Origin of the sequence: Streptomyces aculeolatus (genome assembly GCF_020400605.1) — a bacterium.
In the GTDB taxonomy this organism is placed as follows: domain Bacteria; phylum Actinomycetota; class Actinomycetes; order Streptomycetales; family Streptomycetaceae; genus Streptomyces; species Streptomyces aculeolatus.
The window spans coordinates 171,476-228,103 of record NZ_JAINRD010000008.1 but is presented as its reverse complement, the minus strand read 5'-3'; the positions used below and the strand labels follow the sequence as shown (position 1 = coordinate 228,103).

The 56,628-nt window shown below is 74.1% G+C and carries 54 protein-coding genes and 1 pseudogene (2 of these 55 only partly in view); 43 read left to right on the top strand and 12 right to left on the bottom strand.

The features are described from left to right. From LG396_RS16775 to pheT, 9 genes are all read left to right on the top strand, one after another. Positions 1–619 carry the 3' portion of an SseB family protein gene (locus LG396_RS16775; protein WP_225795357.1) on the top strand. Its footprint begins 134 nt before the window's first position, so the window shows 619 of its 753 coding nt (coding positions 135–753); the start codon falls outside the window, past its left edge; it ends in the stop codon at positions 617–619. Positions 620–719: 100 nt separating this feature from the next. Further along, positions 720–1,085 carry a DUF1844 domain-containing protein gene (locus LG396_RS16770; protein WP_018836834.1) on the top strand — a complete coding sequence of 122 codons (366 nt, stop codon included), beginning with the start codon at positions 720–722 and terminating at the stop codon, positions 1,083–1,085. A gap of 372 nt (positions 1,086–1,457) precedes the next feature. After that, positions 1,458–2,066, top strand: a complete 609-nt coding sequence (gene infC, locus LG396_RS16765) for a translation initiation factor IF-3 (protein ID WP_078523974.1) — start codon at positions 1,458–1,460, stop codon at positions 2,064–2,066. Positions 2,067–2,177: 111 nt separating this feature from the next. Then, entirely contained in the window at positions 2,178–2,372 is a 195-nt protein-coding gene (gene rpmI, locus LG396_RS16760; protein ID WP_018852864.1) for a 50S ribosomal protein L35, read from the top strand. 102 nt (positions 2,373–2,474) lie between these two features. Further along, positions 2,475–2,861: a 50S ribosomal protein L20 gene (rplT, locus tag LG396_RS16755; RefSeq protein ID WP_018836831.1), complete on the top strand. Its 387-nt coding sequence runs from the start codon at positions 2,475–2,477 to the stop codon at positions 2,859–2,861. Positions 2,862–2,983: 122 nt separating this feature from the next. Beyond that, positions 2,984–3,853 carry a TrmH family RNA methyltransferase gene (locus LG396_RS16750; protein WP_225795356.1) on the top strand — a complete coding sequence of 290 codons (870 nt, stop codon included), beginning with the start codon at positions 2,984–2,986 and terminating at the stop codon, positions 3,851–3,853. 73 nt (positions 3,854–3,926) lie between these two features. Continuing rightward, entirely contained in the window at positions 3,927–5,012 is a 1,086-nt protein-coding gene (locus LG396_RS16745; RefSeq protein ID WP_018836829.1) for a sensor histidine kinase, read from the top strand. Positions 5,013–5,243: 231 nt separating this feature from the next. After that, positions 5,244–6,389: a phenylalanine--tRNA ligase subunit alpha gene (gene pheS / locus LG396_RS16740; protein ID WP_018843131.1), complete on the top strand. Its 1,146-nt coding sequence runs from the start codon at positions 5,244–5,246 to the stop codon at positions 6,387–6,389. Next, entirely contained in the window at positions 6,389–8,917 is a 2,529-nt protein-coding gene (gene pheT / locus LG396_RS16735) for a phenylalanine--tRNA ligase subunit beta (protein ID WP_225795355.1), read from the top strand. Before pheS ends, pheT begins: the two co-directional genes overlap by 1 nt. A gap of 75 nt (positions 8,918–8,992) precedes the next feature. Here the strand turns inward: pheT and LG396_RS16730 are convergent, their stop codons facing one another. After that, a complete protein-coding gene (locus tag LG396_RS16730; protein WP_018836826.1) occupies positions 8,993–9,850 on the bottom strand; it encodes a 3-hydroxybutyryl-CoA dehydrogenase in 858 nt (285 codons plus the stop codon). A gap of 183 nt (positions 9,851–10,033) precedes the next feature. On the opposite strand from LG396_RS16730, the gene LG396_RS16725 reads away from it, so the two are divergent. Then, entirely contained in the window at positions 10,034–11,311 is a 1,278-nt protein-coding gene (locus LG396_RS16725) for a glycoside hydrolase family 10-like protein (protein ID WP_443729180.1), read from the top strand. 60 nt (positions 11,312–11,371) lie between these two features. Here the strand turns inward: LG396_RS16725 and LG396_RS16720 are convergent, their stop codons facing one another. Next, positions 11,372–11,575 (bottom strand): DUF1918 domain-containing protein, encoded by a 204-nt coding sequence (locus LG396_RS16720; protein ID WP_037750937.1) that lies wholly within the window; start codon positions 11,573–11,575, stop codon positions 11,372–11,374. Between the two features lie 131 nt (positions 11,576–11,706). Between LG396_RS16720 and LG396_RS16715 the strand changes: the two genes are divergently transcribed. The 4 genes from LG396_RS16715 to LG396_RS16700 all read left to right on the top strand — a co-directional run bounded on the left by LG396_RS16715 (position 11,707) and on the right by LG396_RS16700 (position 15,380). Next, positions 11,707–12,171 carry a GNAT family N-acetyltransferase gene (locus tag LG396_RS16715; protein WP_100298404.1) on the top strand — a complete coding sequence of 155 codons (465 nt, stop codon included), beginning with the start codon at positions 11,707–11,709 and terminating at the stop codon, positions 12,169–12,171. A 21-nt stretch (positions 12,172–12,192) separates the two neighbouring features. Next, a complete protein-coding gene (locus LG396_RS16710) occupies positions 12,193–12,768 on the top strand; it encodes a histidine phosphatase family protein (protein ID WP_026276304.1) in 576 nt (191 codons plus the stop codon). A gap of 127 nt (positions 12,769–12,895) precedes the next feature. Next, positions 12,896–14,653: a GMC oxidoreductase gene (locus tag LG396_RS16705; protein WP_225795353.1), complete on the top strand. Its 1,758-nt coding sequence runs from the start codon at positions 12,896–12,898 to the stop codon at positions 14,651–14,653. 184 nt (positions 14,654–14,837) lie between these two features. Then, complete coding sequence (locus LG396_RS16700; protein WP_225795352.1) at positions 14,838–15,380, top strand: DapH/DapD/GlmU-related protein; 543 nt, start codon at positions 14,838–14,840, stop codon at positions 15,378–15,380. 34 nt (positions 15,381–15,414) lie between these two features. Here the strand turns inward: LG396_RS16700 and LG396_RS16695 are convergent, their stop codons facing one another. Together LG396_RS16695 and LG396_RS16690 are read right to left on the bottom strand one after the other, a co-directional pair. Further along, a complete protein-coding gene (locus tag LG396_RS16695) occupies positions 15,415–16,401 on the bottom strand; it encodes a cyanobactin maturation protease PatG family protein (RefSeq protein WP_225795351.1) in 987 nt (328 codons plus the stop codon). A 265-nt stretch (positions 16,402–16,666) separates the two neighbouring features. Continuing rightward, a complete protein-coding gene (locus LG396_RS16690) occupies positions 16,667–17,599 on the bottom strand; it encodes a S8 family serine peptidase (RefSeq protein ID WP_225795350.1) in 933 nt (310 codons plus the stop codon). 976 nt (positions 17,600–18,575) lie between these two features. On the opposite strand from LG396_RS16690, the gene LG396_RS16685 reads away from it, so the two are divergent. Beyond that, positions 18,576–18,944 (top strand): hypothetical protein, encoded by a 369-nt coding sequence (locus tag LG396_RS16685; protein ID WP_100298398.1) that lies wholly within the window; start codon positions 18,576–18,578, stop codon positions 18,942–18,944. Positions 18,945–19,016: 72 nt separating this feature from the next. On the opposite strand, the gene LG396_RS16680 is transcribed toward LG396_RS16685, so the two are convergent. Beyond that, positions 19,017–19,211 carry a hypothetical protein gene (locus LG396_RS16680; protein WP_018852870.1) on the bottom strand — a complete coding sequence of 65 codons (195 nt, stop codon included), beginning with the start codon at positions 19,209–19,211 and terminating at the stop codon, positions 19,017–19,019. Between the two features lie 127 nt (positions 19,212–19,338). On the opposite strand from LG396_RS16680, the gene argC reads away from it, so the two are divergent. The 7 genes from argC to LG396_RS16645 all read left to right on the top strand — a co-directional run bounded on the left by argC (position 19,339) and on the right by LG396_RS16645 (position 25,247). After that, complete coding sequence (gene argC, locus LG396_RS16675) at positions 19,339–20,367, top strand: N-acetyl-gamma-glutamyl-phosphate reductase (RefSeq protein WP_225795390.1); 1,029 nt, start codon at positions 19,339–19,341, stop codon at positions 20,365–20,367. Next, a complete protein-coding gene (argJ, locus tag LG396_RS16670; RefSeq protein WP_037750926.1) occupies positions 20,364–21,530 on the top strand; it encodes a bifunctional glutamate N-acetyltransferase/amino-acid acetyltransferase ArgJ in 1,167 nt (388 codons plus the stop codon). The genes argC and argJ overlap by 4 nt, the downstream gene beginning before the upstream one ends. After that, complete coding sequence (gene argB / locus LG396_RS16665; protein WP_018836813.1) at positions 21,527–22,477, top strand: acetylglutamate kinase; 951 nt, start codon at positions 21,527–21,529, stop codon at positions 22,475–22,477. The genes argJ and argB overlap by 4 nt, the downstream gene beginning before the upstream one ends. Continuing rightward, positions 22,474–23,691, top strand: a complete 1,218-nt coding sequence (locus LG396_RS16660; RefSeq protein WP_225795349.1) for an acetylornithine transaminase — start codon at positions 22,474–22,476, stop codon at positions 23,689–23,691. The genes argB and LG396_RS16660 overlap by 4 nt, the downstream gene beginning before the upstream one ends. Before the next feature lie 23 nt (positions 23,692–23,714). Then, positions 23,715–24,239 carry an arginine repressor gene (locus LG396_RS16655; protein WP_018836811.1) on the top strand — a complete coding sequence of 175 codons (525 nt, stop codon included), beginning with the start codon at positions 23,715–23,717 and terminating at the stop codon, positions 24,237–24,239. Positions 24,240–24,373: 134 nt separating this feature from the next. Further along, positions 24,374–24,697 carry a DMT family transporter gene (locus LG396_RS16650; RefSeq protein WP_018852873.1) on the top strand — a complete coding sequence of 108 codons (324 nt, stop codon included), beginning with the start codon at positions 24,374–24,376 and terminating at the stop codon, positions 24,695–24,697. Further along, complete coding sequence (locus LG396_RS16645) at positions 24,687–25,247, top strand: TetR/AcrR family transcriptional regulator (protein ID WP_225795348.1); 561 nt, start codon at positions 24,687–24,689, stop codon at positions 25,245–25,247. Before LG396_RS16650 ends, LG396_RS16645 begins: the two co-directional genes overlap by 11 nt. Before the next feature lie 45 nt (positions 25,248–25,292). Here LG396_RS16645 and LG396_RS16640 read toward each other — a convergent pair whose 3' ends face one another. The 3 genes from LG396_RS16640 to LG396_RS16630 all read right to left on the bottom strand — a co-directional run bounded on the left by LG396_RS16640 (position 25,293) and on the right by LG396_RS16630 (position 27,617). Then, positions 25,293–25,847, bottom strand: coding sequence for a GNAT family N-acetyltransferase (locus LG396_RS16640; RefSeq protein ID WP_225795347.1), 555 nt, complete (start codon positions 25,845–25,847; stop codon positions 25,293–25,295). Between the two features lie 20 nt (positions 25,848–25,867). Continuing rightward, positions 25,868–26,452, bottom strand: coding sequence for a pyridoxamine 5'-phosphate oxidase family protein (locus tag LG396_RS16635; RefSeq protein WP_225795346.1), 585 nt, complete (start codon positions 26,450–26,452; stop codon positions 25,868–25,870). 109 nt (positions 26,453–26,561) lie between these two features. After that, a complete protein-coding gene (locus tag LG396_RS16630; RefSeq protein WP_225795345.1) occupies positions 26,562–27,617 on the bottom strand; it encodes a tartrate dehydrogenase in 1,056 nt (351 codons plus the stop codon). Positions 27,618–27,702: 85 nt separating this feature from the next. Between LG396_RS16630 and LG396_RS16625 the strand changes: the two genes are divergently transcribed. The 11 genes from LG396_RS16625 (at position 27,703) to LG396_RS16575 (ending at position 40,005) form a co-directional block, all read left to right on the top strand. Continuing rightward, positions 27,703–29,310: an SLC13 family permease gene (locus LG396_RS16625; RefSeq protein ID WP_037750913.1), complete on the top strand. Its 1,608-nt coding sequence runs from the start codon at positions 27,703–27,705 to the stop codon at positions 29,308–29,310. Between the two features lie 142 nt (positions 29,311–29,452). Then, positions 29,453–30,649 carry an argininosuccinate synthase gene (locus LG396_RS16620; protein WP_018836804.1) on the top strand — a complete coding sequence of 399 codons (1,197 nt, stop codon included), beginning with the start codon at positions 29,453–29,455 and terminating at the stop codon, positions 30,647–30,649. After that, positions 30,646–32,106, top strand: coding sequence for an argininosuccinate lyase (gene argH, locus LG396_RS16615; protein WP_225795344.1), 1,461 nt, complete (start codon positions 30,646–30,648; stop codon positions 32,104–32,106). The genes LG396_RS16620 and argH overlap by 4 nt, the downstream gene beginning before the upstream one ends. A gap of 110 nt (positions 32,107–32,216) precedes the next feature. Continuing rightward, a complete protein-coding gene (locus LG396_RS16610) occupies positions 32,217–33,188 on the top strand; it encodes an aldo/keto reductase (protein WP_225795343.1) in 972 nt (323 codons plus the stop codon). Positions 33,189–33,513: 325 nt separating this feature from the next. Then, entirely contained in the window at positions 33,514–33,756 is a 243-nt protein-coding gene (locus LG396_RS16605; RefSeq protein WP_037750907.1) for a hypothetical protein, read from the top strand. Beyond that, positions 33,753–34,862: an AAA family ATPase gene (locus LG396_RS16600; RefSeq protein ID WP_225795342.1), complete on the top strand. Its 1,110-nt coding sequence runs from the start codon at positions 33,753–33,755 to the stop codon at positions 34,860–34,862. Before LG396_RS16605 ends, LG396_RS16600 begins: the two co-directional genes overlap by 4 nt. Then, positions 34,859–35,815, top strand: coding sequence for a DUF58 domain-containing protein (locus LG396_RS16595; protein ID WP_051642730.1), 957 nt, complete (start codon positions 34,859–34,861; stop codon positions 35,813–35,815). The genes LG396_RS16600 and LG396_RS16595 overlap by 4 nt, the downstream gene beginning before the upstream one ends. A gap of 292 nt (positions 35,816–36,107) precedes the next feature. Next, positions 36,108–37,058, top strand: a complete 951-nt coding sequence (locus LG396_RS16590) for a VWA domain-containing protein (protein ID WP_225795341.1) — start codon at positions 36,108–36,110, stop codon at positions 37,056–37,058. A gap of 11 nt (positions 37,059–37,069) precedes the next feature. After that, positions 37,070–38,002: a S1C family serine protease gene (locus LG396_RS39725; protein ID WP_145901294.1), complete on the top strand. Its 933-nt coding sequence runs from the start codon at positions 37,070–37,072 to the stop codon at positions 38,000–38,002. Positions 38,003–38,011: 9 nt separating this feature from the next. Continuing rightward, positions 38,012–38,683, top strand: a complete 672-nt coding sequence (locus tag LG396_RS16580) for a response regulator transcription factor (protein WP_020679123.1) — start codon at positions 38,012–38,014, stop codon at positions 38,681–38,683. After that, complete coding sequence (locus LG396_RS16575) at positions 38,680–40,005, top strand: sensor histidine kinase (protein WP_225795340.1); 1,326 nt, start codon at positions 38,680–38,682, stop codon at positions 40,003–40,005. The genes LG396_RS16580 and LG396_RS16575 overlap by 4 nt, the downstream gene beginning before the upstream one ends. Positions 40,006–40,040: 35 nt before the next feature. On the opposite strand, the gene LG396_RS16570 is transcribed toward LG396_RS16575, so the two are convergent. After that, the gene (locus LG396_RS16570) at positions 40,041–40,712 is read right to left on the bottom strand and encodes a lysophospholipid acyltransferase family protein (RefSeq protein WP_018836794.1); all 672 of its coding nucleotides are present in this window, start codon (positions 40,710–40,712) and stop codon (positions 40,041–40,043) included. A 215-nt stretch (positions 40,713–40,927) separates the two neighbouring features. On the opposite strand from LG396_RS16570, the gene LG396_RS16565 reads away from it, so the two are divergent. Both LG396_RS16565 and LG396_RS16560 read left to right on the top strand, forming a co-directional pair. After that, a complete protein-coding gene (locus tag LG396_RS16565) occupies positions 40,928–42,094 on the top strand; it encodes a glycerophosphodiester phosphodiesterase (RefSeq protein WP_225795389.1) in 1,167 nt (388 codons plus the stop codon). Between the two features lie 244 nt (positions 42,095–42,338). Further along, complete coding sequence (locus LG396_RS16560; RefSeq protein ID WP_225795339.1) at positions 42,339–42,845, top strand: GNAT family N-acetyltransferase; 507 nt, start codon at positions 42,339–42,341, stop codon at positions 42,843–42,845. Here the strand turns inward: LG396_RS16560 and LG396_RS16555 are convergent. Further along, the gene (locus LG396_RS16555) at positions 42,796–43,254 is read right to left on the bottom strand and encodes a hypothetical protein (RefSeq protein ID WP_225795338.1); all 459 of its coding nucleotides are present in this window, start codon (positions 43,252–43,254) and stop codon (positions 42,796–42,798) included. The two genes, LG396_RS16560 and LG396_RS16555, sit on opposite strands and share 50 nt — an antisense overlap. After that, positions 43,247–43,615, bottom strand: coding sequence for a hypothetical protein (locus LG396_RS16550; RefSeq protein WP_018836790.1), 369 nt, complete (start codon positions 43,613–43,615; stop codon positions 43,247–43,249). Before LG396_RS16550 ends, LG396_RS16555 begins: the two co-directional genes overlap by 8 nt. Positions 43,616–44,182: 567 nt before the next feature. Here LG396_RS16550 and LG396_RS16545 point away from each other — a divergent pair. The 8 genes and pseudogenes from LG396_RS16545 (at position 44,183) to LG396_RS16515 (ending at position 56,123) form a co-directional block, all read left to right on the top strand. Continuing rightward, complete coding sequence (locus tag LG396_RS16545; protein WP_225795337.1) at positions 44,183–45,205, top strand: methionine ABC transporter ATP-binding protein; 1,023 nt, start codon at positions 44,183–44,185, stop codon at positions 45,203–45,205. Next, positions 45,202–45,921, top strand: a pseudogene (locus LG396_RS39720) (methionine ABC transporter permease); the annotation flags it as partial. The gene LG396_RS16545 and the pseudogene LG396_RS39720, both read left to right, overlap by 4 nt. A gap of 27 nt (positions 45,922–45,948) precedes the next feature. After that, on the top strand, positions 45,949–46,722 hold the full coding sequence (locus tag LG396_RS39715; RefSeq protein ID WP_308190109.1) for a MetQ/NlpA family ABC transporter substrate-binding protein: 774 nt from the start codon (positions 45,949–45,951) through the stop codon (positions 46,720–46,722). A 77-nt stretch (positions 46,723–46,799) separates the two neighbouring features. After that, entirely contained in the window at positions 46,800–47,405 is a 606-nt protein-coding gene (locus LG396_RS16535) for a GNAT family N-acetyltransferase (protein WP_018836787.1), read from the top strand. Positions 47,406–47,527: 122 nt separating this feature from the next. After that, positions 47,528–48,799 carry a precorrin-6y C5,15-methyltransferase (decarboxylating) subunit CbiE gene (gene cbiE, locus LG396_RS16530; protein WP_130455499.1) on the top strand — a complete coding sequence of 424 codons (1,272 nt, stop codon included), beginning with the start codon at positions 47,528–47,530 and terminating at the stop codon, positions 48,797–48,799. A gap of 353 nt (positions 48,800–49,152) precedes the next feature. Then, entirely contained in the window at positions 49,153–53,766 is a 4,614-nt protein-coding gene (gene cobT / locus LG396_RS16525; protein ID WP_225795335.1) for a nicotinate-nucleotide--dimethylbenzimidazole phosphoribosyltransferase, read from the top strand. 208 nt (positions 53,767–53,974) lie between these two features. Further along, entirely contained in the window at positions 53,975–55,216 is a 1,242-nt protein-coding gene (gene cobA, locus LG396_RS16520) for a uroporphyrinogen-III C-methyltransferase (RefSeq protein ID WP_225795334.1), read from the top strand. An 88-nt stretch (positions 55,217–55,304) separates the two neighbouring features. Then, the gene (locus tag LG396_RS16515) at positions 55,305–56,123 is read left to right on the top strand and encodes a TrmH family RNA methyltransferase (protein ID WP_100298375.1); all 819 of its coding nucleotides are present in this window, start codon (positions 55,305–55,307) and stop codon (positions 56,121–56,123) included. A 111-nt stretch (positions 56,124–56,234) separates the two neighbouring features. Here the strand turns inward: LG396_RS16515 and LG396_RS16510 are convergent, their stop codons facing one another. Beyond that, positions 56,235–56,628 carry the end of a serine/threonine-protein kinase gene (locus LG396_RS16510; protein WP_225795333.1) on the bottom strand. The gene runs 914 nt beyond the window's last position, so only the last 394 of its 1,308 coding nucleotides appear in the window; its start codon lies off the right edge, out of view; its stop codon occupies positions 56,235–56,237.

Below are 56,628 nucleotides of genomic sequence, written 5' to 3'. Positions count from 1 at the left end.
CCTCGCCGGCACACGGGTGCTGGTCCCCGTCGTCGCGCTGCTCGGCGAGGCGGAGGAGGGCCCTGACGGGCTGCGCCGCGACAAGACCAGCGACATGGCGGTGCCCACCCTCGAAGCCCCTGGCGGCCGGCGGGCCCTGCCCGCCTTCACCTCCACCGCCGCGCTCGCCCGCTGGGACCCCGCCGCCCGCCCCGTGGCCGTACCGGTGCCCCAGGCCGTACGCGCCGCCGTCACGGAGCGCGCCGACACCGTCGTCCTCGACGTCGCCGGGCCCGTGCCGTACGAGCTGACCGGCCCGGCGCTGCTCGCCGCCGCCGAGGGCCGCGGCAGCACCGACCCGCTGGCCGACCCCGGCGTCGTCGCGGCGGTCACCGCCGTGGTCGCGGGGGTCGCGGGGGTACGGGCCGCGTCCCTGGCCCGCGCCGGCGAGGCCGACGGCACCCTGGCCCTCGTCCCCGCCGCCGGCGCCGCCCCCGCCGAGGTCGCCCGCGGCGTCGCCGAGGCGCTGGCCGCCGACGCCACCCTGCGGGCCCGGCTGGTCCGCGGCCTGGACCTGGCCCTGCTGCCGCCGGACACCCCGCTCCCGGGCGAGCCGCTCCCACTGCACCCGGCCGGCTAGCCACCTCAGCCCGGCCCGGTATCGCCCTGCACCCGCCCCCGGCCGCGGCCCCCGCGCTGGTTAGGGTGGCCTCCGGTCCCGTACCAGGAAGTGAGCCCCCATGAGCGACACCGGCCCCGGCGCCGACGCAGGACCCGACTTCGACGCGATGACGCGCGACATCGCCGACGTCCCCGCCGTGGAGGTGATCACGACGGTGGCGGTGCACCTGATGAGCGCCGCCGCGGTCAAGCTCGGGCTCGCCGAGGACGGCGCCGCGCACAAGGACCTGGACGAGGCCCGCAAGCTGATCACCGCGCTCGCCGGGCTGGTCACGGCCGGTGCCGCCGAGGTCGGCTCGTACCACGCGGCGCCGCTGCGCGACGGGCTGAAGTCGCTGCAGCTCGCCTTCCGCGAGGCGTCCGAGCACCCGGACGAGCCGGGCAGCGGCCCGGGGGAGGCGTACACGGGCCCGGTCTTCGGCTGACCGCACCGGGCCCGCACCGCGCCCGCACCGGACCGTACGCGACCTGCACCGGCAGCCGCGCCGCGGGCGCGCGCACCGATGTGCGGGGTCTGCCGCGGCACTGGTATGCTTGACAGCGACCGGCCGGACGCACCATGCAGGAAAGAGGAGCGACCGGCCCGCAAGTGGAGGCTCCGATCTCCCACCTTCCGGCCCCCGGTCGGCGGGTCACCGGTCTCAGCGCCCCGCGGCTCGTTCTGCGGTGGTGCTCCCCGGCGGAGCCCGCATTTGCGTCCCGTCCGGGGCTTTTTTGTGCCCGCGGCGGGTGGTCGGCAGACAGAACGTGACGCGGTTGCCCGCCAGGCAGTCGCGTGGTGGAAATGAGGAGGCCACATCAGCGCCGAGCCCCGCATCAACGACCGGATTCGCGTCCCCGAGGTGCGACTTGTCGGCCCCAGCGGCGAGCAGGTGGGCATCGTCCCGCTCGCCAAGGCTCTGGAGCTTGCCCAGGAGTACGACCTCGACCTGGTCGAGGTGGCGGCGAACGCCCGTCCTCCGGTGTGCAAGCTGATGGACTACGGGAAGTTCAAGTACGAGTCGGCCATGAAGGCCCGTGAGGCGCGCAAGAACCAGGCGCACACGGTCATCAAGGAGATGAAGCTCCGGCCGAAGATCGACCCGCACGACTACGACACCAAGAAGGGTCACGTCGAGCGGTTCCTCAAGCAGGGTGACAAGGTCAAGATCACGATCATGTTCCGCGGTCGTGAGCAGTCCCGTCCCGAGCTGGGCCGGCGGCTGCTGCAGCGGCTTGCGGAGGACGTGCAGGAGCTGGGCTTCGTGGAGTCCACCCCCAAGCAGGACGGCCGCAACATGATCATGGTTCTCGGTCCGCACAAGAAGAAGACCGAGGCGATGGCCGAAGCCCGCGAGGCCCAGGCTGCCCGCAAGGCCGAGCGCAGGGGCGACGACACCGCCCCGGCGGAGCCCGCCGAGGCCTGATCTCGGACCCGGCCCCGGGTCCGGCAGACGTAGTACGAAGACGGTCTGACGCTTCCGCATGCCTTTTTACGGGGCGGCGGGAGGCGCCGAAGACGAGGAGTGAACGGCGAGATGCCGAAGAACAAGACCCACAGTGGTTCCAAGAAGCGCTTCCGCGTGACCGGCTCCGGCAAGGTGCTGCGTCAGCGTGCCAACCGGCGCCACTACCTGGAGCACAAGCCGTCGACTCTGACCCGGCGCCTCGCCGGCACGGTCGAACTGTCCAAGGCCGATGCCAAGAAGGTCAAGAAGCTTCTCGGCAGGTGAGTCGCCGCCCTGCACCGGCAGGGCGCAGGACGACTCAAGAGACCGGGACCCAGCCGTTCCGGGTCGCGCAGCCGACGCGACCCAGCCCCAAGGAGTGAACAAGTGGCACGCGTCAAGCGGGCAATCAACGCCCAGAAGAAGCGCCGGGCGATCCTCGAGCAGGCCAGCGGTTACCGCGGCCAGCGCTCCCGCCTCTACCGCAAGGCGAAGGAGCAGGTCACCCACTCCCTCGTCTACAACTACAACGACCGCAAGAAGCGCAAGGGCGACTTCCGGCAGCTCTGGATCCAGCGGATCAACGCCGCTGCCCGCGCCAACGGCATCACCTACAACCGCTTCATCCAGGGCCTGAAGGCCGCGGGCGTCGAGGTGGACCGCAAGATGCTGGCCGAACTGGCCGTGAACGACGCCGGTGCCTTCGCCGCGCTCGTCGAGGTGGCGCAGAAGGCGCTGCCCAGCGACGTCAACGCGCCGAAGTCCGCCGCCTGAGCCGCCGCGCTCGCGCGGTACGTACCGAGAACCCGCAGGCCGCACCGGCCTGCGGGTTCTGCCGTCCGTGCGGGCCGGTCCCGCTGCCGGAACCTGCCGTACGAAAGGTCTGACCGACGCCCATGGGCACCCCCGAGCCGATCTCGCCGCGCTCCGCCCGCGTCACCGCCGCCCGCAAGCTGCTCCGCCGCGCCGGGCGGGCCAAGGAGCGCAGATTCCTCGCCGAGGGCCCGCAGGCCGTCCGGGAGGCGGTGGCGTACGGGGCGGGGGCGGCCGGCGGCGAAGGGCCCGCGCTGGTCGAGCTGTTCGCCACCCCCGACGCCGCGGAGCGGCACGCGGACATCGTCGGGTCGGCCCGCGCCGCGGGGGTGCGCGTGCACGCCGCCGCGGAGGAGGTCGTGGCCGGGCTCTCGCAGACCGTGACGCCGCAGGGCCTGGTCGGCGTCTGCCGGTTCCTCGACGTGCCCCTGGCCGACGTCGTCGCCGGCCGCCCCCGCCTCGTCGCCGTCCTCGCGCACGTCCGCGACCCCGGCAACGCCGGCACCGTGCTGCGCTGCGCCGACGCCGCCGGGGCCGACGCCGTGGTGCTGACCGACGCCTCCGTGGACCCGTACAACCCCAAGGCCGTACGGGCCTCCGCCGGCAGCGTCTTCCACCTGCCCGTCGTCACCGGCGTGCCCGCCGAGCAGGCCGCCGCCGAGCTGCGCGCCGCGGGCGTGCGGCTGCTGGCCGCGGACGGCGCGGGGGAGCGGGACCTCGACGACGAGCTGGACGACGGCGGCCTCGCCGCCCCGACCGGCTGGATCTTCGGCAACGAGGCGTGGGGGCTGCCCGCGGAGACCAGGGCGCTCGCCGACGCCGTCGTGCGCGTGCCGATCCACGGCCGCGCCGAGAGCCTGAACCTCGCCACCGCCGCCGCCGTGTGCCTCTACGCCTCGGCCCGGGCGCACCGCCCGATCGGCGGGTGCCGTCCCGTCGGCTCCGCCCGGTAAGGTGACCGCTCTAGGTCCGCGAGTCGACCGTACGGGCAGGCCAACGCCCGGTCCGCGGGAGGGGGTTCATGGGGTGGAGAGCGCAGATGACGGGCCCGAGGCCAAGGACCTCGGCTGTGCGCCCGACGATCTGCCGGACGGGCTCGTCGTGGCCGACGAGCGCGGCGTCGTGGTGCGCTTCAACGCGGCCGCCGCGCGGATCACCGCCCTGGAGCCGGCCGCCGTCCTCGGCCGCCCGCTCGCCGAGGCGCTCCCCCTGGAGGACTTGAAGGGCCGCCGCTGGTGGCGGCTGACGGACCCGTACGGGGGCCTGGCCATCCGCACCGGCCACCCCGAGCGCAACCTGCTGCTGCCCGGCAACCGCGAGGTACTGGTCGCCGCCCGCTACGTACGCGACGGGCGCACGGGCCCGGTGCGCAAGCTCGTGCTGACCCTGCGCGGCACGGAGGACCGGCGGCGCAGCGAGCGCAGCCACGCGGAGCTGATCGCCACCGTCGCGCACGAGCTGCGCTCCCCGCTGACGTCCGTGAAGGGCTTCACCGCCACGCTGCTGGCGAAGTGGGAGCGGTTCACAGACGACCAGAAGCGGCTGATGCTGGAGACCGTGCACGCCGACGCCAACCGCGTCACCCGGCTCATCGCCGAGCTGCTGGACATCTCCCGCATCGACTCCGGCCGGCTGGAGGTGCGCAAGCAGCGCGTCGACGTGGTCGCCGCGGTGCACCGGCACGTGGAGGCGCAGACCACCGCGGGCCAGGACCCGGCCCGCTTCCGTACCCTGGTACCGAGCGAGCTGCCCGACCTGTGGGCCGACCCCGACAAGGTCGACCAGGTGCTGGGCAACCTGCTGGAAAATGCCGTGCGGCACGGCGAGGGACTTGTCACCATCGAGGTGGCACCCGCCACTCTCAACCACGGCAGGGAAGGCACCCAGGTCACCGTGAGCGACGAAGGCCCCGGCATCCCGGAGGAGTCGATGAGCCGCGTCTTCACCCGCTTCTGGCGGGGCAGCAAGCGCGGCGGCACCGGCCTGGGGCTGTACATCGTCAAGGGCATCGTGGAGGCCCACGGCGGGATCATCACGGTCGGCCGCGCCCCCGGCGGCGGCGCCCGCTTTCGATTTACGTTGCCCGTCGGCGCCCCGGCCCACCTCGCCTGAGCAGCGGCCGCCCGCCCACGGGCCACACCCACGTCCACGCGCCCTGAGCTCGTGTCCCGGGACCCCGACCGCCTCCGGGCGGCGGACCGAGTCCGCGGGACAGGCTCTAGACTCGACCCCCGGCCCCTCGGCGACCACGCTCTCCCCCAGAGCCTTCGGCCCGGGGGTGGCCCCACACCGCCGTGGCCGCCGGGTCGGGGCGCAGCCAGCCAACCGGAAGCACGGGAAGAGATGTCGGCACCGAACAAGTCGTACGACCCTGTCGAGGTCGAGGCACTGAAACCGGAAGAGATCGACCGGGTGCGCGACGAGGCGCTCGCCGCCATCGCCGCGGCCGGGGACCTCGCAGAGCTGCGCGAGGTGAAGATCGCCCACGCCGGCGACCGCGCCCCGCTGGCGCTGGCCAACCGCGAGATCGGCGCCCTGCCGCCGCACGCCAAGGCGGACGCGGGCAAGCGCGTCGGCCGGGCCCGCGGCGAGGTGGGCCAGGCCCTCAAGCGGCGGCAGGAGGAGCTGGAGGCGGAGCGCGACGCCCGGGTGCTGGTCGAGGAGGCGGTGGACGTCACGCTGCCGTACGACCGCTCGCCCGCCGGCGCCCGGCACCCGCTGACCACGCTCTCCGAGCGCATCGAGGACATCTTCACGGCGATGAGCTGGGAGGTGGCCGAGGGGCCCGAGGTCGAGGCGGAGTGGTTCAACTTCGACGCGCTCAACATCGCGCCCGACCACCCCGCGCGCAGCGAGCAGGACACCTTCTTCGTCCGCGGCCCGCGGCCCGCGGGGACGGGGGAGGGGCAGGGCGACGACGACTCCGGCGTCGTGCTGCGCACCCACACCTCGCCGGTGCAGATCCGCTCCATGCTCGACCGCGAGCCGCCGGTGTACGTGATCTGCCCCGGCCGCGTCTACCGCACCGACGAGCTGGACGCCACCCACACCCCCGTCTTCATGCAGGTCGAGGGGCTGGCCGTGGACGAGGGCCTGACCATGGCCGACCTCAAGGGCACCCTGGACCACATGGTCTCCTCGCTCTTCGGCGAGGGCATGCGGACCCGGCTGCGCCCGGACCACTTCCCGTTCACCGAGCCGTCCGCCGAGATGGACATGGTCTGCTTCGTCTGCCGCGGCGAGTCCGTCGGCAACCCGGACCGGCCCTGCCGCACCTGCGGCTCCGAGGGCTGGATCGAGCTGGGCGGCTGCGGCATGGTCAACCCGAAGGTGCTCGTCGCCTGCGGCATCGACCCGGAGCGCTACAGCGGGTTCGCGTTCGGGTTCGGGATCGAGCGGATGCTGATGTTCCGCCACAACGTCGAGGACATGCGAGACATGGTCGAGGGTGACGTGCGCTTCACGCGGCCGTTCGGGATGGAGATCTGATGCGAGTCCCGCTTTCGTGGCTGCGGGAGTACGTCGACCTGCCCGCGGGTGAGACCGGCCGCGCCGTCCAGGCGAAGCTGATCAGCGCCGGCCTGGAGGTCGAGACCGTCGAGCGGCTCGGCACGGGCCTGACGGGCCCTCTGGTCGTCGGCCGGGTGCTGGCGATCGAGGAGCTGACGGAGTTCAAGAAGCCGATCCGCTACTGCCAGGTCGACGTCGGCAGCGCCAACGGAACCGGCGAGCCGCAGAACATCATCTGCGGCGCGAGCAACTTCGACGTCGGCGACAAGGTCGTCGTCATCCTGCCCGGCGGCGAGCTGCCCGGCGGCTTCAAGATCGGCGCCCGCAAGACGTACGGCAAGGTCTCCGAGGGCATGATCTGCTCGGTGCGCGAGCTGGGCATCGGCGACGACCACGACGGCATCCTGGTGCTGCCGCCGGAGTACGAGCCGGGCACCGACGCGATCGAGCTGCTGGAGCTGAACGACGAGGTCCTCGACATCGCCGTCAACCCCGACCGCGGCTACGCGCTGTCCCTGCGCGGCGTCGCCCGCGAGACCGCCATCGCCTACGGCCTGCCGCTGCGCGACCCGGCGCTGCTGGACGTGCCCCCGCCGAACGACTACGGCTACGAGGTCGAGGTCGACGACCTGCGCGGCTGCGACCGGTTCACCGCCCGCGTCGTCACCGGCGTCGACCCCGAGGCGCGCTCGCCGATCTGGCTGCAGCGCCGGCTGCAGAAGGCCGGCATGCGCCCGATCTCCCTCGCGGTGGACGTCACCAACTACGTAATGCTGGAGATCGGCCAGCCGCTGCACGCCTACGACCGGGCCCGGCTGGACGGGCCCATCGGCGTCCGCCGTGCCGCGCCGGGCGAGAAGCTGACGACCCTCGACGGCGTCGAGCGCACCCTCCACCCGGAGGACCTGCTGATCACCGACAACCGGGGCCCCATCGGGCTGGCCGGGGTGATGGGCGGTGCCGACACCGAGATCGCCGAGCCCGAGGTGCGCGACCACCTCCTCGGCTCCGTGGCGGGTACCACCGAGATCGTCATCGAGGCCGCGCACTTCGACCCCGTGACCATCGCCCGCACCTCCCGCCGCCACCGCCTCACCTCCGAGGCGTCGCGCCGCTTCGAGCGTGGCGTCGACCCGCAGGCGGGCCCGGCCGCGGCCCAGCGCACCGTGGACCTGCTGGTGCTGCTCGCCGGCGGCTCCGCCGAGGCGGGCGTGACCGAGGTGACCGCGCCCACCGGGCCGCGCACCGTGCGGATGAAGGCCGACCACCCGGACCGGGTGGCGGGCGTGACGTACGGGCGCGAGGCCGTGGTGCGCCGGCTGCAGGAGGTCGGCTGCGACGTCTACGGCGCCGACGAGCTGACCGTCACCGTGCCGACCTGGCGCCCCGACCTGGCCTCGCCGAACGACCTCGCCGAGGAGGTCATCCGTCTCGAAGGCTACGAGAACCTGCCCTCCACGCTGCCCCGGCCGCCCGCCGGCCGCGGCCTGACCGGCCGGCAGCGGCTGCACCGCAGGGCCGGCCGGGCGCTGGCCGGCGCCGGCTACGTCGAGGTGCTGAGCTACCCGTTCCTCGGCGAGGCGGCCCTCGACGCCCTCGGCCTGGAGCCGGACGACGACCGCCGCCGTACGGTCACCCTCGTCAACCCGCTGAGCGACGAGGAGCCGGCGCTGCGCACCACGCTGCTGCCCGGCCTGCTCGCCGCCCTGCGCCGCAACCACGGCCGCGGCGCCGCCGACCTGGCGCTCTTCGAGACCGGCCTGGTCTTCCGGCCCACCGGCCGCGAGACCGCGCCCGTGCGGCTGCCCGTCGACCGGCGGCCCACCGACGAGGAGATCGCCGGGCTCGACGCCGCCCTGCCGAAGCAGCCGCGCCGTGCCGCCGTCGTGCTCGCCGGCGCCCGCGAGCGGGCCGGCTGGTGGGGCCCGGGCCGCCCGGTGGACTGGGCGGACGCCGTGGAGGCGGCCCGTACCGTCGCCCGGGAGGCGGGCGTGGAGCTGGAGGCCGCGGCCGACCGGCACGCGCCGTGGCACCCCGGCCGGTGCGCCGCGCTGTACGCGGTCGTGGACGGCGAGCGGCGCATCGTCGGCCACGCCGGCGAGCTGCACCCGCGGGTGGTCAAGGCGCTGCAGCTGCCGGAGCGCACCTGCGCGACGGAGGTCTCGCTCGACCTGCTGGAGCTCGCCGGCGGCGGCCCGGTGCAGGCGCCGCAGATCTCCACGTACCCGGTGGCGACGCAGGACGTGGCGCTGGTCGTGGCCGCGGACGTGCCGGCGGCGAAGGTCGCCGCGGCGCTGCGCGCGGGGGCGGGGGAGCTGCTGGAGTCGGTGCGGCTGTTCGACGTCTTCACCGGCGAGCAGGTGGGCGAGGGCCGCAAGTCGCTCGCCTACGCGCTGCGCTTCCGCGCCGCCGACCGCACGCTGACGGCCGAGGAGGCGGGCGCCGCCCGGGACGCCGCGGTGGCCAGGGCCGCCGAGGAGGCGGGCGCGGTGCTGCGCGGGGCGTGACCCGACGCGGCGGTACGGGGCCGGCCGCCGGCCCCGTACCGCGGCGGGCCGTCCTCCGGCCCGGCCGCCGCGTACTCAGTAGGCGTAGAAGCCGGCGCCCGACTTCCGGCCCAGGCGCCCGGCCTCGACCATCCGCGCCAGCAGCGGCGGCGTCGCGTACAACTGCTCCTTGTACTCCTCGTACATCGACTCGGCCACCGAGACGACGACGTCGAGGCCGATGAGGTCCGCGAGCTTCAGCGGCCCCATCGGGTGGGCGCAGCCCAGCTCCATCCCGTTGTCGATGTCCTCGCGCGTCGCGATGCCCGACTCGAACATCCGGACCGCGGACAGCAGATAGGGGATCAGCAGCGCGTTGACCACGAACCCGGAGCGGTCCTGGGCCCGGATGGCGTGCTTGCCGAGCACGTCGCGGGCCAGCGCCTCGGTCCGCTTGAGCGTCTCGTCGCTGGTCGTCAGCGCCGGGATCAGCTCGACGAGGCGCTGGACGGGCGCGGGGTTGAAGAAGTGCATGCCGATGACCTGCTCCGGCCGCGAGGTGGCGACGGCGAGCTTGACGATCGGGATGGACGAGGTGTTGGAGGCGAGGACGGCGTCCTGGCGGATGACGACCTGATCGAGAATCTGGAAGATTTCGGTCTTGACCTGCTCGTTTTCCACCACGGCCTCGATCACGAGGTCGCTGTCCGCAAGCTCTCCCAGATCGGTCGTGAAGCTCAGCGCGGCCTTCGCCCGGTCCCGCTCCGCCTCGCTGATCTTTCCGCGCTCCGCCGCCTTGGCGAGGGAGTTGCTGACGCGGGTACGGCCCAGTTCCAGGGCGTCACCGGTGGTCTCGGCGACGACGACCTGAAGGCCGGAGCGGGCACACACCTCGGCGATGCCCGAGCCCATCTGGCCGGATCCGACCACTCCGACGCGTTCGATGTCGGTCAATGTCTCTCCTCGTCCCTCGTCCTGCCGTGTGAGCAACCCTTTCGGACCCCCGACGTTACCCGCGTAGCGCATGGCTCTTGTCCCCGGGTGAGGCAGGACGCGAGGATGTGCCGCAACTGACGAGTGGTTCAGACCACTTGGCTCAGTCGGATTCTTGTTCTCGGCGACACTCGGAGGATCCAGATGGGGAGCAGTACTCCCGATAGACCGCACCACCTCAGCCGGCGCCGGTTCGGCGCCGCGGCGGTGGGCGCGCTGTCCGCGGTGACCGTGGCCGGCGACGCGATGGCGGCCCCGGCCGGCGCGGCAGGGCGCGGCCACGGCCGCCCGGCCGGGCAGATGCGCGGCTCGTGGGTGGCCACGGTGGCCAACATCGACTGGCCGGTCCAGCAGGGCCTGAGCGCGGCCGAGCAGCAGCGCCAGCTGCTGGCCCGGCTCGACGAGGCGGCGGACCTGCGGCTGAACACCGTGGTCTTCCAGGCCCGGCCGACGGCGGACGCGATGTGGCCGTCGCCGTACGAGCCGTGGTCGGAGTGGCTCTCCGGGACCCAGGGCACCGACCCGGGCTGGGACCCGCTCGGCTTCGCCGTGCGCGAGGCGCACCGGCGCGGTCTCGAACTGCACGCCTGGTTCAACCCCTACCGGGTGCGCAACGATGCGCTCGCGGAGAAGCTCGTCCCCGGGCACCCGGCGAACAAGCACCCCGACTGGGTCGTCCCGTACGGCGGCAAGATCTACTACGACCCGGGGGTGCCGCAGGTCCGGCGCTTCGTCCAGCAGTGCATCCTCGACGCCGTACGCCGCTACGACATCGACGCCGTGCACTTCGACGACTACTTCTACCCGTACCCGGTCGCGGGCCAGGAGTTCGCCGACGAGGAGACGTACCGGAAGTACGGCGGCGGGTTCGCAGACAAGGCCGACTGGCGGCGCAACAACGTCGACCTGCTGGTCTACGAGCTGGGCCGGGCCATCAAGCGGACGAAGCGGAACGTGCAGTTCGGCGTCAGCCCGTTCGCGGTCTGGCGCAACGCGGCCACCGACCCCGAGGGCTCCGACACCCAGGCGGGCACGCAGACGTACGACAACCTCTACGCCGACACCCGCAAGTGGGTGCGCGAGCGCTGGATCGACTACATCGTCCCGCAGGTGTACTGGAACATCGGCTTCGCGGTCGCCGACTACGCCAAGATCGTGCCGTGGTGGAACGACGTGGTCGCGGGCACCGGCGTCAACCTCTACATCGGCGAGGCGCTGTACAAGGTCGGCGCCGCCGGCCAGCCCGAGGCGTGGTTCGACCCGGCTGAGCTGTCCCGTCACCTGACGTTCTGCCAGGGCTACCCGGAGGTCCAGGGCAACATGTACTTCTCCGCGAAGCTGTTGCCGCAGGACCCGCTGGGCGCGGTCAGCAGGCTCGTCGCCGACCACTACGGGCAGCCGGCGCCGACGCCGCGCTGCTGACGGCGCGCCCGCGCCGGCCCTCCGCCGTCCCGGCCGCACCGCCACCCGCGGCCGCGGACGTCAGCCCTGCCCGGACTCCCGGTCCCGATGCCGGACCACGGAGTCCGGGCCGGGCGACACCAGCGCCTCGTGGCCGTCGTCGAACCGCACCCGGTAGGGCGGTGCGCCGGCTGCGCCCATGACTTCGACGATCTCCGCCGTCCGGTCCTCCTGACCGACGACGCGGCCGTGCACACACAGCTTGTCGCCCACTTCAGCCTGCATGGGGTCGACCTCCCTGTCCGGCTCGTCACTAAATGGTGGGTTCTGTGACGGCCAGTCTACGGTCGCGCGCCGCTCTTGGCTCCCGGAGGATTCCGGTGTACGGGCCATGCACCGCGTGCCAGGCTCTGCCCATGGCTCACGTACCCGCGCCCTACGAGGTCTCCACCGACCCCGCCCGGCTGGACCGCGCGCTCGTCCACCACTGGCTGTCCACCGACGCCTACTGGGCGCTGGGCCGCAGCCGCGCGCAGCAGGACACCGCGATCGACCACTCCCTGAATTTCGGCGTCTACGCCCCGGCAGCCGACCCGGGCGGCGCCGACGGCGGCGCCGCCCGCGGTGGCGGGCAGGTCGCGTACGCCCGCGTCGTCACCGACCGCGCCACCTTCGCCTGGCTCTGCGACGTGTACGTGGCCCGCGAGGCCCGCGGCGCCGGCGTCGGCACCGGCCTGGTCGCGGCCGTCCGCGACCACCTCGCGCCGTACCGGCTGCGCCGCGTCCTGCTGGCGACCGGCGACGCCCACGGGGTCTACGCGAGGTTCGGCTTCGCACCGCTGGCCGATCCGACCCAGTGGATGGCTCTGGGCAGAGCCTGACCGCGCTCCTACCATCACCGCATGAACGTTCGTCTCACGTTGCTCGCCGCGGCCCGCAACTCCTCGCGGCTCGCGGAGCGCTTCGACGACGACCGGCCATTGGACGCGGAGGGCTGGGTGGCGGCCGAGCGCGCCGTTCCGGTGTTCTCCCCGCTGGCCGCCGCCGAGTTGCGGTACTGCTCGCCCACCCAGCGCTCCCGCGAGACCGGCCGGGTGCTCGGCCTCGCGCCGCTGGCCCAACTCGCGCTGCGCGACTGCGACATGGGCCGGTGGCGGGGCCGCACGCTGGAGGAGGTGATGATGACGGAGCCGCGCGACGTGGACGCCTGGCTCGCGGATCCGCACGCGGCGCCGCACGGCGGCGAGCCGCTGATCGCGTTCATCCAGCGGATAGGGGGCTGGCTGGACACCCGGCCGGTGGACGACGGCACCCACGTCCTCGCCGTCACCGAGCCGTCGGTCATGCGCGCGGCGCTGGTCTACGCGCTGAAGGCGCCGCCCGCCTCGTACTGGCACGTCGACGTGATGCCGCTGTCGACGATCAGCCTGACGGGCCGCCCCGGACGGTGGAGCCTGCACGTCGACAGCTGGGTGTGAGCGCCGGGGCGAGTGGACGCCGCGGCGCTGCGGGCAGATGATGTCCGGGCCATTGCCAACTCCCTACGGGTAGGTAAGTCTACTGTCAAGTAGGTTGCGCAGCGACGGGTGCGAGGAGCGGCCAGCGATGAGCTCGTACGACGTGATCGTGATCGGTTCCGGCTTCGGCGGCTCGGTGGCCGCCCTGCGGCTGACCGAGAAGGGCTACAAGGTCGGCGTACTGGAGGCCGGACGCAGATTCGCCCGCGAGGAGCTGCCCAAGAACTCCTGGCGGCTGCGCGACTACCTGTGGGCCCCCGCACTCGGCCTCTACGGCATCCAGCGCATCCACCTGCTCAGCAACGTCATGGTGCTCGCCGGCGCCGGCGTGGGCGGCGGCTCGCTCAACTACGCCAACACCCTCTACGTGCCGCCGCCCGCCTTCTTCAAGGACCGGCAGTGGGGCCACATCACCGACTGGCAGGAGGAGTTGGCCCCGTACTACGACCAGGCGCAGCGGATGCTCGGCGTCCGGGAGAACCCGACGACCACCGAGGCGGACACGTACCTGAAGGCCACCGCCGAGCGCATGGGCGTCGGCGACTCCTTCCGGCTCACCCCCGTCGGCGTCTTCTACGGCGACGGGCGCGACGCCGGCGGCGAGAGCAAGGCCGCCCCCGGGGAGACCGTCCCCGACCCGTACTTCGGCGGCGCAGGGCCGGAGCGCGCCGCGTGCCTGCAGTGCGGCTCGTGCATGACCGGCTGCCGCTACGGCGCGAAGAACACCCTGACGGAGAACTACCTCTACCTCGCCGAGCGGCGCGGCGCGGTCATCCACCCGCTCACCACCGTCGTCGACGTGCACGAGGTCTCCGGCGGCGGCTACGAGGTGACCACCGTGGCCACGAACAAGCGCCGCCGCGGCAAGCGTGAGGTGCTGCGCTGCGACCGCGTGGTGGTCGCGGCGGGCACGTACGGCACGCAGACGCTGCTGCACCGCATGAAGACCACCGGACGGCTGCCCGGGCTCTCCCCCCGCCTCGGCGAGCTGACCCGCACCAACTCCGAGGCGCTGGTGGGCGCGGTGACCTTCCCGCGGACGTACCGCAAGAAGCGCGGCGCGGGCGAGCTGGACTTCACCAAGGGCGTGGCCATCACCTCCTCGATCCACCCCAACGCCACCACGCACATCGAGAACGTCCGCTACGGCAAGGGCTCCAACGCGATGGCACTGCTGTGCGTGCCGCAGTTCAAGCCCGCGGGGAAGCTGCCGAAGGCGCTGCGCGTGGTCGGCGCGTACCTGCGCCACCCGGTGCTCGTGGCGCGGACGGCCACGACGTACCGGTGGTCCGAGCGGACCATCATCGGGCTCGTCATGCAGACCCACGACAACTCGCTGACCACCTACCTGAAGGACAAGGGCCTCGGCAAGGGCCTGCTGACGGCCCGCCAGGGCCACGGGGCGCCCAACCCGGTGCACCTGCCGGAGGGCGCGGAGGCGGCGCGGCAGCTCGCCGAGCAGATCGGCGGCCTGCCGGGCACCAACCTCGGCGAGCTGATGGGGACCCCGCTGACCGCGCACTTCCTCGGCGGCTGCCCGATCGGCGAGGACGCCGAGCACGGCGTCATCGACCCGTACCACCGGCTGTACGGCCACCCGGGGATCTCCGTCGTGGACGGCTCCGCGGTCTCCGCGAACCTCGGCGTGAACCCGTCGCTGACGATCACGGCGCAGGCGGAGCGTGCGATGGCGCTGTGGCCCAACAAGGGCGAGGCGGACAGCCGGCCCGCCCAGGACCGCCCGTACACCCGCCTCCGCCCGGTGCCCCCGCACCGGCCGGCAGTCCCGGCGGGCGCGTTCGGCGCCCTGCTGCTGCCGGTCCCGGAGGTTCCGCCGAAGAGCTGAGCGGCGGTCCGGCGGAGGCCGGCCCGGGCCGCGGCGCCCGCGACGACCCTCTCCGAGTTCGCCGCGGAGCGGGGCGGCGCCGGATCCGGACGTCCCCTCGGCGGCCCGGCGGCCGTCGCATAGAGTGCCGTCGCGGCGGTGGGTGGGTCCTGCCGGTCACCGGTACACCGGAAAGGATCGTGGCGTGTCCAGCGACCGTCTCATGCGCATCCACAGCGCCGAGTTCCAGGCCATGGCCGAGAGGGTCCTGCGGGTCACCGGGCTGACGTCCCGCCTCAACGTCATGCCGTTCGAGGACGAAGCAGGCAAGGCGGACCTGTTCGAGCAGATCCTCGGCAAGCCGCTGCCGCCGAGGGTCACGATCTATCCGCCGTTCTACACGGACCACGGCCTCCGACTCGACCTCGCCGAGCGCGTGTTCATCAACCAGAACTGCACGTTCCTGGACTACGCGGGGATCCGGATCGGCGAGCGCGTGATGATCGGCCCGAAGGCCACGTTCATCACCAGCGGCCACCCGGTCGACCCCGGGGAGCGGCGGCTGTACCTCACCGGCGCCCCCATCGACGTCGCGGAGAACGTGTGGATCGGCGCCGGCGCCACCATCCTGCCCGGCGTCAGCATCGGGCGTGACGCAGTGGTCGCCGCCGGCGCGGTCGTGGCCGACGACGTGCCGCCGGCCAGCCTGGTGACCGGCGGCAAGGCAACCGTGCAGCGGCGCTGGTGACGACCCCGACAGCAGGCCGGCGGGCGGCGCACGGTCAGCGGTCGTAGTAGGGGGAGAGCTTCGTCACCAGGAACGGGAACTCCTCGGTGACGTCCACCCGGACGAAGAACTTCTCGGTCACGTCGGTGCTGCGGTCGGTGTACGACAGCAGGATGTCGAGGATCCTCCGGGTGCCGGAGAGGCGCGACGGGCGCGATTCGATCGCCGTCAGAGCCTGGCCTTCCGCGAATGCCTCCGCGGTCTTGGCGTATATCTGCGGATAGCGCACCGCGAGGTAGTTCATCGCCCGGTGCTCGTCGGACGAGCCGGCGTTGTCGGCGACCTGCATCACCCGCTCGAAGAGTTCCTCCGCCGCCGCGCGGAACGGCGCTTCGTCGACGGAATCCGGCTTGGGCAGCGATCCCACGAGCGAGTCGACATCGAAGACGTACAACTGGTCGAGGCCGACGACGGGCAGGTTCAGCCCGTTGCAGAGGGTCGGCGGGGCGATGGGGCCGCGCAGGCCGATGAGCACGTGGCGGTCGGCCGGCCGCAGCGCCGACCCCAGAGTGTCGACCAGCACCGGGAAGTCCGCCGTGTCCCGCGGGAGCACGAGATAGGTCTCCAGGCCGTGGACGGTCAGTACGTAGCAGATCTGCCTGGCGAGATACCGGTTCTGCGGCTCGTTCAGGACGGAGAACAGCGCCTGCCGGTCGGTGAGGTCGACGGTCTCGGCCCTCCCCATCGCCTGCGCGATCTCCTTCTCGACGCTCAGGCTGGGAATGCGCGGTTCTATCCGGCCGACCGCGTAGACGTACTCGCTGTCGTCGCCGTATTTCGCCGCGCCCCCGGGATTTCCGCCGCCCGAGCAGGGGCAGGCGCTCTCACCGCCGTGGCTGACCGTATGGGAATGGGCTGCACCGCTTCCCTGGGGCGGGGGAGACGGCGGCGGGGAGGCCGCTTCGACACTCGGGGGCGGCGGATCGGGCTGCTGCGGGGCGGGGGCTTCTTCCGGTTCCAGGTGCGTCTCATTCGCGTCCATGGGTTTCCCACTCCTTCAGTCCGGGGTTTGCGACGCGGGTGCGGGGGCCGGCGACTCCACGTCGGCGAGTCAGCTGCTCCCACCCCGTCGGCCGTGGAATTGAAGCCAGCCGTTGAGTTTCTCCGACCGCTGTTCGCACCCTTGGCAGGGGCGGTGCACGACGGAGCGCGTGACCCGGCTGACGAGGTCGCCGAGCCCGATGTCTTCGTCACTGACGAAGTTGGGCAGTGTGACGCGTGCTGACTTCTTGTCGGCCTTCTCAGTTTCACCCACTTTGCGCCTCCCGGCGACAGGTTGTGGCATGCAACATTTCGTATGCGCGCCAGGCGTCCAGCAGCGGCGGCACCACCGATGTCCGGGGGCCCGCGGACCGCAGCACGGCGTGCCTGACGACCTCACCCGGCGCGCCGGGGAACAGCGACCGCAGCAGGGCGATCGCACCGGTCACGACGGCCGTTGCCGCGCTGGATCCGCCGAATCCCCTCGGGGCTCCGTCGATGCTCAGACTCACGAGCCCGTCTCCCGACGCGGTCAGACCGCGACGGCCGACGGAACGTCCGAGGTTGGCACCCTGCGCGGGGCGGCCCCGCGGATCGCAGGCCACCACGGGTATCACCGCCGGATGCCCGGTGATGACCGTGCTGTTGACGGATCTCCCGTCGCCGGAGGCCGCGACCATGACCACGCCGCGACCGGCGGCGTGGTCGAGTGCCCGCTCGACCGCGAGCAGACCGGTGCGCGGTCCCGGTGCGACCGACAGACTCATATTGAGGACATGTGCTCCCGCTTGTGTCACCTCGACGATCGCCTCGGCGAGTTCCGCGGGGCCGGCCGAAGCCCGTGCCGACCGGGGCGTGAAGATCGGTCGGCTGAGGAGGGTCACCCCGGGGCAGACACTGGGAATTCCCTGATCCCGGTTCCCCGCCAGAATGGCCGCGGTGGCGGTCGCGTGCTGTGCGGCGAAGCTCTGCGCGGAGCCCGGCGGGAATTGCGCCGGGTTCAGATCGTGTACCCGTGCGGTCTCGAGGCCGGGGTGGTCCGATGTCATGGGGCCGTCGATGATGCCGACCCGCAGGGAAGGGGCACCGTGGGTTCTCTCCATCAAGGGAGGCAGCGACACCAGAGACAGTGCCGCCTCCATTGGCTGGACATTGGTCGATTTCACACACACCGCCTCGTCGAGCCGACCGAACGGCATCGCGGCCAGCGTATCCCCGGGAAATGCGGATCGCACATCGACGGCGCCTGCTTGCGAGTCCCCGCGGTGAGGTGGACCATGGAGGAACGGCAGATCTCAGGGGGAGCCGACTGGAGATCAGGGCCCGCTCCCCGAGTCGACCGATAAAAAACATCGATCGGGCCGGTGCGCGAATTTCTTCCTCGTGTATCGATGGTTCGCCGTACCCAATGCGAACAAGAGGGGGTTGCCATGACTCTCCCCGGTTTTTCGGCCGCGCACTCCCTGTACCAAGGAGTCGGGCGTTATCGTCCACCGGAAAGAGCGCCCGCCGGCGGACCCGGAGTGCTGGATCAAACGGTAACGCCGGCCTATTCTCCTGGCCGTGCGACCATGGATAAATGTAATTCGGTGCTCGAGAATTGCCTGGAACATTCCTTTTTCGCCATCTTCCCCCCGGCGATCGCGGTGGCGCAGCTCGGGTGCGTAGGAAGGCAGAAGATTCCTGGGAGCAGTTGCTGCCCCAAACTCTGCGAGTTCGACGCATCCGGCCCCGAAGCCGGCTGTTGCGACTCCGGCGAGGCATGCGTCGACGAAGGAGACCCCAACGCCCGCAACGGATGCTGTCCCGCAGGCCAGAGCGTCTGCGGTGGGAAGTGCTGCGGCCCCGGCGAGAAATGCTGCGGGTCGAGCTGCTGCCCCGCAGCCGCCAACTGCTGCGGCAATGAGTGCGGGTGCCAAGGGGGCATGCTGTGCCAGAACGGCCAGTGCTCCTTCCCGCCCTTCGGACCGGTCACTCCGCCTTCGACGGATGTGGAGTCCATCCCGAAGCCGGCAGGGGGATGCCCCGCGGGATGGAAGGAGTGTCTCAACTCCACTACTTGCTGCGCACCGGGCATCAAATGCTGTGGCAGCGGTTGCGCTGCTGCATGTGTGAACTAGCCGGAGGAGCCCACATGAACTGGGCCCGTGTCCGAACCAGTGGAGAGGATGAGCGATGCCTGAACCGCCTGAAGTTCTACGCGCCAGGAACACGCTCGCGCAGGTTCTCGATCGAGTCATCAACGAGATGGCCGGGATCGGCGTGGATTTCAGTGTCCCCGCGAGCGACCTGCGTCAGTGGCTGGTCAACCCCGACACCCCCTACCCGGCGATCGCCGAAGCCGTCCTCGGCATGCAGCACCGGCTCAAAGCGCCCGTGTACCTCGACGTCGTGGTCTGGAACTACGAGCACACACCCGGCGTCGCCTCCCCGCGGCAGGTCGCGGACGTGAGGTCCGACGTCCTGCAGGCGGCGATCGTGAGCGGATCGAACACGCGCTACGGGACCAACGTCACGACGTTCGATCAGTTGCTGAGCGCGTAGAGCCCGTAGCGCGATCTGCGGGAATCCACGGCACCGGCCTGTCTGCGGGACGGTCGGCGCCGGTGACGCGCTTCAGTCCTCCGCGCCGGCGGTCTCGCCGTGGGCGGCGGGCCGGTTCGGGCCGGAGCGGCGCACCAGCTTGCCCGCGGCGAGCGTCACGGCCGCCACGGCGCGGACCCAGCCGGGCCCGCCGCGCGCCGCCCACACCACGCACACGCACCCGAAGACCACCAGCGCCAGGACGCCCAGCAGTACCGCAACGATCATGTTCTCCACCCCTGAGTCCGTCCGTTCGATGCGGCAGATCCTCTCAGCCCGTCGCGGGCGGCCCGAAATCCTCTTTGCATAACTCTGCTGCTCTCCGTATAGTCATGCCGTGAGCGAGGAGGAGCGGATGACCGTGCGGGTGGCAGTGGCCGGGGCGAGCGGGTACGTGGGCGGGGAACTGCTGCGGGTGCTGCTGGCGCATCCCGGGGTCGCGATCGGGGCCCTCACCGCGCACGCCAACGCCGGCCGCCTCCTCGGCGACATACAGCCGCACCTCGCGCCGCTCGCCGGCCGCGAGCTGGCCGAGACCTCGCCCGCCGTGCTCGCCGGGCACGACGTCGTGTTCCTCGCGCTGCCGCACGGGCAGTCCGCCGCCGTCGCCGCCGACCTGGGCGACGAGGTGCTCGTCGTCGACTGCGGCGCCGACCACCGCCTCGCCGACGCCGCCGACTGGGAGCGGTTCTACGGCACGCCCCACGCCGGCACCTGGCCCTACGGGCTGCCCGAGCTGCCCGGGCACCGCGACGCGCTCCTCGGGGTCCGGCGCATCGCGGTGCCCGGGTGCTATCCGACCGCCGTCTCCCTCGGCCTGTTCCCGGCGTACGCCGCCGGGCTCGCCGAGCCGGAGGCCGTCGTCGTCGCCGCCTCCGGCACCTCCGGAGCCGGCAAGGCGCTCAAGCCGCACCTGCTGGCCAGCGAGGTGATGGGCTCCATGAGCCCGTACGGCGTCGGCGGCGGGCACCGGCACACGCCGGAGATCGGCCAGAACCTCAGCGCCGTCGCGGGCGAGCCGGTCACGGTCTCCTTCACCCCGACCCTCGCCCCGATGCCCCGCGGCATCCTCGCCACCAGCACGGCGCGGGCCCGGCCCGGCACGACCGCGGAGGCGGTGCGCGCCGCGTACGAGAAGGCGTACCAGGGCGAGCCGTTCGTCCGGCTGCTGCCGCCCGGCCAGTGGCCGGCCACCGGCGCGGTCACCGGCTCCAACACCGCGCTGCTGCAGGTCGCGTACGACGAGAGCGCGCAGCGCATCATCGCGGTCACCGCCATCGACAACCTCACCAAGGGCACCGCCGGCGGTGCGGTGCAGAGCATGAACATCGCCCTCGGACTCCCTGAGGAGCTGGGGCTCTCTATGACAGGAGTGGCACCTTGAGCGTCACGGCAGCCAAAGGGTTCACGGCGGCGGGCATCGCCGCCGGGATCAAGGAGAGCGGCAACCCGGACCTGGCCCTCGTGGTCAACGAGGGGCCGCGACGCGCCGCCGCCGGCGTCTTCACCGCCAACCGCGTCAAGGCCGCCCCGGTCGTCTGGTCCGAGCAGGTGGTCAAGGGCGGCGAGGTCTCCGCGGTGATCCTCAACTCCGGCGGCGCCAACGCCTGTACGGGCCCCCGCGGCTTCCAGGACACCCACGCCACCGCCGAGCGCGTCGCCGAGGTCCTCGGCCACAGCGCCGCGGAGGTCGCCGTGGCGTCCACCGGGCTGATCGGCACGCTGCTGCCGATGGACAAGCTGCTGCCCGGTATCGGGCAGGCCGCGGCCCACCTCTCCGCGCACGGCGGCGAGAAGGCCGCCATCGCCATCAAGACCACGGACACGGTGCACAAGACCGCGGTCGTCACCGCCGAGGCGGACGGCGGCGCGACCTGGACCGTCGGCGGCATGGCCAAGGGTGCCGGCATGCTCGCGCCCGGGCTGGCCACCATGCTCGTCGTCCTCACCACTGACGCCGACGTGCCCGCGGACGAGCTGGACGCCGCGCTGCGCGCCGCGACCCGCACCACCTTCGACCGTGTCGACTCCGACGGCGCCATGTCCACCAACGACACCGTGCTCCTGCTCGCCTCCGGCGCGAGCGGCTTCCGGCCGGGGCAGGCGGAGTTCGCCGAGGCGGTACGGGCCGTCTGCGACAGCCTCGGGCGGCAGCTCATCGCCGACGCCGAGGGCGCCAGCAAGGAGATCAAGGTCGAGGTCGTGGGGGCCGCCGGCGAGGACGACGCCGTGGAGGTCGGCCGCTCCATCGCCCGCAACAACCTGCTCAAGTGCGCCATCCACGGCGAGGACCCCAACTGGGGCCGCGTGCTGGCCGCGATCGGCACCACCTCGGCCGCCTTCGAGCCGGACCGGCTGAACGTGGCGATCAACGGCGTGTGGGTCTGCAAGAACGGCTCGTTCGGCGAGGACCGCGAGCTGGTCGACATGCGCTACCGCGAGGTCCACATCGTGGCGGACCTCGCCGCCGGGGACGCAGAAGCGGTCATCTGGACCAACGACCTGACCGCCGACTACGTCCACGAGAACAGCGCGTACAGCTCATGACGACGACCTCCGCGCCTGCCGCGGCGCCGGCCACCCCCACCCGCAAGCACACCGCCCTGCCCAAGGCGCGCACCCTCATCGAGGCGCTGCCCTGGCTCACCCGGCACCACGGCAAGGTCGTCGTGGTCAAGTTCGGCGGCAACGCCATGGTCGACGACGACCTGAAGCGCGCCTTCGCCCAGGACGTCGTCTTCCTGCGGCACGCCGGACTCCGGCCCGTCGTCGTCCACGGCGGCGGCCCGCAGATCAGCGCCCAGCTCGACCGGCACGGTCTGGCCAGCGAGTTCCGCGCCGGGCTGCGGGTGACGACGCCGGAAGCGATGGACGTCGTACGGATGGTGCTCGCCGGGCAGGTGCAGCGCGAGCTGGTCGGGCTGCTCAACGAGCACGGGCCCTTCGCCGTCGGCCTGACCGGCGAGGACGCGCACACCATCACCGCCACCCGGCACCGCCCGCTGGTCGACGGCGAGCCGGTCGACATCGGCCGCGTCGGCGAGGTCGCCGACATCGACACCGGCGCGATCGAGGCACTGCTGGCGGACGGCCGCATCCCGGTCGTCTCCTCCGTGGCCCGCTCCGCCGACGAGACGGACGCGGCCGGCGAGGTCTTCAACGTCAACGCCGACACCGCGGCCGCCGCGCTGGCCGCCGCGCTCGGCGCGGAGACCCTGATGGTCCTCACCGACGTCGAGGGCCTCTACGAGAACTGGCCGGACAGCGACGAGGTCATCAGCCGGCTCACCGCCGGCGAGCTGGAGCGGCTGCTGCCCGACCTGGCCAGCGGCATGGTCCCGAAGATGGAGGGCTGCCTGCACGCGGTGCGCAACGGCGTGCACACCGCGCGGGTCATCGACGGCCGGGTGCCGCACTCCATCCTGCTGGAGATCTTCACGGACGAGGGCATCGGCACGATGGTCGTGCCGGACGCGGAAGGGCCTGCGACATGAGCGGCGGCACGAGCGGTGACACGAGCGGCACGGGCGGCAACGCGGAGCTGACGGCGCGCTGGCAGGGCGCGCTGATGGACAACTACGGCACCCCCCGCCTGCCGCTGGTCCGCGGCGCGGGCGCGAAGCTGTGGGACGCCGACGGCAACGAGTACCTCGACTTCGTCGGCGGCATCGCCGTCACCTCCCTCGGCACCGCCCACCCGGCGGTCGTCGAGGCCGTCTCGGCGCAGATCGCCACCCTCGCCCACGTCTCCAACCTGTACGTCGCCGAGCCCCCGGTGGCGCTCGCCGAGCGGCTCCTCGAACTTGCCGGCCGGCCGGGCCGCGTGTACTTCTCCAACTCCGGCGCGGAGGCGGTGGAGGCCGCGTTCAAGCTCGGCCGGCTGACGGGCCGTACGCACATGGTGGGCACCGAGGGCGGCTTCCACGGCCGCACCATGGGCGCCCTGGCGCTGACCGGGCAGCCCGGCAAGCAGGAGGGCTTCGGTCCGCTGCCGGGCGAGGTCACGCACGTACCGTACGGGGACGCCGACGCGCTGCGCGCCGCGGTCACCGGGGACACGGCGCTGGTGATCGTCGAGCCGGTGCAGGGCGAGAACGGTGTCGTCGTACCGCCCGACGGCTATCTCGCCGCCGCCCGCGAGATCACCCGGGCCGCCGGCGCGCTGCTGGTCCTGGACGAGGTGCAGACGGGCATCGGGCGCACGGGCCACTGGTTCGCCGCGCAGGCCCAGGGCGTGGAGGCGGACGTCGTCACCCTCGCCAAGGGCCTCGGCGGCGGCCTGCCGATCGGTGCCACGCTGGCCTTCGGGCCCGCCGCGGACCTCTTCACCCCCGGAAGGCACGGCTCCACCTTCGGCGGCAACCCGGTCGCGTGCGCCGCTGCGCTCGCGGTGCTCGACGTGATCGAGTCCGAGGGGCTGCTGGCGCAGGTCAAGCGCGTGGGGGAGCGGCTGCGGGACGGAATGGGCCGACTCGGGCACCCGCTTGTCGACCACGTGCGAGGCGCGGGACTGCTGCTCGGTATGGTGCTCACCGAGGCCGTCGCACCCCAGGTGCAACAGGCGGCCCAGGCAGCGGGATTCCTGGTCAACGCGGTGGCGCCGGACGTGGTCCGGCTCGCCCCGCCGCTGATCCTCGGTGAGGCGGAGGCGGACGCCCTGCTCGCCGCGCTGCCCGCCGTGCTCGACGCGGCGGGTCCCGCCGCCTAGCCCCGACGAGCCGGAAGGTGACGATGTCCGAGGAGTACAACGGTCCGGCCGTGCCGCACACGCGCACGGCACGCCACCGCAGGATCGTCGACATCCTGAACCGGCAGCCGGTCCGCTCGCAGAGCCAGCTGGCCAAGCTCCTCGCCGACGACGGCCTGACGGTGACGCAGGCGACGCTCTCCCGCGACCTCGACGAACTCGGCGCGGTGAAGATCCGCAACACCGGCGGCGAACTCATCTACGCCGTCCCCTCCGAGGGCGGCTTCCGCACCCCGCAGGTGCCGCTGGGGGAGTCGGCGAAGGAGGAGCGCATGGCGCGCCTGGCCGGCGAACTCCTCATCTCCGCGGAGGCGTCCGCGAACATCGTCGTGCTGCGCACGCCGCCGGGCGCCGCGCAGTTCCTGGCGTCGGCGATCGACGCGGCGGAACTGACGCCGATCCTCGGCACGATCGCGGGGGACGACACCCTGATGGTCATCAGCCGCGACCCGTCGGGCGGCCAGTCCCTGGCAGACCACCTCCTGAAACTGGCCGAACGCGAACGCTGACCCCCGCGGGGCGCGCGGGGGCGAGGTCGGTCCGGGGGTGGCGGGGGACAAGCCGCAGACCGTCGGTGTCCTGCCGTACACTCGGAAACCTGGACAGGTGTCCAGTTAGTTTCCCTGTGACGGAAGGGCGGACGATGACCTACGTGCTCCTGATCGGTGCCATCCTCAGCGAGGTGACGGCGACCGTCTCGCTGCGGCTCTCCGAGGGCTTCTCGAAGATCATCCCGTCGATCGTCGTGGTCATCGGCTACCTCACCGCCTTCACCCTGCTCAGCCTGGTGCTCAAACGCGGCATGTCCATCGGCATCGCCTACGGCATCTGGGCCGCCGCCGGCGTGGCCCTGGTCGCGCTCATCGGCGCCGCCTTCCTCGGCGACGGCCTCACGGGCGTACAGATCGGCGGACTCGTCCTCGTCGCCGCCGGCGTCGTCGCGCTGGAGGCCGGCGGTGCGCACTGAGCCCGGCGCCGCCGACGGGCGCGTGCAGCGCGGGCAGGAGCGGCGCCGCCTGCTGCTGGCCGCCGCGGTCCGCGTCATCGGCCGCGGCGGCGTCGCCGCGGTGACCCACCGGGCCGTCGCCGCCGAGGCGGGCGTGCCCAAGTCGGTGGCCACGTACCACTTCCCCGCCGTCGCCGACCTGCTGGCCGCCGCGCTGCGCGACAGCGTCGACGCCTACGCGACCGCGCTCGCCACCGCGCTGCCCGAGGAGTACGACACCGCCGATCTGGGGCGGTACCTGGCGGCGTACCTGGACGAGCACGGCGCGCGCTGCGCCGCGGAGTTCGACCTGTACCTCTACGCCGCCCGCAACCCCGGGCTGCGCCCCCTCCTGGGCCGCTGGCACGGCCTGCTGGCCGAGATCGCCGGGCGGTTCACCGGCGACCCGGTCGCGATCGCCGCGTTCTCGGCAGCGCTCGACGGCCTCAGCCTGCAGTCGCTGCTACGGGCCGAACCACTCACCGCCGCCGAGATCCAGCAGGTCGTCGACCACGTACTGCACCGCCGCTGACCCGGCCCGCCGGCGATCCGCCCCGACCCGGCAACCGCGACCGCCTCAACCGCCCTGCGCTGCCTGCCACTCGTGACTCAGCAGCGACCACACCTCCAGGTCGTGCCGCTTCCCCGCCATCTCGAACAGGCTGCGCAGCGTCCCCTCGTGGCTCATCCCCAGCCGCTTCGCGACCGCGATGCTGGCCTTGTTCGCCGGGTCGACCAACCACTCGACGCGGGACAGGCCCCGTACGCCCACCGCCCAGTCGATCATCCGGCGCGACGCCTGGGTGACCAGCCCGCGGCCCTGCGCCTCCGGCGACAGCCAGGCGCCCAGCTCGCAGGAGCCCTGCTCGGTGTCGAAGAGCCGGTAGATCATGCCGCCGACCAGCTCGCCGTCCAGCCGGATGGCGAACATCCGGCCGGCGTCGCGGGCCTGCTTGTCCGCGTACGCCTGGAGGAAGCGGCGGGCGCCGGCCTCGTCGGTGACGGCGTGCGCCCAGGGCAGCCACGGCTCCAGGTGTGCCCGGTTGCGGTCGGTGAACGCGACCAGCTCCGCGGCCTGCCACGGCTCCAGCGTGGTCAGTTCCGCGCCTTCGGCCAGGGGTGTGCTCAGCATCAGTGCGGCTCTCTTCTCGGTCACGGGGTGGGCGGCAGCGGCAGCGGAAGCCCCGGCAGGCCGTCGAGGCTGGCGGCGATGTGCTCCTTCTTGCGGAAGTACGCGTCCAGCCCGGCGTCGTCCTCCCGCTCGAACCGCCTGCCGTGCAGGTCGCGGTCGGCTTCGTAGGCCATGAAGGGCACAGCGTAGCCGCAGGTGTCGCGGATCAGTTCGGCGGTCACGACGACGACCGCCCGCAGCCCGTGCCGGGACGGGTCGATGGCGGGGAAGTGCCCGAGCAGGGCGGGGAAGCGCGGGTCGTCGCGGAAGACGGGCTCACCGCTGCCGTGCACCCGCACGATGTTCGGCGGGCCCTGGAAGGCGCACCACATCAGCGTGATCCTGCCGTTCTCCCGCAGGTGCGCGATGGTCTCGGCGTTGCTGCCGGCGAAGTCGAGGTAGGCCACGGTCCGGTCGTCGAGGACGGCGAACGAGCCCGTCAGCCCCTTCGGTGAGAGGTTCACGGTGCCGTCCGCCGCGAGTGGCGCGGTCGCCGTGAAGAACATGTGCTGCGCCTCGATGAAGGCGCGCAGCCGGCCGTCGATGCGTTCGTACGTTTTCCCCATGCGCCGAGTGTGCGGCGCGGGGCGGCCGCGGCGCGCGGAGTTTCGCAGTGCGAGACCGCGGGCCGCGCGCCGCGCTCCGCCACGCCTGCGCGCCGCGCGCCGCGTGCCGTCAGAGCCGGGCGATCACCGCCTCGGTGAACTCCGCCGTGCTCGCCGAGCCCTCCAGGTCCGGGGTGCGGACATCGGTGCCGGCGAGCGTCGCGGCGATGGCGCCGACGACCTCCGCCCCGGCCCGCTCGTGGCCGAGGTGGTCGAGCATCAGCGCCGCCGACCAGATGGCGCCGATCGGGTCGGCGATGCCGCGGCCCGCGATGTCCGGCGCGGAGCCGTGCACCGGCTCGAACATCGAGGGGTACGTGCCCTCGGGGTTGAGGTTCGCCGACGGGGCGATGCCGATGGAGCCGGCGACGGCGGCGGTGAGGTCGCTGAGGATGTCGCCGAAGAGGTTGGAGGCGACGATCACGTCGAAGCGCCCGGGGTCGAGGACGACCTTGGCGCAGAGCGCGTCGATGTGCTCCTGGTCCCACGTCACCTTCGGGTGCTCCGCGGCCCGTTCGCGTACCAGCTCGTCCCAGAACGGCATGGTGTGCACGATGCCGTTGGACTTCGTCGCCGAGGTGAGCCGGCCGGTGCGGCGGGCGGCGAGGCCGAAGGCGTAGTCGAGGACGCGGGTGACGCCGCCCCGGGTGAAGACGGCCTCCTGGACGGCCATCTCCTCGGGGAAGCCGCGGTGCAGCCTGCCGCCGATCTCGCTGTACTCGCCCTCGGTGTTCTCGCGCACCACGACCAGGTCCACGTCGCCGGGGCCGGCGCCGCGCAGCGGGCTCTCGATGCCCTCGAAGACCTTGACGGGCCGGAGGTTCACGTACTGCCGGAAGGCGCGGCGGACGGGGATGAGCAGGCCCCACAGCGAGACGTGGTCCGGCACGCCGGGCGCCCCGACGGCGCCGAGGAACACCGCGTCGTACGCGCGCAGCCGCTCGATGCCGTCCTCCGGCATCATGGCGCCCTCGCGCCGGTAGCGCTCGCAGGACCAGTCGAGGCCGGTGTACGCGAACTCCACGCCGTGCCGCCGTCCGACGGCGTCCAGCACCTCCAGTGCGGCGGGCGTGACCTCCTGCCCGATGCCGTCCCCGGGGATGACCGCGATCCGATGTGTTGTCATGACCCCTTCCCCTCAGCCGAGTTGTGCCCCACCTTACGGAGCAGCCCTGAATGTAAGCCAGGCCGCACGGTTATCCGGAGGGACGATGAAGTCCGACGAAACGGCGCAACCTACCAAGACCGACGTCGAGCAGGCACTGCTCGGCCACGCGACATACCGCAGTCTCGGTGAGCAGAAACTCTCGCCGCAGGAGGAGAAGTTCGAGCGGGGGCGGCGGACCACCGGCTTCTGGCTGGCCCCGCTGGTCTCCGTCATATTCCTCGCGCTCCCGCTCGACATGGCGTCGAGCCAGCAGACACTGGCCGGCATCCTGCTCGGCGTCATCGTGCTGTGGGTCACCGAGCCCGTGCCGATCCCGGTGGGCGGGCTCATCGGCGTCGGCGCGATCGTCGTCCTCGGCGTGGTGCCGCCGGACGACGCGCTGGCCCCCTTCGGGTCCTCGACCATCTTCACGTTCATCGGCGCGTTCATCCTCGCCCAGGCGATGCTCAAGCACGGCGTGGCCCGCCGGTTCGCGTTCTGGATCCTGGGCCTGCCGGGGGTCGGCCGCTCGACGTTCCGGCTGATCGCCGCCTTCGGCGTGATCACCTGCCTGCTGTCGGCGTTCGTCTCCAACACCGCGACGGTGGCGATGCTGCTGCCCACCGCCCTGGGCATCCTCACGGTCATCGCCAAGATGCTCCAGGACCGCGGCCTGGTGGAGCAGGACTTCGACCCCACGCGGCTGCGCATCGGCGCCGCGCTGGTGCTCATGCTCGCGTACGGCGCCAGCGTCGGCGGCCTGCTCACCCCGGTGGGCAGCCCGCCCAACCTCATCGGCCGCGGCCTGATCGAGGAGGCGACCGGCGAGAAGATCTCCTTCGCCGAGTGGACGGCCACCGCGCTGCCGCTGTGCGCCTGCATGTTCGTCGTCCTGGTCGTCGTCCTGCTGCTGCTCAACAAGCCGGAGATCCGGCGGATCGAGGGCGTGGAGGAGTACGTGCGCGAGCAGCGCGCGGCGCTCGGCAAGTTCTCGCGCGCCGAGTGGAACACGCTGATCGCCTTCGGCATCACCGTGGCGCTGTGGATCACCCCGGGCATCGTGGCGCTCGCCGTGGGCACCGAGGCGTCCGCGTACACCACCGTCAGCGACCGGCTCGACGAGGGCATCGTCGCCGTGCTCGGCGCCGCGCTGCTGTTCATCCTGCCGACGAACTGGGCGCGCCGCGAGTCCACCCTCAACTGGAGCGACGCGGCCCGTATCGACTGGGGCACGATCCTGCTCTTCGGCACCGGCATCATCTTCGGCTCGCTGCTCGCGGACACCGGCCTGGCCGAGACCATCGGCAAGGAGTCCAACGACCTGCTCGGCTTCTCCAGCGTCTTCACCATCACGGTCTTCGCGGCGGTGCTGGCGGTGATCGTCTCGGAGACAACGAGCAACACGGCCTCGGCGGCGGTGGTGGTGCCCATCATCATCCCGATCGCCATGGCCGCCGAGGTCGATCCGTTCGTGCCGGCGCTGGCCGCGACCTTCGCCGCGTCCTTCGGCTTCATGCTGCCGGTCTCGACGCCGCAGAACGCCATCGCCTACGGCTCCGGCGTCGTGCCGATCACCACGATGATCCGCTCCGGGGCGGGCTTCGACGTCCTCGGCATCATCCTGATCATCCTGGGGCTGCCGCTGATGGTGGAGGTCACCGGCATCGGCTAGCGGGGCTCCACGGAGTCCGTACCGCCCGGCCGGAGGCACTGTCCTCCGGCCGGGCGGCCCGCCGCGGGCGCGGCGTTTTGACGAACCATACGGAGTGCTGCATACTTATTCCGGTCAGCGTATGCATCCTAAGGAGACTCCCGTGACCGAGCGCGTCGTACTCGCCTACTCGGGCGGCCTGGACACCTCCGTCGCCATCGGCTGGATCGCCGAGGAGACGGGTGCCGAGGTCGTCGCCGTCGCCGTGGACGTCGGCCAGGGCGGCGAGGACCTCGACGTGATCCGCAAGCGCGCGCTGGCCTGCGGCGCCGTGGAGGCCGAGGTCGCCGACGCCAGGGACGAGTTCGCCGACGAGTACTGCCTCCCGGCGATCAAGGCCAACGCCCTGTACATGGACCGCTACCCGCTGGTCTCCGCGCTCTCCCGGCCCACCATCGTCAAGCACCTCGTCGCCGCCGCCGAGAAGCACGGCGCCGGCACCGTCGCCCACGGCTGCACCGGCAAGGGCAACGACCAGGTGCGGTTCGAGGCCGGCATCTCCTCCCTGGCCCCGGGCCTGAAGTGCATCGCCCCCGTCCGGGACTACGCCATGACCCGGGACAAGGCCATCGCCTTCTGCGAGGAGAAGGGCCTGCCCATCGCGACCACCAAGAAGTCGCCGTACTCGATCGACCAGAACGTCTTCGGCCGGGCCGTCGAGACCGGCTTCCTGGAGGACATCTGGAACGCCCCGATCGAGGACGTCTACGAGTACACCCAGAACCCCGCCGCGGCCCGCGAGGCCGACGAGGTCGTCGTCACCTTCGAGCGCGGCGTGCCCGTGGCCCTCGACGGCCGCCCCGTGACCGTGCTGCAGGCCATCCAGCAGCTCAACGAGCGGGCCGGCGCCCAGGGCGTCGGCCGGATCGACATGGTCGAGGACCGGCTCGTGGGCATCAAGTCCCGGGAGGTCTACGAGGCGCCCGGCGCCATCGCGCTGATCACCGCCCACCAGGAGCTGGAGAACGTCACCGTCGAGCGGGAGCTGGCGCGCTACAAGCGGCAGGTCGAGCAGCGGTGGGGCGAGCTGGTCTACGACGGCCTGTGGTTCTCGCCGCTCAAGCGGGCCCTGGACGGCTTCATCCAGGAGGCGAACGAGCACGTCACCGGCGAGATCAGGATGACGCTGCACGGCGGCAGGGCCGTCGTCACCGGCCGGCGCTCGCCCGCCTCGCTGTACGACTTCAACCTCGCGACGTACGACACGGGTGACACCTTCGACCAGTCGATGTCCAAGGGCTTCATCGAGATCTTCGGCCTGTCCTCGAAGATCGCGGCCGGCCGGGACCTGGCCCAGTGAGCGACGACGCCCCCGGCACGCCGCCGCAGGACGTGAAGCTCTGGGGCGGCCGGTTCGCCGACGGCCCCGCCGCGGCGCTGGAGCGGCTCTCCGCGTCCGTCCACTTCGACATGCGGCTCGCCCCGTACGACATCGCCGGCTCCCGCGCGCACGCGCGGGTGCTGTCCCGGGCCGGTCTGCTGACCCCGGACGAGCTGACGCGGATGCTCGCAGGGCTCGACCACCTGGAGACGGACGTCCAGACCGGCGTGTTCACCGCCACCATCGCCGACGAGGACGTGCACACCGCGCTCGAACGCGGCCTGCTGGAGCGGCTCGGCCCGGAGCTGGGCGGCAAGCTGCGCGCCGGCCGGTCCCGCAACGACCAGGTCGCCACCCTCTTCCGGATGTACCTGCGCGACCACGCCCGCACCCTCGGCGGCCTGCTCGCCGAGCTGCAGGAGGCCCTCGTCGGCCTCGCCGAGGCGCACCCGGACGTCGCCATGCCGGGCCGTACGCACCTCCAGCACGCGCAGCCCGTCCTCTTCGCCCACCACGTGCTCGCGCACGCCCAGGCGCTCTCCCGGGACGCCGAGCGGCTGCGGCAGTGGGACGAGCGCACGGCCGTCTCGCCCTACGGGTCCGGCGCGCTCGCCGGCTCCTCGCTGGGCCTGGACCCCGAGGCCGTCGCCGCGGAGCTGGGCTTCGAGCGCGGCTCGTCGGGCAACTCCATCGACGGCACGGCGGCCCGGGACTTCGCCGCGGAGTTCGCGTTCGTCACCGCGATGATCGGCATCGACGTCTCCCGCATCGCGGAGGAGGTCATCCTCTGGGCCACGAAGGAGTTCTCCTTCGTCACCCTGCACGACTCCTTCTCCACCGGCAGCTCGATCATGCCGCAGAAGAAGAACCCGGACATCGCCGAGCTGGCGCGCGGCAAGTCGGGCCGGCTCATCGGCAACCTCACCGGGCTGATGGCGACGCTCAAGGCCCTCCCGCTCGCGTACAACCGCGATCTGCAGGAGGACAAGGAGCCGGTCTTCGACTCCATCGACACCCTGGAGGTCCTGCTGCCCGCCTTCACCGGCATGATGGCCACGCTCACGGTCAACCGGGAGCGGCTGGAGGAGCTGGCCCCGGCCGGCTTCTCGCTGGCCACCGACATCGCCGAGTGGATGGTCAAGCAGGGCGTGCCGTTCCGCGTCGCGCACGAGAGCGCGGGGGAGTGCGTCAAGGTCTGCGAGGCAGAGGGCATCGAGCTGGACCAGCTCACGGACGAGCAGTTCGCGAAGGTCTCGCCGCATCTGACGCCCGAGGTGCGCACCGTGCTCACCGTCCCCGGCGCCCTCGCCGCGCGCGACGCCCGCGGCGGCACCGCCCCCGCGGCGGTCGCGGTGCAGCTCGCCGAGGTCAAGCAGGACGTGGCCGCGCAGGTGCGGTGGGCGGCGGCGACGCGGCAGGCCGGCCCCGGGGCGTAGCGGAGCGGGCGGCCCGGCACGGCGGAAACCCGTGTCGGGCGCGCCCGGGCGCGGCTCGTCTTCTACGGTGGACTGGCCTGACAGCCGCACCGAGGACGTAGGAGCCCGCGATGGCCTTCGACCGACTGGCCGCAGTGACGACGCCCGCCGCCCACATCGGCTTCGGGCTCGCCGCCGTGGGCCGCCCCGCCTACCTCACTACCGGCCGCGCCGGAGACCTCCCGGAGGGGCGGGGCGTCGAGGACATGCGCGCCCGCACCCACGAGCTGCTGGACGCCGCGTACGCCCAGGGCGTGCGGTACTTCGACGCCGCCCGCTCCTACGGCCGCGCCGAGGAGTTCCTCGCCGACTGGCTGCGGCAGCGCCCCGACGCCCGGGACGCGGTCGTCGGCAGCAAGTGGGGCTACGCGTACGTCGGCGACTGGCGCACGGACGCCGAGGTGCACGAGGTCAAGGACCACGGCCCCGACGCCTTCGACCGCCAGCGCGAGGAGTCCGCGCAGCTCCTCGGCGACCGCCTCGACCTCTACCAGATCCACTCCGTCACGCCCGACAGCCCTGCGCTGACCGACACCGGCCTGCACGCGCGCCTCGCGGCGCTCGCCGCGGACGGCGTGACCGTCGGCTTCTCCACCAGCGGTCCCGAGCAGGCCGCGGCCGTACGCGCGGCAATGGAGATCACCGTCGACGGCGAGCGGCTGTTCCACACGGTGCAGAGCACGTACAACGTGCTGGAGCCCGCGGTCGGCGAGGCGCTCGCCGAGGCGCACGACGCCGGGCTGACGGTGATCGTCAAGGAGGGCGTCGCGAACGGCCGGCTCGCCGGCGCCGACGCGCCCGCGGAGCTGCTCGCCGTCGCCGCCGAGACCGGCGCGGAGCCCGACGCCGTCGCGCTCGCCGCGGTGCTGCGGCAGCCGTGGGCCGGCGTCGTCCTCTCCGGCGCCGCCACCACCGCGCAGCTGCACTCCAACCTCGCCGCCGCCGCCGTCGACCTCGACTCCGCGCAGTGCGACCGCCTCGCGGCGCTCGCCGAGCCGGCCGCCGACTACTGGCAGCGGCGCGCCGCCACGCCCTGGTCGTAGGGTCTGTCGTTTGGGTCTTGCCGGATCAGGGAGCGGCGGCTGGTGCCGTGCATCGCAAGGCGGAGGAGGGAGGCGACGCGGAGCGTCGTCGACCGACGACAACGCGGCTGGGGGTACCGCCCACGCGCGCTCTGCGCGCTGTGGGGGAGCGGTGCCAGCCGCCGCGAGCCCGGCGAAGATCCAAACGACAGACCCTAGCCCGCCGCCGAACCCCCGCCCGTCGTGCGGCCCGTGGCGTGCCCTCCGGCAGGCGGCGGCTTTAAGGGGATTTTCGCCTCCCGGTGATGACATGCGGTAACGCAGTCGTCTGACGGAGGAGACCCCGATGTCCCGTCGTATACGCAGGCTCTCGGTCGCCGGTGCCGCCGTGTTCGCCGTCGCCGGCCTGGCCACCGGCGCGTCCGCCGCGCTCGACAGCGGTGCCGGCGAACCCGAGGTCCGGCTCGTGGTCAACGAGGACCGCGAGCAGACCGGCGCCGCCGCCGGGAGCGGCACGCACAAGGACTGCCCGGACAAGGGCGGTGCACAGGCGCCCTCGGGCGCCGCCGAGAACGCGGGCGACCTGTGACCACCACCGCCACCACCGGCGCCGGACCGGAGCCCGGCGCGCCGGGCCCCGGTCCCGCGCTCCTGGAGCAGGCGCTCTTCGAGGTCAAGCGGGTGATCGTCGGCCAGGACCGGATGGTCGAGCGGCTGCTGACCGCCGTGCTGGCCCGCGGCCACTGCCTGCTCCAGGGCGTGCCCGGCGTCGCCAAGACGCTGGCGGCGGCGACCCTGGCCACCGTGTCCGGCGGCACGTTCCACCGCATCCAGTTCACCCCGGACCTGGTGCCGTCCGACATCACCGGCACCCGCATCTACCGGCCCTCCAGCGAGACGTTCAGCGTCGAACCCGGGCCGGTCGCCGCCAACTTCGTCCTCGCCGACGAGATCAACCGCGCCCCCGCCAAGGTCCAGTCCGCGCTGCTCGAAGTCATGGCCGAGCGGCAGGTCAGCATCGGCGGCCGGACCATCCCCATGCCCGAGCCGTTCCTCGTCCTCGCCACCCAGAACCCCGTCGAGTCCGAGGGCGTCTACCAGCTGCCGGAGGCCCAGCGCGACCGCTTCCTGCTCAAGGTCGACGTCTCCGCGCCCACCGAGGACGAGGAGCTGGCGATCCTCTACCGGATGAGCGTCGACCCGCCCACCGCCCGGCGGGTGCTCGCGCCGCACACCCTCGCCGCCCTCCAGCGGCGCGCCGACGAGGTGTTCGTCCACCATGCCCTCGCGCAGTACGCGGTACGCCTCGTCCTCGCCACCCGCGAACTCGCCGCCCGCGGCGACGCCGCCGGCGGCGGGCGGCTCGCGTACGGCGCGGGGCCGCGGGCCACGCTCGGCCTGGTGGCCGCGGCGCGGGCGCTGGCGCTGCTGCGCGGACGCGAGTACGTGCTGCCGGCCGACATCGCGGCGCTCGCCCACGAGGTCATCGCCCACCGGCTGGTGCTCTCCTTCGACGCGCTCGCCGACGGCGTCACCCCCGAGTCCGTCGTCGACGAGGTGCTGGCCGCCGTGCCCCGGCCGCGGGTCACGCCGCGCCAGGCCGAGGACGCCGCGGCCGGCGACCCCGCCGGGCCCGTCGGCGGCGCGAGCGCGGGGAGCGCGGGGAACGCGGGGAAGGCCGGGAGGGCGGCATGAGCGCGGCAGACAGAGCAGGCGCCGCGACCCGGTCCGCACCCGGGTCGCCGGCGCTGGCCGAACTCACCCCCGAACAGGCGCTGAAGCACCTGCGTCTCGTCTTCGCCCGCCGCCCCGACGGCCTCCTCCAGGGCGACCACACCGCCCTCGTCCCCGGCCCCGGCGGCGAGCCCGACGAGAGCCGCGTGTACGCCCCGGGGGTCGACGACGTACGCCGCATGGACTGGAACGCCACCGCGCGCACCACCGTGCCGCACGTGCGCACGACCCTCGCGGACCGCGAACTGACCACCTGGATCGTCCTCGACGCCAGCGCCAGCATGGACTTCGGCACCCGCCGGATGGAGAAGCGCGACCTCGCCGTCGGCGCCGCCGCGGCCGTCGCGTTCCTCACCGAGCGCCCCGGCAACCGCCTCGGCGCCCAGCTCGTCCGCCCCGACGGCATCCAGCGCATCGAGGCCCGCAGCGGCCGGCGGCACCTGATGCGGGTGCTGCGCACCGCGCTCGAACGCCCCCGGGTGCCCGCCGGGCCGCAGTCCCACACCCTCGCCGGGGCGGTGGCCGCGCTCCAGCGGGCGGAGCGCCGCCGCGGGCTGGTCGCCGTCGTCTCCGACTTCCTCGAACCGGGCTGGGAGCAGCCGCTCGCGTCCCTGGCCAGGCGGCACCAGGTGCTGGCCGTCGAGGTCGTCGACCCCCGCGAGCTGGAGCTGCCCGCGGTGGGGCTGCTCACCGTCGTGGACCCGGAATCGGGGCGGCGCCGGGAGGTCCCCACGTACTCCAGGCGCCTGCGGGAGCGGTACGCCGCCGCCGCGGCGGAGCAGCGCGCGGCGACGGGCCGGGCACTGCGGTCCGCGGGCGCGGCGCACCTGCGGCTGCGTACGGACGGCGACTGGGTGCGCGACATCGCGCGCCACGCGGCGGCACGCCGCCGCGGACCGGGGGGTACGGCATGACCTCCGGCCCGGCTCCGGGCGGTCCCGGATCCGCCGGCACGGCAACCGCCGTGCCCGTGCGCCGGGTTCGGGCCCCGGGTCCGAACCCGGGCCTCAGCGGCGCGCAAGCGGGCGGCACGCTCCGCCCTCGTACCCGCATGCGGCGGCACACCACCGCATCCGGGCGCTTCGCTCCCGCCCCCGGTACACCCCCCTCCGGTGGCCCCGCGCGCGGTGCGAGCCGCGTCCGCACCCGTCAGCCCCGGCCCCGTACCCGCGTCCGCGGGCCCCGTCGACCCGTCGGAGGCCGCGGATGAGACTCGCCTCGCCCGGGTGGCTCGTGCTGCTCGTGCCCCTCGCCGCCCTCGTCGCCGCGTACGTCGTCATGCAGGCCCGGCGCAGCCGCTACGCCGTGCGGTTCACGGACGTCGACCTGCTGGACAAGGTCATGCCCCGCCGCCCCGGCTGGCGCCGGCACGTGCCGGCCACCGCGTTCTGCGCCATGGCCGGGCTGCTCGTCGTCGGCTTCGCCCGGCCCACCGCCGAGACCGAGGTGCCGCGGGAGCGGGCGACGATCATGGTCGCGCTGGACGTGTCCGCCTCGATGCGGGCCACCGACGTGCGGCCGTCGCGGTTCACCGCCGCGCAGGACGCTGCCCAGGCGTTCGTCACCGAACTGCCCGAGCGGTTCAACGTCGGGCTCGTCACCTTCAGCGGCGCCGCCACCCTCGCGCTGCCGCCGACCACCGACCGCGAGGCCATGCGCCGCGCGCTGGACCGGCTGGACACCCGGCAGGGCACGGCCATCGGCGAGGCGGTGTTCTCCTCCGCCGAGGCCATCCGCACGCTCGACGAACGGGCCGAGCGCGAGCCTCCGCCCGCACACGTCGTGCTGCTCTCCGACGGGCAGAACACCACCGGCCGGGCCACGCCCGCCGCCGCAGAGGAGGCGGCCGCGGCCGGGATCCCGGTGTCCACGATCGCGTACGGCACCGAGGGCGGCACCATCGACCTGGCCGGCGGGCAGAGCGTGCCGGTGCCGGTCGACGGGCCCGCGCTGGAGGAGCTGGCCACCGCCACCGGCGGCGCGTTCCACGAGGCGGCCTCCGGCGAGGAGCTTCAGGCCGTGTACGAGGACATCGGCAGCTCCGTCGGCTACCGCACAGAGGAGCGCGAGATCTGGCAGTGGTTCGTCGCCGCCGCGCTGGTCGCGGCGCTGCTGGCCGCGGCCACGTCCCTGCTGTGGTTCTCGCGCCTACCGTGAGGAGAACGACCGTGACCCACGCCCGCACCGGCCTCGGCGAGCCCCGCGGCCCCGCGTTCACCGAAGGTGGCCACCCCGGCGCCGCGCTCCCGCGCCCGGCGGGCGGGCCGCCGCCGGCGTCCCCGTACCCGCCCCCGGTGACCGCCGGCCCCCCGGCATCCACCGACACCCCCACCCCGACCCCGCCCCCGGCGCCGCGCCGTGCGGCGAACCGAGCACTGGCCGCCGCCGTCGTCTCCGCAGTCCTCGCGGGCGGCGCGGCCGGGTTCGCCGCCGGCGGGATACGCGCCGGGGGCGGTGAGGAGGCGGCGGCCGGCGCGCCCCCACCGGCCGCCGCCGGGCGGAACCCGGGCGGCCTCGACAGCGTCGCCGCCCGGGTCCTGCCCAGCGTGGTGTCCGTGCAGGCCGGCGAGCGGCAGGGCTCCGGCTTCGTCTTCGACGACCGCGGCCGCATCCTCACCAACGCCCACGTCGTCGGCGGCGCCACCGGCGCCACCGTCGTCCTGCACAGCGGGCGGCGGGTCGACGCCGAGGTGCTGGGCCGCAACACCGGCCGGGACGTGGCGGTGCTGGAGGTGGCAGGGGCGTACGCCCCGCGCGCGCTGCCCATGGGCCGCTCCGCGGACCTGTCCGTCGCCGACTCCGTGCTCGCCATCGGCTCGCCGCTCGGCCTGTCCGGCACCGTCACCTCCGGCATCGTCAGCGCCGTCGACCGCGAGGTCTCCCTCGGCGGCGGCGCGCAGCAGCGGGCGGTGCAGACCGACGCCTCCATCAACCCCGGCAACTCCGGCGGCCCGCTGGTCGACGCCCGCGGCCGGGTCGTCGGCATCAACACCGCCATCGCCTCGCTGGACCCGGGCGGGGGCGGCTCCATCGGCATCGGCTTCGCCGTGCCCGTGGAGGACGCGGTCCGGGCGGCGGACTCGATCATCGACGGCGATTAGGTTCTTCGCATGCGAATACTCGTGGTCGAGGACGAAGAGGACCTGGTGGGCGCCCTCAGGGTCGGACTGGTGCGCTCCGGGTACGCGGTCGACACCGCAGCCGACGTCGACGGCGCACTGGAGAAGCTCGGGGTCAACGACTACGACCTCGTGCTGCTCGACCTCACCCTGCCCGACGGCGACGGCCTCGCCGTCTGCCGCGAGATACGCGCGGCCCCCGGTGGCCCGCGGATCCTGATGCTCACCGCCCGCGACCGCCTCGCCGACCGGGTGCGCGGCCTGGACGCGGGCGCCGACGACTACCTCGTCAAGCCGTTCGCGCTGCCCGAGCTGCTGGCGCGGATACGGGCCCTGCTGCGCCGCGACGAGGGCGGCACGTCCGTCGTGGCGGTCGGCGAACTGCGGCTGGACACCGCCAGGTTCGAGGCGTACCGGGGGAGCCGCCCGCTGCGGCTGACCCCCAAGGAGTTCGGCGTGCTGCACTACCTGATGACCCGCCCCGGCCGCGTCGTCTCCACCGAGGAGCTGCTGGAGCACGTCTGGGACGAGAACGCCGACCCGTTCACCAACACCGTGCGCGTCACCGTCGGTTCGCTGCGCCGCAAGGTCACCGGCCAGGACGAGCCGCTGATCGAGACCGTCATCCGGCACGGCTACCGGCTGAAGGAGGAGGCGCCGTGAGGCGGCCGCGGCTGCCGCTCCCGGCGTTCGTCCACACCATCCGCTTCCGGCTCACGGTGCTCTACTCGGTGCTGGTGTTCTGCCTCACCGCGCTCGTCCTCGGCGGCGCGTACGTCGCGGTGCAGCGCAGCGGCGACGCCCGGCCGGTCAGCAAGGAGCTGGAGGCCGAGAAGCAGATCGACGGCGTGGCCGTCGGGCGGATCGACGTGGTCAAGGCCGAGGAGGTCGAGGCCGCCGTCAACTACGAGACGCTGGGCAACCTGCGCACCTTCTCCTTCGCCGTCCTCGGCGGCGTGGCCGTCGCCAGCCTCGGCACCGGCTGGGTGCTCTCCGGCCGGGCGCTGCGCCCCGTACGCGCCATCGCCCGCACCGCCGAGGAGATCCAGGCCGGCAGCGACCTCTCCCGGCGGATCCGGCTCGAAGGACCGCGCGACGAGCTGCGCATGGTCGCCGACACCGTCGACTCGATGCTCGACCGGCTCGACGGCGCCTTCGCCGCGCAGCGCCAGCTCGTCGACGACGCCTCGCACGAGCTGCGCACCCCGCTGGCCATCATCCGGGCCAACCTGGACGCGGTGCTCTCCGTCGAGGAGTCGGAGTCGGAGCCGGAGGAGCGCCGGCGGGCCGTCGCCGTGGTCGACCGGGCCACCACGCGGATGACGCGCCTGGTGGAGGACCTGCTCGCCACCGCGCGGCGCTCCGCCGCCGCGTTCGCCGACGCGGACGTGGACCTGGCGGTGGTGGCCGACGAGGCGTGCGAGGAGTTCGCGCCGCTGGCGGCCGAACGGGGCCTGCTGATCCGCCGCCGGCTGGACGAGGGCCTGGTGCTGATCGGCGACCCGTACGCGCTGCGCCGCGCCGTCGGCAACCTGCTCTCCAACGCGGTACGCCTCGCGCCCGCCGGCACCCGCATCACGGTCGCCGCCGGCCGCGCGGAGGGCTGGCTGTGGATCGCCGTGCAGGACGCCGGGCCCGGCATCGGCGAGGGCGAGCAGGCCCGGGTCTTCGACCGGTTCTGGCGCGGCGGGGCCGGCCAGGAGGGCCGGCCCCGCGACCGGCACGCGGGGCTGGGGCTGGCGATCGTGCGGCAGATCGTGGAGTCGCACGGCGGGCGGCCGCGGCTCTTCTCACGGGTCGGCGCGGGCAGCACGTTCGTACTGTGGCTGCCCGACGCCGGTGCGGCGGCGGCTGCGCGCGGCGCGGGCGGGCCGCCGGACGGGCTGCCCGCGGAGATGCGCGGCACCGCGGACGCCGGACCGCAGGGCGGCGGGCGGCAGGGCGGCGGGCCGGACGGGGGGCCGGGGGAGGTGCTGGAGAAGTAGCCGCCGCGGGGCGGCGGTCTCCCCGTGCGTACGGCTCAGGCCGCGGACTTCACCTTCGTGGCGTACACGTCGACGTACTCCTGGCCGGAGAGCCGCATGACGTCGCTCATCACCTCGTCGGCCACCGCGCGCAGCACGTACCGGTCGCGGTCCATGCCCTCGTAGCGGGAGAAGTCCAGCGGCTCCCCGAAGCGCACCGTGAACCGGGCGATGCGCGGCCGGCCCGAGCCGCCCGGCTGGATCTTCTCCGTGCCGACCATCGCGAACGGCACCACGGGCGCGCCGGTCATCAGCGTCAGCCGCGCCACCCCGGTACGGGCCCGGTACAGCCGGCCGTCGGGGGAGCGGGTGCCCTCGGGGTAGATCGCGAAGACCTTGCCCTCCTCCAGGATCCGGCGCCCGGTCATCAGCGCCGCGACGCCGCCGCGGCCGCCGTCCCGGTCCACCGGGATCATTCCGACCGAGGTGAAGAACCAGGCCATCAGCCGGCCCTTGACGCCCTTGCCCGTGACGTACTCGTCCTTGCCGATGAAGAAGACCGGCCGCTTCACGACCAGGCCGAGGAACATCGAGTCGATGAACGTGAGGTGGTTGCCGGCGAGGACGACCGGGCCCGTGCCGGGGATGTGCTCGTGGCCCTCCACCCGGGGGCGGTACAGGACACGCATGAGCAAGCCGAGAAACGCCTTGATCAGGATGCGGAACAACGAAGGATCCTCCGGTCGGGATGGTGACGCCTGCGACCATACTCGCCTGTTCTTCCTGTTCCCACCCCGGATTCAACCTCCAGAGACACAGTGTTGCGACCGATTTCACAAGTACGCCGCCGTACGTCTCCCGCAGCCGCGCCGGTGCCCCCTAACATCGGGCCGTCTTTTGTCGAGCGCCGGCAGGGCGCGGGTACGACGGAGAGGTGGCTGACATGAGCGACGGCGGTACGGAGGGGCGGAAGCCCGGCAGACGGGCGGTGCTCGGCGCGGCGGCGCTGGGCGGCGCGGTGGCAGCGGCGGCCCTGCCCGGTACGGCGCGGGCCGCGGGCGCATCCGGCGGCGGCGCTTCCGGGCCGGGCGGGCGGCTGCCGAACCCTGCGGTGATCGCGCACCGCGGGGCCAGCGGCTACCGGCCGGAACACACCCTCGGCGCGTACCAGTTCGCGCTGGACATGGGCGCCGACGTCATCGAGCAGGACCTCGTGCCGACCAAGGACGGCCACCTCGTCTGCCGCCACGAGAACGAGATCGGCGGCACCACCGACGTCGCGGACCACCCGGAGTTCGCCGCCCGCAGGACCACCAAGACGGTCGACGGTGCACAGATCACCGGCTGGTTCACCGAGGACTTCACCCTCGCCGAACTGAAGACGCTGCGCGCCACCGAGCGCATCCCGGACGTACGGCAGCGCAACACCCTCTATGACGGCCGCTGGGAGGTGCCCACCTTCGAAGAGGTGCTGCAGTGGGCGGAGCGGCAGCGGCGCGGCACCGGCCGGGCGGTGTGGCTCCACGTGGAGACGAAGCACCCCAGCTACTTCAGGTCCATCGGCCTGGAGCTGGAGAAGCCGCTGGCGCGGCTGCTGCGCCGCTACGGCCGGGACAAGAGCAACTCGCCGGTCTTCCTGCAGTCGTTCGAGCCCACCAGCGTCGAGCGGCTCGCCGGGCTCGTCCGCTCGCCCGGCGTCGTGCTGCTCGGCGGGGCGTCGTCGCGGCCGTGGGACTTCGTCGAGGCGGGCGATCCGCGCACCGTCGCCGACCTGGTCACGCCCGAGGGGCTGGCGTGGATCGCGGGCTTCGCCAAGGGCCTGGGGCCGACGCTCGACCTGATCATCCCGAAGGACTCCACCGGCAAGCTGCTGGAGCCCACGACGCTCGTCCGCGACGCGCACGACGCCGGGCTGGTGCTGCACCCGTACACGATGCGCAACGAGAACAGCTTCCTGCCCCTCGACTTCCGCAAGGGCACGGACAAGGCGCAGTACGGCGACGCCTTCGGCGCGTTCCAGGCCTACTTGGCGACCGGCATCGACGGCATCTTCACCGACAACCCCGACACCGGGCTGCTCGCCCGGGACGAGTTCCTCGCACGCGGCTGACCCGCGGCGGGGGCCGCCGGCCACCGGCGGCCCCCGTTCGGCCGCGCCGCTCTCACGTACCGGACATCTCGGGTGAGTTGGCAATATCACAGGGATGCCCGGGCCCAGTCCGTAGCCACGGCCCGACCGCGCCGCGCAGAATGCACACGGCGGAGGTTGCGCCGGGTGAAGTGCGGGGAAACACGCGGTAGGCCGCAAGTTCTTGCGGTCTGTCTACTGGGTGCATTGAGGAGGCGGGCGCGGCATGGGCAAGAGTGTGACGATCACGCCGGCGACGAACGACGACGCCGAGCAAGTCCTGAAACTCCAGTACCTCTGCTACCAGGCCGAGGCCGCACTGTACGGGGACTACCGCATACCCCCGCTCACCGAGACGCTCGACGAGATGCGCACGGAGTTCGACCGCGGCGCCGCCGTCGTCGCCCGCCTCGGCGACGAGGTCGTCGGCGCCGTCCGCGGCACGGTCGACGTGAACGGCACCGCCGTCATCGGCCGGCTCATCGTGCACCCCCGGATGCAGGGCCACGGCCTCGGCGCCCGGCTGCTGCTCGCCATGGAGATCCGGCTCGCCGAGGGCGGCGACCCGGTCAAGCGGTTCCAGCTCTTCACCGGGCACCGCAGCGAGGCGAACCTGCGGCTGTACCGGCGGCTGGGCTACGAGCCGGTGGGCACGGAGAAGGTCAGCGCGCGGCTGAGCCTGGTCACTCTGGAGAAGGCGCCCCAGGGCGCTCCCGCGCCGGCTGCCTCCTGAGCCACCACAGCCCGATGACGGGCAGGATGACCGGCAGGAACAGGTAGCCGCGGCCGTAGTCGGACCACACGGTCTGGTCCGGGAACTCGGACGGCTGCACCTCCGTCCACGTGCCGATCGCCAGTACGCCGACGAGTTCGGCGGTGATGCACACCAGGGCGAGCCGGCGTGCCGTCTCGCCGCCGCGCGCGAGGGCGGCGGTGATGAAGACGTAGACGACGGCGGCCAGCGCCGACAGCACGTACGCGAGCGGTGCCTCGTCGAACTGCGTGCTGAGCTGGTAGACGGCCCGCGAGGTGGCGCCGACGGCGAAGACGCCGTACAGCGCGAGGATCAGCCGGCCGGGCCCGTTGGACAGGCCCGCCTGCCCCCGGGCGCGCGGCTCCCCGGCCGCCGGCCGCTCAGCCACCGGTGCCCGCCCAGATGTCGTGCAGCCGCACCTGGAGCACGGCCAGGACGAACCCTCCGGCGGCCACCGTCGCCGAGCCCCAGCGGCTGCGCTCCGTGAGCGAGAGCAGGCCGACCGCGGGCACCGCGAACGCGGCGGCGAGCAGGTAGGCGACGAACACCGCCGTGCCCTCGTCCGGGTCCTCGCCGCGGCCCAGCTGCACCAGGCCGACGACCACCTGGGCCATCGCGAGGAGCGTGACCACGGCCATACCGGCGAAGTGCCAGTCCTTCGTGGACTGATCCTTGACGGCGGCGTACCCGCACCAGGCCGCGAGAGCGAGCGCGGTCACCGCGACCGCGATCGTCAAGGGGAGGAACATGACTCGACCTTACTGCGTCGCCCCGCGCCCCCCGATCCGGGTCCCGGCACGGTCCGTACCCGTCCGGCCACCCGCCCCCGGCCGTGGCGTTGACCACAGCGCCCACCTCGCGGCCCGGTGTCCGCCGCCTCGTTCGGAGGCATATCCGTGCAGGTCACAGCGGTGTACGGGGGTGCCGGCGGCTGCCCGTCCAGGGTTGTCCGCAATGCGGACGGTGATCCCGGCCCGCGCCGGCCGTCTGTTTTACTGGCCCGCATGACCACGACGAGCAGCCGCACCTGTGCGACCGAGGCGATGAACGTGCCGCCCGGTGCTCGTTGTATGTGTCGAATGCACCGCTGAGGGCCCCCGCCACGAGACTCGCGCCCCGAAGCGAGTCCGCGGGCCGCTCCGCCGCCGTGCCCCGCACGGCCGTGCCGAGAGCCGAGCCCGTGTGGCCCCGGACCGCCCCGCGCCCCGTGCGCACCGCCGCCCGGAGCCACCCCCGAGACCCGAGCCGCGCCCCGCCGTGGGCGCGCCGTGCCCGCCCGCGCCCGCGGCCGGGCACCCGAGAGCGATGGAACCCACGTGATCACAGTTACGGACCTGAAGAAGGTCTACCGCTCCCGCGGCCGCGAGACCGCCGCGCTCGACGGCGTCGACCTGCGCGTACGAGAGGGCGAGGTCTTCGGCGTCGTCGGCCGCAGCGGCGCCGGCAAGTCCACCCTCATCCGCTGCATCAACCTCCTGGAGCGCCCCGACTCCGGCACCGTCACGGTCGCCGGCCAGGACCTCACGGCCCTGACCGGCCGCGAGCTGCGCGCCGCCCGCACCCGTATCGGCATGATCTTCCAGCACTTCAACCTGCTCAGCGCGCGCACCGTGCAGGACAACGTCGAACTGCCGCTGGAGATCCTCGGCCTGTCCGGGCAGGAGCGCGCCCGCAAGGCCCTCGAACTCCTCGACCTCGTCGGCCTCGCCGACCGCGCCAAGGCGTACCCGGCACAGCTGTCCGGCGGCCAGAAGCAGCGCGTCGGCATCGCCCGCGCGCTCGCCGGCGACCCGCAGGTGCTCCTCTCCGACGAGGCCACCTCCGCGCTCGACCCGGAGACCACCCGCTCCGTCCTGGAGCTGCTGCGCGAACTCAACCGCGAACTCGGCCTGACGGTGCTGCTCATCACCCACGAGATGGACGTCGTCAAGGCCGTCTGCGACTCCGCCGCCCTGATGCGCTCCGGCCGGATCACCGAGTCCGGCACCCTCGACGAGCTGCTGGCCACCCCCGGCTCCGAGATCGCCGCCCAGCTCTTCCCCGTCGGCGGCGAGGCGTACGGCGCCGAGAGCACCATCGTCGACATCACCTTCCACGGCGACGCCCGCGGCCGCCCGGTGATCTCCCACCTGTCCCGCACCTACAACCTCGACGTGTCGATACTCGGCGCCGCCATGGACACCGTCGGCGGCCGGCAGGTCGGCCGGATGCGCATCGAGCTGCCCGGCCCGTACGAGGAGAACGTCGTCCCCCTGGGCTTCCTGCGCGAGCAGGGCCTGCAGATCGACCTGGTCGGCGTCGACGCCGCCGACCTGCCCGCCCTGGAGAGTGCCAAGTGAGCTGGACCGAGATACGCCCCGAGCTGCTGACCGGGCTCTGGGAGACGCTGGCCATGGTCGGCTGGGCGGCGCTCATCGCCGTCGTCGCCGGCACCCCGCTGGGCGTGCTGCTGGTCCTCACCGACCGCGGCCGGCCGCTGCAGAACGTCCTCGTCAACCGGGTCATCGGGCTCGTCGTCAACATCGGCCGCTCGCTGCCGTTCATCATCCTGCTGCTCGCCCTGACCGCGTTCACGCGCTCGCTCGTCGGCACGTCGATCGGGCTCAAGGGCGCCATCGTGCCGCTGGCGATCAGCGCGATCCCCTTCTTCGCCCGGCTCGTCGAGACCGCGGTACGGGAGGTCGACGCGGGCCTCGCCGAGGCCGTGCAGTCGATGGGCGGCAGCACCTGGACCGTCGTCCGCAAGGCGCTGCTGCCGCAGGCGCTGCCGTCCCTGGTCGCGGGCCTGACCACCACGGTCATCGCCCTCGTCGGCTACTCCGCCATGGCCGGCGCCGTCGGCGGCGGCGGTCTCGGCGACGTCGCCATCCGCTACGGCTACCAGCGCTACGAGGGCGACGTCATGCTCGTCACCGTCGTGCTGCTCGTCGTCCTCGTCAACGTGGTCCAGCTGATCGGCGACTTCTTCGTCCGCAGCCTCAGCGACCGCAGCACCCGCGGCGCCGCCTACCTGCGCGTCTCCCGCCCCGCCCGGGCCGGCGTCACCGCGGTCGCCGGCGTCGCGCTGGTCGGCTCGCTCACCGTGGGCACCGCCAACCTCACCTCCGACGGCGGCGACGGCGGCGCGGACACCGTCACGGTGGCCGCGACCCCCGCGCCGCACGGCGAGATCCTCACCTTCGTCAAGGACAACCTCGCCGCGGACGCCGGGATCGACCTGCGCGTCCGCGAGTTCACCGACTACGTCAAGCCCAACGAGGCCGTCGCGAACGGCGAGGTCGACGCCAACTTCTTCCAGCACACCCCGTTCCTCGACGACTACAACGACAAGAACGGCACCGACATCGTCCCCACCGTCGGCGTGCTGGTCGAACCGCTCGGCCTCTACTCCGACGAGGCCGACGACGTCTCCGGCATCGGCGGCGGCGACACCGTCGCCGTGCCGAACGACACCACCAACGAGGGCCGCGCCCTCCACCTCCTCGACGCCGAGGGCCTCATCGAGCTGAAGGACGGCACCGGGCTCAACGCCACCCTCGGCGACATCGCCGACGACCGCGGCCTGGACATCCAGGAGCTGGAGGCGGCCCAGACGCCGCGGGCGCTCCAGGACGTCGACGCCGCCGTGATCAACGGCAACTACGCGATCGACTCCGGCCTCGACCCGAAGTCGGACGCCATCGCGCTGGAGCAGGCCGAGGGCAACCCGTACGTCAACATCCTCGCCGTGCAGGCCGACGACGCGGACGACCCGCAGATCAGGAAGCTCGGCGAACTGCTCAACTCGCCGGAGACCAAGGCATTCATGGAGAAGGAGTTCCCCTCGTCCGTACCGGTGTTCGGTCCCGTGGGCTGAGCCGTGGCATATCCGCCCGCGGATGCTGCATGCTGTCCGAGTCAGCTCGTCATCGGTCCACGCACTCGGAGAAGCGCATGTCATCCACCTTCCCGGACGTCTCCCTCAGCACGGACCGGCTGGTGCTCCGCCCGTTCGACGAGGAGGACGTGCCGGCGCTGACGGAGATGATGAACGACGACGCCGTCACCGCGTGGACGCAGGCACCGCACCCGTACACGCGGGACGACGCCCTGGACTGGGTGACGCGCGTAGCCCCGGCCGAGCGCACCGCCGGCCGGGGCATCGTCTTCGCGGTGTCGGAGTTCCTCACCCAGCGGCTCGTCGGCAACGTCCACCTGCGGCGGACCGACTGGCGCACGCTGGCCACCGAGGCCAGGTTCGTCGTCGCCCCCTGGGCGCGCGGCGAGGGGTACGCCGCCGAGTCGGTGCTCGTCGTCGCGCGCTGGCTCTTCGACGTGCAGAAGTTCGAGCGCCTGGAGCTGCGCACCGCCGCGGACAACACCGCGGCGCAGCAGGTCGCGCAGAAGCTCGGCGGCATCAGCGAGGGCGTCCTGCGCAATGCCTGGATAGCGCGCACCCGCACCGAGGACGGCGGCTGGACGGACATCCGCACCGACCTGATCGTCTGGAGCCTGCTGCCGGAGGATCTGGACGTGGACGGCGGGAGTAGTGTGCTCTGACGCTCCCTTGTCCCCGGCGCACGCCCGCCTCTACGCACCGTACGCGCGTGCCGCCGGGAGCCGGGAGCGTGCGCCGGCCCGCCGGCGCGCCCCGCAGCCGACGACCAGGAGAGAAGTGAGCGATGGCGGACCGGGTCACCGTGATCGGGTGGGACGGTTCTCCGCTGACCGAGGCGGCGCGCGCCGCACTCGGCGCGGCCAGCCTCGTCGCCGGGGCGGCGCACCACCTCGCGCTGCCCGAGGTGCCGCCGGGAGCCGAGCGGATCCGGCTGGGCAGCGTGGGCCTCGCGGCCCGCAGGATCGCCCGGCACCGCGGCACGGCGGTGGTCCTCGCCGACGGCGACCCGGGCTTCTTCGGCGTCGTACGCACCCTGCGCGCCCCTGAACACGGCCTGGAGGTCGAGGTGCTGCCGGCGGTCTCGTCCGTCGCCGCCGCCTTCGCCCGGGCCGGGATGCCCTGGGACGACGCGCAGGTCGTCGTCGCGCACGAGCGCAACCTGCGCCGGGCCGTGAACGTCTGCCGGGCGCACCCCAAGGTCGCCGTCCTCACCTCGCCGGGCGCAGGACCCGCCGAACTCGCCCTGCTGCTGCGGGACGTCCACCGCACGTTCGTCATCTGCGAGGAACTGGGCGGGGCGCAGGAGCGCGTGACGGTGCTCACCTCGGACAAGGTGGCGGACCACGTCTGGCGGGACCCGAACGTGACGCTGGTGATCGGCGGCGGCATCGGGTCGGGCGCCGGGACCGCGGGCCCGGGGGGCGCCGCCGCGCCCACGTCCGGCGGCTGGCTCGCCGGCCACGACGCGGGCTACCCGCCCCCGGTGCGCGGCTGGAGTCTGGCCGCCGGGGAGTACGCCGCCGCACCCGACGAGGGCGAGGCTCCGCAGCTGCGCGCCCTCCAACTCGCCCGCCTCGGGCCCCGGCAGGGCGACCTCGTGTGGGACATCGGCTCCGGCAGCGGCGCGGCCGCGGTCGAGGCCGCCCGCTTCGGCGCCGCCGTCATCGCCGTCGACCGCGACCCCGACGCGTGCGCCCGCGCCGCCGCCGCCGCCCGCCGCTTCGGGGCGCTGCTGCAGACCGTCCACGGCACCGCCCCCGGCGTCCTCAACGACCTGCCGGAACCGGACGTCGTACGCGTCGGGGGCGGGGGCGCGCCGGTCGTCGCGGAGTGCGCCGCCCGGCGCCCGGAGCGGATCGTCGCGCACGCCCGTACCCGGGACGCCGCGGAGGAGGTCGTACGGGCCCTCGCGGACGCCGGATACGCCGTGGAGTGCTCGCTGCTGCAGTCCGTCGACCTCGACCCGAAAGCCACTGCGGACGCCGGGCAGGGTGCGGGGTGGCGGGAGCGGGAGCGCACGGTGGTGTTCCTCATCGCGGGGAGCCGCGCGGGCTGAACCGCGGGGTGCGCCACGGGTGCGCGCGGTGCGCGCGATGTGCTCCGGGCGCGCGGGAGGCGTGCGCCGGGTGCTCCCCGCGGTGCACCGGACCGCGCCCGCGGGCCTCGACCCCAGCCGGACTCGCGTGCGGATTGCGGGTAGGCTGGCCGACTGTTGTGCCGTGACCTGGCATTCGTTGCAGCGTTGCCGAATGCCGGTAATGTCCGGGGGTCTTGTCGCAGTTGTCGGGAACGTAAACCCTGCCGGCCGGTCGTGCCGCCGGGCGGGGTGTGCTCGTTCTAGCTATGGGCGGCCGGTCTGTCCCGCGGGGGGCTGCTGCCGGACGAACGGTCGGAGAAGGAGCTGGAGCGATGGGCGAGGGGTACGGACGCATGACTGACACCGGCAAGCTCCCGGAAGGGCACCAGCCGGAGCCGGACGACGCCGCCGGAGGACACCCCTCCGCCCCCGCCGCCGCCCAGCCGGAGGCCGCCGTACCCGCCGAAGCGCCCGCAGGGGCCGCTCCCGCGGCCGAGGGCGCGGCGGACGACGACGACTTCCTGTTCCTGCCCGGCGCGCAGGGCGCGTGGACGGACCCGCGGGTCCCGGCCCCCGCCGCTGCGCGGGGCGCGGCCCCGGCGGGCGGCACGGAGCCGGCCACGGGCGCGCAGCGGCGCCCGCTGCACATGGGTCCGCCGGTGCCGGAGCAGGCCGGGGGAGTGGTGCGTTCGCTCGCGGACCGGGGGCCGGCGAGCGGTTCGGTGGACACGCGCGAGGCGGTCGCCGCCGCGGACGCGGCCGGCGCGACGGCCGCCGGCGGCGCGGCGCAGACGGGCAACGCGGGCGGTACGGGCGCGGGTTCACCGGCGCCGGCGCCCGCGGCCGGTCCGGAGGCCGCGACGGCGCAGGCCACGGGCGAGGCTTCGCAGCCGGCGGCACCGGGCGCGGGACAGCACGCGGCCCCGGCGGCGAACTCCGCCACCGGCTCCGCGCAGACCGACCCGAACGCCGCCGCGGGGGCGGACTCCGCGGCGGGACCGGACATCGCGCCGGGCTCCGGGCAGGGCGTGCCCGCCGGAACGCCGGAGGGGGCGGCAACCGGCCACGCCGTTCCGGCTCCGGACGGCGCGGGCCGGGACGCGACCGGCGCCGGCGCGGGCGTGCCGGAGCAGTCGGTGCCGGCCCCGGCGGGTTCCGTACCGCCGCAGGCGGCGGCCGCCGGGCAGGCTCCGCAGCCGCCGGTGCGTACGCCGGGGCCGCCGACGGTGGGCCCGGAGTACCTGGACGTCACCCAGGCCGGCCCGCCCCGCCTGCCGGGCCCGCAACTCGGCGAGATCCCGCCCGCCCCGGCGGGCTGGACCTCCGTGTCGCACCCGGCAGGAGGCGACACGGTCGCCCAGGCCCAGCCGCCGGACGTCGGCGGGGAGGGCACCGCGGCGGTGCCGGAGCCGGCGACCGCGCGCGACGGCGCCACGGTGGCGGCCCCGGCGCACCCCGCGCAGGGCACGGACGCCGTGAACGGCCAGGCCGTGAACGGCGAACCGGCCGCGCCGGCGCAGGCCGCGGACACCGCGGCGGAGCAGGGCGCCGGGGGCACACCGGCACCGGCCCCCGTGGACGCGGCGCAGGCCGCCGTCCGCAGGGCGGCGGCCTCGGCGGGCGCATCCCTGGGCCGCGGCATCTCCACCGCCGGCGGGTCCGCGACGCAACCGGGCGACCCGAACGGCTCCGCCGGAACGCAGCCCGCGGACGCCGCCGCGACCCACACGCGGCCCGTCAACGGCACGGCGGCACACGCAAAGGCAGAGCAGGCGGCCCCGGGCGGGCAGCCCGCCGCCACGGCGGCGACCGCCGCAGGCGGGCAGGCCGACAGCGCCGAACCCGCCCCCGCCGCGACCCCCTCGCCGGACACCGCGCCCGGCGCCCGGCCCGTCAACGGTGCCGCGGCCGAGACCGGCGCCGTACCGGGCGACTCGGAAGACCGGACCGGTGGCCGGACTCGGGGCGCCGACCCCGCGGAGAGGCCCGCGCCGCACGCCGTACGGGACGGCCGACTGGCCGCTGCCGCGGCCGTGTCGGGCAGTCCGGAGGGCCTCGCCGGGGTGCAGGCGCCGGGTGCCGGCTCCGGGAACGGGATCGCCCCGCAGCCCGCCGCCCCGCACGGCGCCGGTGGCGCCGAGGGGCAGGCGCCGGGTGGTGCCGCGACCGGCTCCGAGCAGCGCTCCGTACGCGGGGGCAAGTCCCGTGGCGGCGCCGCGGCCCGGCCCGCCGCCACCACCGCCGTGCCCACCGGGGCAGAGGGCTCCGGCGAGGTCCGGACGTCCGTTGTGCACACCGCGAACGGGGGCGGGGCCCACGCCGCACCGGGCGGGCCCGAGGGCTCCGCAGGCAGCCGGGTGCCGGACGGGCGGCCCGCCGCCGGTGCCGTGTCCCACGACGTGCCCGCCCCTCAGGACGGCTCCGCCACGCGGGCCCGCCCGGCGGACGAAGCCGTCCTCCAGGCCGTGCCCGGCGACGGCTCCGCGGCCCGTACCGAGGACGACGGCGTCGCCCCGACCGGCGCGAACGCGCCGGGCGACCCGGCGCCGGACCGCGGCAACGCCCCGGACCGGCCGGCCGGCCAGGACGTCGCCGCAGCGCAGCACGCGGACGGGGCCGTGCTGCACGCCGTGGCCAACGGGCAGCCCGTGAACGGCGCCAGGGCACGGGCGGCGAACGGCCAGGCCGTGCCCGGCGCGCAGCCCGCGGTACCCGCCGCGCGGGCCGCGAGCGACGAAGCCGCCCCCGCGGGCGCCGTGCACGCCGCCGCCGGCGGACGGCGCGGCGTTTCGCTGGGCGTCCAGAACAGCGCGCAGGCCACCCCCTCCGGCGCCGCCGGGGAAGCGGCGGCCGACTCGTCGGCCGAGGCCCGCCCCGCGGGTGACAACGCGCCGCGCGCCGGCGCCCCCGTGACGCAGATCCGCGGCCGCCGGCGGCGCGGCACCGCCGTGAGCGCGCCGGTCGACGCCGCCGGCACGGGCGGCGACGGGCAGGCGCAGGACGCGGCGGCGCCCGGCGCCTCCGTACCGGCGCAAGCCTCCGCCGCACCCGGACCCGCCCCCGCGAACGAGGCGCCGGCCACCCCGGCGGACGCCGCCGGCACCCCCGCCGCGGCCACCCCGCCGCCCGTCGCCGGCGCTCCCACCGCCGACTCCGTACCCGCACCCGCGGCAGCCGCACCCGGCACCCCGGCGGACGCCCCGGGAACCCCCGACGCCGCGCCCGGGTTCGCCGACGCCGAGCGCGCGGCCGTCCACCGCGTCATGCGCGAACGCCGCGACATCCGCAACGGCTTCCGCTCCGACCCCGTACCCCACGAGGTGCTGCTGCGCGTCCTGGAGGCCGCCCACACCGCCCCCAGCGTCGGCCACTCCCAGCCCTGGGACTTCGTCGTCATCCGCTCCGAGGAGACCCGCCACCGGATGCACGAGCTGGCCCGCCGCCAGCGCGAGGCGTACGCGAAGAGCCTGCCCAAGGGCCGCGCGAAGCAGTTCAAGGAGCTGAAGGTCGAGGCCATCCGGGACACCCCGGTGAACATCGTCGTCACCGCCGACCCCACCCGCGGCGGCCGGCACACCCTCGGCCGGCACACCCAGCCGCAGATGGCCCCGTACTCCTCCGCGCTCGCCGTCGAGAACCTCTGGCTCGCCGCCCGCGCCGAGGGCCTCGGAGTCGGCTGGGTCAGCTTCTTCGACGAGCGCGAACTCGTCCGCGAGCTGGACCTGCCGGAGCACCTGGACGTCGTGGCGTACCTCTGCGTCGGCTACGTCGACGAGTTCCCCGACGAGCCGGAGCTGGTGCAGGCCGGCTGGTCCAAGCGCCGCCCGCTGTCCTGGGTCGTCCACGAGGAGAGCTACGGCCGCCGCGCCCTGCCCGGCGAGGACCCGCACGACCTGCTCGCCGAGACCCTGGAGGGCATCCGCCCGCTGGACGCGAAGGCGCTCGGCGAGGCATGGGAGCGGCAGAAGCGGATGACGAAGCCGGCCGGTTCGCTCGGCATGCTGGAGATCATCTCGGCGCAGCTCTGCGGCCTGTCCCGGAAGTGCCCGCCGCCGGTGCCGGAGCCCGCGGCCGTCGCGGTCTTCGCCGGCGACCACGGGGTGCACGCGCAGGGCGTCACGCCCTGGCCGCAGGAGGTCACCGGCCAGATGGTCGCCAACTTCCTCGGCGCCGGCGCCGTCTGCAACGCCTTCGCCGCCCAGGTCGGCGCCGAGGTGTGCGTCGTGGACGCCGGGGTGGCCGCGGAACTGCCCGCCACCGCCGGCCTCGTGCCGCGCAAGGTGCGCAAGGGGACCGCGGACATGACCGCGGGCCCCGCGATGACCCGCGAGGAGGTGCTGCGGGCCGTCGAGGTCGGCATCGAGACCGCCCGGGACCTCGTCGCCGCCGGCAACAAGGCGCTGCTGACCGGCGAGATGGGCATCGCGAACACCACCGCGTCCGCCGCGATCATCGCCGTCTTCACCGACTCCGAGGCCGCCGAGGTGACCGGCCGCGGCACCGGCGTCGACGACGAGACGTACGCCCGCAAGGTCGAGGCCGTCCGCCGCGCCATCGAGGTCAACCGCCCCGACCCGTCCGACCCGATCGGCGTGCTGGCCGCGGTCGGCGGCCTGGAGCACGCCGCGCTCGTCGGCTTCATCCTCGCCGGCTCCTCGCTGCGCACGCCCGTCGTCCTGGACGGCGTGAGCGCCGGCGCCGCGGCGCTGGTCGCCCGCGCGGTGGCCCCGGAGGCGCTGGCGGCGTGCATCGCCGGCCACCGCAGCCCGGAGCCGGGGCACACGGCGGCGCTGACGAAGCTGGGGCTGCGCCCGCTGATCGACCTGGACCTGCGCCTCGGCGAGGGCACCGGCGCGCTGCTGGCGCTGCCGCTGGTGCAGAGCGCGGCGCGGGCGATGCACGAGGTGGCGACGTTCGACGCGGCGGGCGTGACGGAGAAGGGCTGAGCGGGGCGTTCGCCGCGCCGCGGCTCCGGCGCAGGCCATAGGGTTGGCGTCGCGGGCCCGCGCGCCCCGCCCCCGGCGCCGGCCGCGGCCCGCGCCACCGACCGCAGTCTCGCAGTCCCGCAGTCCGCAGTCCGCAGTCCGCAGTCCGCGAGGAACCGCCGCTCCAGCGCCGCAGCGGCCGGCCCACCGTACGAGGAGCCGCTCCGCCATGTCCCGTCCCCCCGCCCACCCCGCCCCCGGTGCCGACGCGTCTCCGTACCCCGTAGGGCTGCGCCTCGCGGGCCGGCGCGTCGTCGTCCTCGGCGGCGGCCAGGTCGCCCAGCGCCGGCTGCCCGCGCTGCTCGCCGCCGGCGCCCGGGTCACGCTCGTCTCGCCGTCCGCCACCCCCTCGGTGGAGGCGATGGCCGACGCCGGCGAGCTGACGTGGGAGCGGCGGCGGTACGCGGACGGGGACCTGGAGGGCGCCTGGTACGCCGTCGTGGCCACCCGCGACCCCGAGGCCAACGCCGCCGCCTCCGCCGAGGCCGAGCGCCGCCGCGTCTGGTGCGTACGCAGCGACGACGCCTCCGCCGCCACCGCCTGGACTCCGGCCACCGGCCGCAGCGAGGGCGTCACCGTCGCCGTGCTCACCGGCAGCGATCCGCGCCGCTCCGCCGCCGTCCGCGACGCCGTCGTGGAGGGCCTGCGCGACGGCACCCTCGGTGCCCCGCGCCACCGCACGCGCGCCCCCGGCGTCGCCCTCGTCGGCGGCGGCCCCGGCGACCCCGACCTGATCACCGTCCGGGGCCGCCGGCTGCTCGCCGAGGCCGATGTCGTCATCGCCGACCGCCTCGGCCCCCGCGACCTGCTGGACGAACTGCCGCCGCACGTCGAGGTGATCGACGCCGCGAAGATCCCGTACGGCCGGGCCATGGCCCAGCAGGCCATCAACGACGCGCTGATCCAGCACGCCAGGGCCGGCAAGGCGGTCGTCCGGCTCAAGGGCGGCGACCCGTTCGTCTTCGGCCGCGGCATGGAGGAGGCGGAGGCGCTGGCGCGGGCGGGCGTGCCCTGCACGGTGGTGCCGGGCGTCACCAGCGCGATCAGCGTGCCGGCGGCGGCCGGCATCCCGGTGACGCACCGCGGCGTGACGCACGAGTTCACGGTCGTCAGCGGCCACGTCGCGCCCGACGACGAGCGTTCGCTCGTCGACTGGCCGGCGCTCGCGCGGCTGCGCGGCACGCTCGTGCTGCTGATGGCCGTGGAGCGCCTCGGGGCCATCGCGGACACGCTCGTACGCGAGGGGCGCGACCCGGCGACGCCGGTGGCGATCGTGCAGGAGGGCACGACGGCGGCGCAGCGCCGGGTGGACGCGACGCTCGCCACGGCCGCGGCGGCGGTGGCGCGCGAGGGGGTGCGGCCGCCCGCGGTGATCGTCGTCGGCGAGGTGGCGGCCCGCCCGGCCGGCTGAGGAGGGGACGGCAGCCGGTGCGGCGGGGGCGGCCCCGCCACGTACCCCCGGCGTCGGAATCCGGCCCGCGGCACGGCAGGATCGTGCCGTGGCAGAACTCATCACGATCGACGACCCCGACGACCCGCGCCTGTCGGACTACGCCGGCCTCACCGACGTCGAACTGCGCCGCCGCCGCGAGCCGGCGGAGGGGCTGTTCATCGCCGAGGGCGACAAGGTCATCCGGCGCGCGATCGAGACCGGCTACGAGACCCGCTCCATGATGCTCTCCGCCAAGTGGGTCGACGTGATGCGGGACGTCATCGACGCGCTGCCGGCACCCGTGTACGTCGTCGGCACCGACCTGGCCGAGCAGGTCACCGGCTACCACGTACACCGCGGCGCGCTCGCCTCCGTGCGCCGCAAGCCGCTGCCGGACGCCGCCGGGCTGCTGGCGGGCGCCCGCCGCGTCGCGGTGCTGGAGACCGTCAACGACCACACCAACGTCGGTGCCGTGTTCCGCAGCGCCGCCGCCCTCGGCATGGACGCCGTGCTGCTCTCGCCGGACTGCGCCGACCCGCTGTACCGGCGGTCGGTGAAGGTCTCCATGGGCGCCGTCTTCCACGTCCCGTACGCGCGGCTGGCCTCCTGGCCGCGGAGCCTGGAGACGGTCCGCGAGGCGGGCTTCACCCTCGTCGCCCTCACCCCGGACGAGCGGGCGGTGCCGATCACCGAGGCGGCGCCGCAGCGGCTGCCGCGGGTCGCGCTGATGCTGGGCACGGAGGGCGCGGGGCTGTCGGCGGGGGCGCTGCGGGCGGCGGACCAGTGGGTGCGTATCCCGATGTCGAACGGCGTCGACTCGCTCAACGTCGGCGCCGCCGCGGCGGTCGCGTTCTACGCGGTGGCGACGGCACCCGCGGAGGGCTGAACCCGGCGCGGCGCCGCGGCCCAGGGGCGTGGCCGAAAACCGCCGCAGCGCCGCCGCGTACGCGGTGGACCACCCCGCGGCGTTGCGCCCCGGGGTGATCCACGGGGTGTACTAGAGCGGGCCCTGGCAGCCCTGGGCCGCGGCGATACCGAGCGCGACCAGCAGCGTCACCGTCACGAACACGATCAGCCGCTGCCGCATCATCCGCGCCCGGGCGTCCGGCACCGGCCGGCGCTGCGGCGCCGGCTTCCGCGGCGCCGACGCCACGCCCTCGCGCGGCCCGCCGCTCCGCGACCCCTGCGTGCGCTGCTCCGCCGGCCGCCCGCGCTCCGCGCCCGGCCGGCCCCGCTCCGCCGCCGGCCCTCGCGCCGCACCGCGCCCCGCGCGCTGCCCCGGCCGCTGCGCCGGTCCGGGCCGCTGCGCGGCGCCCGGCCGCCCGGCGCCCTGCGGCCCCGGGCGCTGCGCGGCACCCGTCCCGGGCCCCGGCCGGCCCGCGCCCGTCGCC

Coding starts and splice junctions, on each gene's coding strand:
- LG396_RS16630 (WP_225795345.1), bottom strand. CDS start 27,617: ATGACAACACATCGGATCGCGGTCATCCCCGGGGACGGCATCGGGCAG.
- pheS (WP_018843131.1), top strand. CDS start 5,244: ATGTCGGCACCGAACAAGTCGTACGACCCTGTCGAGGTCGAGGCACTG.
- LG396_RS16710 (WP_026276304.1), top strand. CDS start 12,193: ATGAACGTTCGTCTCACGTTGCTCGCCGCGGCCCGCAACTCCTCGCGG.
- cobT (WP_225795335.1), top strand. CDS start 49,153: ATGGGCGAGGGGTACGGACGCATGACTGACACCGGCAAGCTCCCGGAA.
- LG396_RS16770 (WP_018836834.1), top strand. CDS start 720: ATGAGCGACACCGGCCCCGGCGCCGACGCAGGACCCGACTTCGACGCG.
- LG396_RS16635 (WP_225795346.1), bottom strand. CDS start 26,452: ATGGGGAAAACGTACGAACGCATCGACGGCCGGCTGCGCGCCTTCATC.
- LG396_RS16750 (WP_225795356.1), top strand. CDS start 2,984: ATGGGCACCCCCGAGCCGATCTCGCCGCGCTCCGCCCGCGTCACCGCC.
- LG396_RS16605 (WP_037750907.1), top strand. CDS start 33,514: ATGTCCCGTCGTATACGCAGGCTCTCGGTCGCCGGTGCCGCCGTGTTC.
- argB (WP_018836813.1), top strand. CDS start 21,527: ATGACGACGACCTCCGCGCCTGCCGCGGCGCCGGCCACCCCCACCCGC.
- cbiE (WP_130455499.1), top strand. CDS start 47,528: ATGGCGGACCGGGTCACCGTGATCGGGTGGGACGGTTCTCCGCTGACC.
- LG396_RS16695 (WP_225795351.1), bottom strand. CDS start 16,401: ATGGACGCGAATGAGACGCACCTGGAACCGGAAGAAGCCCCCGCCCCG.
- LG396_RS16590 (WP_225795341.1), top strand. CDS start 36,108: ATGAGACTCGCCTCGCCCGGGTGGCTCGTGCTGCTCGTGCCCCTCGCC.
- LG396_RS16715 (WP_100298404.1), top strand. CDS start 11,707: ATGGCTCACGTACCCGCGCCCTACGAGGTCTCCACCGACCCCGCCCGG.
- pheT (WP_225795355.1), top strand. CDS start 6,389: ATGCGAGTCCCGCTTTCGTGGCTGCGGGAGTACGTCGACCTGCCCGCG.
- LG396_RS16610 (WP_225795343.1), top strand. CDS start 32,217: ATGGCCTTCGACCGACTGGCCGCAGTGACGACGCCCGCCGCCCACATC.
- LG396_RS16655 (WP_018836811.1), top strand. CDS start 23,715: ATGTCCGAGGAGTACAACGGTCCGGCCGTGCCGCACACGCGCACGGCA.
- LG396_RS16650 (WP_018852873.1), top strand. CDS start 24,374: ATGACCTACGTGCTCCTGATCGGTGCCATCCTCAGCGAGGTGACGGCG.
- LG396_RS16640 (WP_225795347.1), bottom strand. CDS start 25,847: ATGCTGAGCACACCCCTGGCCGAAGGCGCGGAACTGACCACGCTGGAG.
- LG396_RS16625 (WP_037750913.1), top strand. CDS start 27,703: ATGAAGTCCGACGAAACGGCGCAACCTACCAAGACCGACGTCGAGCAG.
- LG396_RS16705 (WP_225795353.1), top strand. CDS start 12,896: ATGAGCTCGTACGACGTGATCGTGATCGGTTCCGGCTTCGGCGGCTCG.
- LG396_RS16580 (WP_020679123.1), top strand. CDS start 38,012: ATGCGAATACTCGTGGTCGAGGACGAAGAGGACCTGGTGGGCGCCCTC.
- LG396_RS16720 (WP_037750937.1), bottom strand. CDS start 11,575: ATGCAGGCTGAAGTGGGCGACAAGCTGTGTGTGCACGGCCGCGTCGTC.
- LG396_RS16565 (WP_225795389.1), top strand. CDS start 40,928: ATGAGCGACGGCGGTACGGAGGGGCGGAAGCCCGGCAGACGGGCGGTG.
- LG396_RS16685 (WP_100298398.1), top strand. CDS start 18,576: ATGCCTGAACCGCCTGAAGTTCTACGCGCCAGGAACACGCTCGCGCAG.
- rpmI (WP_018852864.1), top strand. CDS start 2,178: ATGCCGAAGAACAAGACCCACAGTGGTTCCAAGAAGCGCTTCCGCGTG.
- LG396_RS16660 (WP_225795349.1), top strand. CDS start 22,474: ATGAGCGGCGGCACGAGCGGTGACACGAGCGGCACGGGCGGCAACGCG.
- LG396_RS16725 (WP_443729180.1), top strand. CDS start 10,034: ATGGGGAGCAGTACTCCCGATAGACCGCACCACCTCAGCCGGCGCCGG.
- cobA (WP_225795334.1), top strand. CDS start 53,975: ATGTCCCGTCCCCCCGCCCACCCCGCCCCCGGTGCCGACGCGTCTCCG.
- LG396_RS16680 (WP_018852870.1), bottom strand. CDS start 19,211: ATGATCGTTGCGGTACTGCTGGGCGTCCTGGCGCTGGTGGTCTTCGGG.
- LG396_RS16690 (WP_225795350.1), bottom strand. CDS start 17,599: ATGCCGTTCGGTCGGCTCGACGAGGCGGTGTGTGTGAAATCGACCAAT.
- LG396_RS16550 (WP_018836790.1), bottom strand. CDS start 43,615: ATGTTCCTCCCCTTGACGATCGCGGTCGCGGTGACCGCGCTCGCTCTC.
- argC (WP_225795390.1), top strand. CDS start 19,339: ATGACCGTGCGGGTGGCAGTGGCCGGGGCGAGCGGGTACGTGGGCGGG.
- LG396_RS16560 (WP_225795339.1), top strand. CDS start 42,339: ATGGGCAAGAGTGTGACGATCACGCCGGCGACGAACGACGACGCCGAG.
- LG396_RS16535 (WP_018836787.1), top strand. CDS start 46,800: ATGTCATCCACCTTCCCGGACGTCTCCCTCAGCACGGACCGGCTGGTG.
- LG396_RS16595 (WP_051642730.1), top strand. CDS start 34,859: ATGAGCGCGGCAGACAGAGCAGGCGCCGCGACCCGGTCCGCACCCGGG.